Source organism: Streptomyces sp. NPDC048211 (genome assembly GCF_043202315.1).
Taxonomy (GTDB): Bacteria; Actinomycetota; Actinomycetes; order Streptomycetales; family Streptomycetaceae; genus Streptomyces.
In genome coordinates this window covers 34,848-91,672 of the sequence record NZ_JBIDAD010000001.1, presented here as the reverse complement: position 1 = coordinate 91,672, position 56,825 = coordinate 34,848, and the positions used below count along the sequence as shown (strand labels likewise).

At 73.1% G+C, this 56,825-nt stretch carries 50 protein-coding genes and 2 pseudogenes (1 of these 52 only partly in view); 23 read left to right on the top strand and 29 right to left on the bottom strand.

Annotated features, from left to right (window positions below; genetic code table 11):
- Both ACGFZA_RS00420 and ACGFZA_RS00415 read right to left on the bottom strand, forming a co-directional pair.
- Window position 1: a 1-nt sliver of a PQQ-binding-like beta-propeller repeat protein gene (locus ACGFZA_RS00420; RefSeq protein WP_393677577.1), read on the bottom strand. 2,381 nt of this gene lie to the left of the window's left edge; just 1 of its 2,382 coding nucleotides falls inside the window; only part of the start codon is in view: it crosses the left edge, with 1 base visible at window position 1; its stop codon lies beyond the left edge, outside the window.
- 179 nt (window positions 2-180) lie between these two features.
- Window positions 181-981, bottom strand: coding sequence for a VOC family protein (locus tag ACGFZA_RS00415; protein ID WP_393676200.1), 801 nt, complete (start codon window positions 979-981; stop codon window positions 181-183).
- A gap of 358 nt (window positions 982-1,339) precedes the next feature.
- On the opposite strand from ACGFZA_RS00415, the gene ACGFZA_RS00410 reads away from it, so the two are divergent.
- Window positions 1,340-1,987: a TetR family transcriptional regulator gene (locus ACGFZA_RS00410; protein ID WP_326737996.1), complete on the top strand. Its 648-nt coding sequence runs from the start codon at window positions 1,340-1,342 to the stop codon at window positions 1,985-1,987.
- Between the two features lie 271 nt (window positions 1,988-2,258).
- Here ACGFZA_RS00410 and ACGFZA_RS00405 read toward each other — a convergent pair.
- Both ACGFZA_RS00405 and ACGFZA_RS00400 read right to left on the bottom strand, forming a co-directional pair.
- Window positions 2,259-2,741, bottom strand: a pseudogene (locus tag ACGFZA_RS00405) (nitroreductase family deazaflavin-dependent oxidoreductase); the annotation flags it as partial.
- A complete protein-coding gene (locus ACGFZA_RS00400) occupies window positions 2,741-4,060 on the bottom strand; it encodes an acyl-CoA dehydrogenase family protein (RefSeq protein WP_393676198.1) in 1,320 nt (439 codons plus the stop codon). The gene ACGFZA_RS00400 and the pseudogene ACGFZA_RS00405, both read right to left, overlap by 1 nt.
- Window positions 4,061-4,226: 166 nt before the next feature.
- Between ACGFZA_RS00400 and ACGFZA_RS00395 the strand changes: the two genes are divergently transcribed.
- Window positions 4,227-5,405, top strand: coding sequence for an acetyl-CoA acetyltransferase (locus ACGFZA_RS00395; RefSeq protein ID WP_385275084.1), 1,179 nt, complete (start codon window positions 4,227-4,229; stop codon window positions 5,403-5,405).
- A gap of 54 nt (window positions 5,406-5,459) precedes the next feature.
- Complete coding sequence (locus ACGFZA_RS00390) at window positions 5,460-6,125, top strand: pyridoxal 5'-phosphate synthase (RefSeq protein WP_385275087.1); 666 nt, start codon at window positions 5,460-5,462, stop codon at window positions 6,123-6,125.
- Between the two features lie 41 nt (window positions 6,126-6,166).
- On the opposite strand, the gene ACGFZA_RS00385 is transcribed toward ACGFZA_RS00390, so the two are convergent.
- Window positions 6,167-6,346: a ferredoxin gene (locus ACGFZA_RS00385; protein WP_385275090.1), complete on the bottom strand. Its 180-nt coding sequence runs from the start codon at window positions 6,344-6,346 to the stop codon at window positions 6,167-6,169.
- A 29-nt stretch (window positions 6,347-6,375) separates the two neighbouring features.
- Window positions 6,376-7,569, bottom strand: a complete 1,194-nt coding sequence (locus ACGFZA_RS00380) for a cytochrome P450 (protein ID WP_393676194.1) — start codon at window positions 7,567-7,569, stop codon at window positions 6,376-6,378.
- 177 nt (window positions 7,570-7,746) lie between these two features.
- Between ACGFZA_RS00380 and htpX the strand changes: the two genes are divergently transcribed.
- From htpX to ACGFZA_RS00350, 6 genes are all read left to right on the top strand, one after another.
- A complete protein-coding gene (gene htpX / locus ACGFZA_RS00375) occupies window positions 7,747-8,658 on the top strand; it encodes a zinc metalloprotease HtpX (RefSeq protein WP_385275096.1) in 912 nt (303 codons plus the stop codon).
- Window positions 8,659-8,667: 9 nt separating this feature from the next.
- On the top strand, window positions 8,668-9,252 hold the full coding sequence (locus tag ACGFZA_RS00370) for a hypothetical protein (protein ID WP_385275099.1): 585 nt from the start codon (window positions 8,668-8,670) through the stop codon (window positions 9,250-9,252).
- Between the two features lie 415 nt (window positions 9,253-9,667).
- Window positions 9,668-10,417 carry a hypothetical protein gene (locus ACGFZA_RS00365; RefSeq protein WP_393676191.1) on the top strand — a complete coding sequence of 250 codons (750 nt, stop codon included), beginning with the start codon at window positions 9,668-9,670 and terminating at the stop codon, window positions 10,415-10,417.
- Between the two features lie 88 nt (window positions 10,418-10,505).
- Window positions 10,506-10,943, top strand: coding sequence for a hypothetical protein (locus tag ACGFZA_RS00360; RefSeq protein WP_385275105.1), 438 nt, complete (start codon window positions 10,506-10,508; stop codon window positions 10,941-10,943).
- Window positions 10,944-11,025: 82 nt separating this feature from the next.
- Window positions 11,026-11,352 carry a hypothetical protein gene (locus ACGFZA_RS00355; protein ID WP_385275108.1) on the top strand — a complete coding sequence of 109 codons (327 nt, stop codon included), beginning with the start codon at window positions 11,026-11,028 and terminating at the stop codon, window positions 11,350-11,352.
- Between the two features lie 177 nt (window positions 11,353-11,529).
- Window positions 11,530-13,818: a tetratricopeptide repeat protein gene (locus ACGFZA_RS00350; RefSeq protein ID WP_393676188.1), complete on the top strand. Its 2,289-nt coding sequence runs from the start codon at window positions 11,530-11,532 to the stop codon at window positions 13,816-13,818.
- Window positions 13,819-13,921: 103 nt separating this feature from the next.
- Here the strand turns inward: ACGFZA_RS00350 and ACGFZA_RS00345 are convergent, their stop codons facing one another.
- Entirely contained in the window at window positions 13,922-14,587 is a 666-nt protein-coding gene (locus ACGFZA_RS00345; protein ID WP_393677575.1) for a TetR/AcrR family transcriptional regulator, read from the bottom strand.
- 178 nt (window positions 14,588-14,765) lie between these two features.
- Here ACGFZA_RS00345 and ACGFZA_RS00340 point away from each other — a divergent pair, with 178 nt between their 5' ends.
- Window positions 14,766-16,226 (top strand): MFS transporter, encoded by a 1,461-nt coding sequence (locus ACGFZA_RS00340; protein ID WP_393676186.1) that lies wholly within the window; start codon window positions 14,766-14,768, stop codon window positions 16,224-16,226.
- 42 nt (window positions 16,227-16,268) lie between these two features.
- Here ACGFZA_RS00340 and ACGFZA_RS00335 read toward each other — a convergent pair whose 3' ends face one another.
- The 14 genes from ACGFZA_RS00335 to ACGFZA_RS00270 form a co-directional block, all read right to left on the bottom strand.
- Window positions 16,269-17,621 (bottom strand): NADase-type glycan-binding domain-containing protein, encoded by a 1,353-nt coding sequence (locus ACGFZA_RS00335; protein WP_393676184.1) that lies wholly within the window; start codon window positions 17,619-17,621, stop codon window positions 16,269-16,271.
- A 1-nt stretch (window position 17,622) separates the two neighbouring features.
- Window positions 17,623-18,186 carry a phage tail protein gene (locus ACGFZA_RS00330; protein WP_393676182.1) on the bottom strand — a complete coding sequence of 188 codons (564 nt, stop codon included), beginning with the start codon at window positions 18,184-18,186 and terminating at the stop codon, window positions 17,623-17,625.
- Window positions 18,183-20,144: a putative baseplate assembly protein gene (locus ACGFZA_RS00325; protein WP_393676180.1), complete on the bottom strand. Its 1,962-nt coding sequence runs from the start codon at window positions 20,142-20,144 to the stop codon at window positions 18,183-18,185. The genes ACGFZA_RS00330 and ACGFZA_RS00325 overlap by 4 nt, the downstream gene beginning before the upstream one ends.
- A complete protein-coding gene (locus ACGFZA_RS00320) occupies window positions 20,144-20,581 on the bottom strand; it encodes a GPW/gp25 family protein (protein ID WP_393676178.1) in 438 nt (145 codons plus the stop codon). Before ACGFZA_RS00320 ends, ACGFZA_RS00325 begins: the two co-directional genes overlap by 1 nt.
- On the bottom strand, window positions 20,578-20,895 hold the full coding sequence (locus ACGFZA_RS00315) for a PAAR domain-containing protein (protein ID WP_385275130.1): 318 nt from the start codon (window positions 20,893-20,895) through the stop codon (window positions 20,578-20,580). The genes ACGFZA_RS00320 and ACGFZA_RS00315 overlap by 4 nt, the downstream gene beginning before the upstream one ends.
- Window positions 20,896-20,949: 54 nt before the next feature.
- On the bottom strand, window positions 20,950-22,722 hold the full coding sequence (locus tag ACGFZA_RS00310; RefSeq protein WP_385275133.1) for a VgrG-related protein: 1,773 nt from the start codon (window positions 22,720-22,722) through the stop codon (window positions 20,950-20,952).
- Window positions 22,719-23,441, bottom strand: coding sequence for a LysM peptidoglycan-binding domain-containing protein (locus ACGFZA_RS00305; RefSeq protein ID WP_393676176.1), 723 nt, complete (start codon window positions 23,439-23,441; stop codon window positions 22,719-22,721). Before ACGFZA_RS00305 ends, ACGFZA_RS00310 begins: the two co-directional genes overlap by 4 nt.
- 61 nt (window positions 23,442-23,502) lie before the next feature.
- Entirely contained in the window at window positions 23,503-23,928 is a 426-nt protein-coding gene (locus ACGFZA_RS00300) for a phage tail protein (RefSeq protein WP_326737971.1), read from the bottom strand.
- A gap of 83 nt (window positions 23,929-24,011) precedes the next feature.
- A complete protein-coding gene (locus tag ACGFZA_RS00295; protein WP_393676173.1) occupies window positions 24,012-26,996 on the bottom strand; it encodes a hypothetical protein in 2,985 nt (994 codons plus the stop codon).
- A gap of 4 nt (window positions 26,997-27,000) precedes the next feature.
- Window positions 27,001-27,159 carry a DUF6760 family protein gene (locus tag ACGFZA_RS00290; protein WP_326737969.1) on the bottom strand — a complete coding sequence of 53 codons (159 nt, stop codon included), beginning with the start codon at window positions 27,157-27,159 and terminating at the stop codon, window positions 27,001-27,003.
- Complete coding sequence (locus ACGFZA_RS00285) at window positions 27,156-27,650, bottom strand: hypothetical protein (RefSeq protein WP_385275142.1); 495 nt, start codon at window positions 27,648-27,650, stop codon at window positions 27,156-27,158. The genes ACGFZA_RS00290 and ACGFZA_RS00285 overlap by 4 nt, the downstream gene beginning before the upstream one ends.
- Window positions 27,647-28,087, bottom strand: coding sequence for a phage tail protein (locus tag ACGFZA_RS00280; protein WP_124720830.1), 441 nt, complete (start codon window positions 28,085-28,087; stop codon window positions 27,647-27,649). The genes ACGFZA_RS00285 and ACGFZA_RS00280 overlap by 4 nt, the downstream gene beginning before the upstream one ends.
- A gap of 59 nt (window positions 28,088-28,146) precedes the next feature.
- Window positions 28,147-29,673 carry a phage tail sheath family protein gene (locus ACGFZA_RS00275; protein ID WP_385275145.1) on the bottom strand — a complete coding sequence of 509 codons (1,527 nt, stop codon included), beginning with the start codon at window positions 29,671-29,673 and terminating at the stop codon, window positions 28,147-28,149.
- Between the two features lie 586 nt (window positions 29,674-30,259).
- Window positions 30,260-31,564 (bottom strand): hydrolytic protein, encoded by a 1,305-nt coding sequence (locus ACGFZA_RS00270; protein ID WP_393677573.1) that lies wholly within the window; start codon window positions 31,562-31,564, stop codon window positions 30,260-30,262.
- A gap of 232 nt (window positions 31,565-31,796) precedes the next feature.
- Between ACGFZA_RS00270 and ACGFZA_RS00265 the strand changes: the two genes are divergently transcribed.
- The 5 genes from ACGFZA_RS00265 (at window position 31,797) to ACGFZA_RS00245 (ending at window position 39,525) form a co-directional block, all read left to right on the top strand.
- Window positions 31,797-32,534 (top strand): response regulator transcription factor, encoded by a 738-nt coding sequence (locus ACGFZA_RS00265; protein ID WP_385275250.1) that lies wholly within the window; start codon window positions 31,797-31,799, stop codon window positions 32,532-32,534.
- Between the two features lie 334 nt (window positions 32,535-32,868).
- Window positions 32,869-36,000, top strand: a complete 3,132-nt coding sequence (locus ACGFZA_RS00260) for a hypothetical protein (RefSeq protein WP_393677571.1) — start codon at window positions 32,869-32,871, stop codon at window positions 35,998-36,000.
- Window positions 35,997-36,704 (top strand): DUF4255 domain-containing protein, encoded by a 708-nt coding sequence (locus ACGFZA_RS00255; protein WP_385275148.1) that lies wholly within the window; start codon window positions 35,997-35,999, stop codon window positions 36,702-36,704. Before ACGFZA_RS00260 ends, ACGFZA_RS00255 begins: the two co-directional genes overlap by 4 nt.
- Window positions 36,701-38,854, top strand: a complete 2,154-nt coding sequence (locus ACGFZA_RS00250; protein ID WP_393676169.1) for an ATP-binding protein — start codon at window positions 36,701-36,703, stop codon at window positions 38,852-38,854. The genes ACGFZA_RS00255 and ACGFZA_RS00250 overlap by 4 nt, the downstream gene beginning before the upstream one ends.
- Before the next feature lie 80 nt (window positions 38,855-38,934).
- Complete coding sequence (locus ACGFZA_RS00245) at window positions 38,935-39,525, top strand: DUF1707 domain-containing protein (RefSeq protein ID WP_385275154.1); 591 nt, start codon at window positions 38,935-38,937, stop codon at window positions 39,523-39,525.
- Window positions 39,526-39,549: 24 nt separating this feature from the next.
- On the opposite strand, the gene ACGFZA_RS00240 is transcribed toward ACGFZA_RS00245, so the two are convergent.
- The 3 genes from ACGFZA_RS00240 to ACGFZA_RS00230 form a co-directional block, all read right to left on the bottom strand.
- Window positions 39,550-40,332: a thioesterase family protein gene (locus ACGFZA_RS00240; protein ID WP_385275157.1), complete on the bottom strand. Its 783-nt coding sequence runs from the start codon at window positions 40,330-40,332 to the stop codon at window positions 39,550-39,552.
- 338 nt (window positions 40,333-40,670) lie between these two features.
- Complete coding sequence (locus ACGFZA_RS00235) at window positions 40,671-41,135, bottom strand: Zn-ribbon domain-containing OB-fold protein (RefSeq protein WP_393676167.1); 465 nt, start codon at window positions 41,133-41,135, stop codon at window positions 40,671-40,673.
- Window positions 41,132-41,584 carry a DoxX family protein gene (locus tag ACGFZA_RS00230; RefSeq protein ID WP_385275163.1) on the bottom strand — a complete coding sequence of 151 codons (453 nt, stop codon included), beginning with the start codon at window positions 41,582-41,584 and terminating at the stop codon, window positions 41,132-41,134. Before ACGFZA_RS00230 ends, ACGFZA_RS00235 begins: the two co-directional genes overlap by 4 nt.
- A gap of 148 nt (window positions 41,585-41,732) precedes the next feature.
- Between ACGFZA_RS00230 and ACGFZA_RS00225 the strand changes: the two genes are divergently transcribed.
- The 5 genes from ACGFZA_RS00225 to ACGFZA_RS00205 all read left to right on the top strand — a co-directional run bounded on the left by ACGFZA_RS00225 (window position 41,733) and on the right by ACGFZA_RS00205 (window position 49,302).
- Window positions 41,733-42,941, top strand: a complete 1,209-nt coding sequence (locus ACGFZA_RS00225) for a flavin-containing monooxygenase (protein ID WP_393676164.1) — start codon at window positions 41,733-41,735, stop codon at window positions 42,939-42,941.
- Between the two features lie 461 nt (window positions 42,942-43,402).
- A complete protein-coding gene (locus ACGFZA_RS00220) occupies window positions 43,403-45,631 on the top strand; it encodes an acetate--CoA ligase family protein (RefSeq protein ID WP_393676162.1) in 2,229 nt (742 codons plus the stop codon).
- Between the two features lie 58 nt (window positions 45,632-45,689).
- Window positions 45,690-46,529, top strand: a complete 840-nt coding sequence (locus ACGFZA_RS00215; protein ID WP_385275172.1) for an enoyl-CoA hydratase/isomerase family protein — start codon at window positions 45,690-45,692, stop codon at window positions 46,527-46,529.
- Window positions 46,530-46,982: 453 nt separating this feature from the next.
- Window positions 46,983-48,470, top strand: coding sequence for a sensor histidine kinase (locus ACGFZA_RS00210; protein WP_393676159.1), 1,488 nt, complete (start codon window positions 46,983-46,985; stop codon window positions 48,468-48,470).
- A gap of 145 nt (window positions 48,471-48,615) precedes the next feature.
- Complete coding sequence (locus ACGFZA_RS00205; RefSeq protein WP_393676157.1) at window positions 48,616-49,302, top strand: response regulator; 687 nt, start codon at window positions 48,616-48,618, stop codon at window positions 49,300-49,302.
- A gap of 42 nt (window positions 49,303-49,344) precedes the next feature.
- Here the strand turns inward: ACGFZA_RS00205 and ACGFZA_RS00200 are convergent.
- Window positions 49,345-49,983, bottom strand: a pseudogene (locus tag ACGFZA_RS00200) (phosphatase PAP2 family protein); the annotation flags it as partial.
- 140 nt (window positions 49,984-50,123) lie between these two features.
- On the opposite strand from ACGFZA_RS00200, the gene ACGFZA_RS00195 reads away from it, so the two are divergent.
- Window positions 50,124-50,735 (top strand): flavin reductase family protein, encoded by a 612-nt coding sequence (locus ACGFZA_RS00195; protein WP_393676155.1) that lies wholly within the window; start codon window positions 50,124-50,126, stop codon window positions 50,733-50,735.
- Between the two features lie 5 nt (window positions 50,736-50,740).
- On the opposite strand, the gene ACGFZA_RS00190 is transcribed toward ACGFZA_RS00195, so the two are convergent.
- A complete protein-coding gene (locus ACGFZA_RS00190) occupies window positions 50,741-52,078 on the bottom strand; it encodes an MFS transporter (RefSeq protein WP_385275184.1) in 1,338 nt (445 codons plus the stop codon).
- Window positions 52,079-52,294: 216 nt separating this feature from the next.
- Between ACGFZA_RS00190 and ACGFZA_RS00185 the strand changes: the two genes are divergently transcribed.
- A complete protein-coding gene (locus tag ACGFZA_RS00185; protein WP_385275187.1) occupies window positions 52,295-52,627 on the top strand; it encodes a hypothetical protein in 333 nt (110 codons plus the stop codon).
- On the opposite strand, the gene ACGFZA_RS00180 is transcribed toward ACGFZA_RS00185, so the two are convergent.
- Together ACGFZA_RS00180 and ACGFZA_RS00175 are read right to left on the bottom strand one after the other, a co-directional pair.
- On the bottom strand, window positions 52,584-53,003 hold the full coding sequence (locus ACGFZA_RS00180; RefSeq protein WP_393676152.1) for a DUF2809 domain-containing protein: 420 nt from the start codon (window positions 53,001-53,003) through the stop codon (window positions 52,584-52,586). The two genes, ACGFZA_RS00185 and ACGFZA_RS00180, sit on opposite strands and share 44 nt — an antisense overlap.
- Window positions 53,000-54,205, bottom strand: coding sequence for an MFS transporter (locus tag ACGFZA_RS00175; protein WP_385275193.1), 1,206 nt, complete (start codon window positions 54,203-54,205; stop codon window positions 53,000-53,002). The genes ACGFZA_RS00180 and ACGFZA_RS00175 overlap by 4 nt, the downstream gene beginning before the upstream one ends.
- A 143-nt stretch (window positions 54,206-54,348) precedes the next feature.
- On the opposite strand from ACGFZA_RS00175, the gene ACGFZA_RS00170 reads away from it, so the two are divergent.
- A complete protein-coding gene (locus ACGFZA_RS00170; RefSeq protein ID WP_385275196.1) occupies window positions 54,349-55,344 on the top strand; it encodes a GlxA family transcriptional regulator in 996 nt (331 codons plus the stop codon).
- A 166-nt stretch (window positions 55,345-55,510) separates the two neighbouring features.
- Here ACGFZA_RS00170 and ACGFZA_RS00165 read toward each other — a convergent pair whose 3' ends face one another.
- Window positions 55,511-56,560 carry a Zn-dependent alcohol dehydrogenase gene (locus ACGFZA_RS00165; RefSeq protein ID WP_385275199.1) on the bottom strand — a complete coding sequence of 350 codons (1,050 nt, stop codon included), beginning with the start codon at window positions 56,558-56,560 and terminating at the stop codon, window positions 55,511-55,513.
- Between the last annotated feature and the right edge of the window lie 265 nt (window positions 56,561-56,825).

Below are 56,825 nucleotides of genomic sequence, written 5' to 3'. Positions count from 1 at the left end.
CCACTTGCCTGCCACCTCCCCGTACGGACCTCCGTGAGGAGAAGTCCGCGAAAAACCCGCCGTGTGCAGCGTCTCATCACCGGGCACCACCCGGCGGTGCGCACCCCGATTCTTCCTGGCCGAGCCCCGGGTTGCGAACCCGGGGGCGGATCGGGGTGTCCTGTGCCACTCCGGGCCGTATCAGGACACCGGCGGCTGAAGTACGGCGAACACGGCGCCCTGGTCGTCCTGGAGGACCGACATCCGCCCGTAGGGGATGTCGAAGGGCGGCTCGGAGACCCGGCCGCCGAGCCGCTTCACGGTCTCGGTCGAGGCGTCGCAGTCCGCCACGGTGAAGTAACTGAGGAAGTAGCTGGGCATCTCGGCGGGAAACGCGTCCGTAATGACGCTGCGCCCGCCGACCGCGGTGTCCGGGCCCGGCTCGGTGCCGGCCGGAGACCACATCCGGAAGTCGACGCCGGACTCCGCGGTGCCCGGATCGCCTGCGCCCGGCTCGTCGAGGTCCGTGGACCGGAAGCCGAAGACCTCCTCGTAGAAGGCGTCGACCTTGCCCTTCTGCCGGGTGTAGACCTCGGTCCAGCAGAAGGAGCCGGGCTCGTTCTGCTTCTGGAAGCCCTGGCGCTCACCGGCCTGCCAGAGGCCGAACACCGCGCCTCCGGGGTCGACGGCCTGGGCGAGCACCCCGGCCCGGCCGGCCCGGACGGGGTCGGTGATCACCTGACCGCCGGACGCGCGGATCCGGGCGACGGAGGCGGTGATGTCCTCGGTGGCGAAGTAGACGCCCCAGGCGGTCGGCATCCGGCCGTCCTGCTTGGCGGCGAGGGCGGCGACGAGCTTTCCGTCGCTGAGGGCGTCGGCGACGGGGCCGTCGCCCGCCCGGAAGGTCCAGCCGAAGAGCTCACCGTAGAAGCGCTTGCCCGCTTCCAGATCGGAGAGCTGCACATCCACCCAGCACGGCGCGGACTGCGCGAATGCGGCCATGGGCCCGGATCCTTCCGTCGTGAAGACGCTCACCCGTGATGACGCTCGTCCCTGATGACGCCCATCCACGGTGACGCTCGTCACACCCAACGTAGCCGCGCCCCGGCCCGCTCGCGCTCCAGCCTCTCCGAAGCGAACATATTTTCGATACACACGCCCCGGACGAGACTGTCACGGAAAGTTATCCACCGAAGTTGTCCACAGGCTGTTGATAACATTAATCAAGCTGTGGGGAACCGGGAGGCGACCCCTGGGGCACACCCCCCGAAATCCCCCCACTCCCCCCACCGCGCCTGCCGCACTCCCCATTTGCAGTCGGCCGAATCGCGCTCCGATCACCCGTCGGTAAGCTGACGGCATGACAGGACAAGTACGCACCGTCGACGGCCGCGTGGCCGGTCGACGCGGACAGGCGACGCGGCAGAAGCTGCTCGACTGCCTCAGCGAGATGCTCAGCTCCTCGCCGTACCGGGACGTCAAAGTCATCGACGTCGCCCGGAAGGCGGGGACTTCACCCGCAACCTTCTACCAGTACTTCCCCGACGTCGAGGGCGCCGTTCTCGAAATCGCCGAGGAAATGGCCAAGGAGGGTGCCGGACTGACCGAACTGGTCGCCGGACGCTCCTGGGTCGGCAAGGCCGGATGGCAGACCGCCGAAGAACTCGTCGAGGGATTCCTCGACTTCTGGCGGCGCAACGACGCCATCCTGCGCGTGGTCGACCTCGGCGCGGCCGAGGGCGACAAGCGGTTCTACAAGATCCGCATGAAGATCCTGAATTCCGTCACCAACTCCCTTACGGATTCGGTGAAGGAGCTCCAGGCCAAGGGCAAGGTCGACAAGGACGTCAGCCCCGCGGCCATGGCGGGCTCCCTGGTCGCGATGCTGGCCGCCGTCGCCTCGCACCAGAAGGGTTTCACCACCTGGGGCGTGAAGCAGGCCGAACTCAGGCCGAACCTCGCGCTGTTGGTGCATCTGGGCATCACCGGCAAGAAGCCGACGAAGTAGCGCCCGCGCCGGAACCCCGTACTGGGTGACGCGCGGTGATCCCGGGCGCCCCAGGTCCTGTCTCACCGACGGCGGACCACGCATGTGGTCCGCCGTCGGTGTACCCGGACGGCGGACGACCGGCCCGCCATGTCACGCACGACCCTCACGCGGGGCCGTCGCGCCCGACCGTCACACAGGGCCGTCACGCGGGGCCGTCACGCCCCTCCGGCGGATCCGTCTTCTCCGGCCCTTCCGACCGCCCCGCCCCCTCCGGTCCCTCCGGCCCTTCCCGCCTCTCCAGCCGGAACAGCCGGATCTCCCGGTCGATCCGGGCCTGGTACGCGGCGTAGGGCGGCCAGAACCTCAGCGCGCTCTCCCACACCCGGGCCCGTTCCTCCCCTGCCAGCAGCCGTGCCCGCACCGCGATGTCGCCGCCCTTCCAGTTGATGACGGCCGCGTCGGGATGCGCCAGCAGATTCGCCGTCCAGGCCGGATGACCCGGACGGCCGAAGTTGCTGCCGACCAGGATCCAGCTGCCCGGCCCCCCGTCACCCGACTGCGGCATGCAGGCCAGCGGGGTGGTCCGCGGTTGCCCGCTGCGCGCCCCCGGCACCGTCAGCACCACCCCCGGCAGCATCTGCGCACTGAGCAGCACCCTGCCCCGGGTGAGCCGGTGCACCGTGCGGTCCATGGCGGGCACCACATGCGGGGCGATCCGCGCGAAGGCACGGGTCGACGACATCTTCTGGACGAGCCGGACCCCGGGCGCCATCAGACCGCCACCTGCCCGGCCGGTCCACGCCCGGCCGTCTTCCGCTGCCCGGCCGTCTTCCCCTGCCCGGCCGTCCGGCCCCGCCCTTCCGGCTCCCCGCGCCCGGCCGGACCGTCGTCCCCGGGCGGATCCTCGTGCGCCTCCTGGCCGAACAGCCCGGCCCGCTGAGCCGCGTGGTCGCGGAGCCGGTGGACGGGGCCGAGGAGCAGTTCGTCGGACGCGGCCCGCTTGAAGAACAACTGCGCCTCGTCCTCCCAGGTGTAGCCCATCCCCCCGTGGAGCTGCACCGCCTCGGCGGTGGTGATCCGCAGCGTCTCCAGCGCCTGGGCGAGCGCGAGCCCGCCGGACTCCGGGTCCCAGGCGGCGTAGTACGCGGCGGAGCGGGCCGACCGCACGCGTACGTACAGATCCGCCAGCCGGAGCTTCACGGCCTGGAAGGAGCCGACGGCGCGGCCGGACTTCTCGCGCTCGCCGACGTAGTCGACCGTCCGTTCCAGCGCGCTCGCCGCCGCTCCCGCCGCCTCCGCGGCGAGTGCGACCGCGGCTGTGCGCCCGGCGGCCGCGAGCGCGGCCGTCACGTCCACGGTGTCGTCGGCGCCCAGGAGTTCGGCCTCGGTGTCGCGCAGCTGGATCCGGGCAAGCGGCCGGGTCCCGTCGAGCGAGGTCTGCCGGGTGCGGACGAGTCCGGCGGGCGGCTGCGGCCCGTCGGCCCGGACCAGGAACAGCAGGGTGCGGCTGCGCGGGAAGCCGCCCGCGTGGGCGGCGACCAGGAGCAGTCCCGCGCTGTGCCCGTCCAGCACCTGGGCGGCCTCCCCGTACAGCCGCCACCCGCCGTCGCCGCCGGCCGGCCGGGCCTGCACACCGCCCGCCCGTCCGCCGCCCGCCCAGGCGCCCCCGGTGAGATCGCCGGTGAGGCCGAGCGCGGTGGAGAGCGAGCCGCCGGGGACGGCCAGGGCCGCGGTGAGCCCGCCGGCCGCGAGGGAGGGCAGCAGAGCGGCGCGCTGCTCCCCGGTGCCGAGGGCGAGGATCAGGGGGGCGGCGAGCACGGCGGTGGCGAGCAGCGGGGACGGCAGCAGGGCCCGGCCGGTCTCCTCCAGGGCGACGGCGAGCTCGGACGGGCCGTGGCCCCCGCCTCCGTACTCCTTCGGGAGGGCGAGTCCGGGCAGTCCGAGGTCACGGGAGAGCCGGCGCCACAGGGCCGTGTCGTATCCGTCCGGTGTCGCCGGGGCATCCCCGGTGCGGCCGGGTCCGTGTGCGGCCAGCAGTTCGCGCAGGGTACGGCGGATCTCGTCCTGTTCCGCGGTGAAGGCGGCATCCATCGGCGGGCTCCTTCTCCTCGGAGGCCGACGGCCTCCGATCTGACGGGCCGTCATGCTAGGTGCGGCGGAGCGATATTCCCAGAGTCGCGTCACGCGACGGGGCTCACATGATCCGTCTCCCGCACGGGCGGCCCACTCCCCTCTTATCTGATGTACCGTCAGATTCATGCCTGCCACGCCCTCTTCCCGCCGCAAGGTCGCTGTCGTCGGCATATCCCTCGCCGACTGCGGACGCGTCGACACGGCCACGCCGTACGCCCTGCACGCCCAGGCCGCCCGCCGGGCGCTCGCCGACTCGGGCCTGGACCGGTCGGTCGTCGACGGTTTCGCCTCCGCCGGGCTCGGCACGCTCGCCCCGGTCGAGGTCGCCGAGTACCTGGGCCTGAAACCCACCTGGGTGGACTCCACCTCGGTCGGCGGATCGACCTGGGAGGTGATGGCGGCCCATGCGGCCGACGCCATCGCCGCGGGCCGCGCCAACGCCGTCCTGCTGGTCTACGGGTCGACGGCCCGGGCGGACATCAAAGCGGGCCGCCGCACGTCCAACCTCTCCTTCGGAGCCCGTGGCCCGCTCCAGTTCGAGGTGCCGTACGGGCACTCGCTGATCGCCAAGTACGCGATGGCCGCCCGCCGCCACATGCACGAGTACGGCACCACCCTGGAGCAGCTCGCCGAGGTGGCGGTGCAGGCGCGGGCGAACGCGGCGGCCAACCCGGACGCGATGTTCCGCACCCCGGTCACGGTGGACGAGGTGCTGTCGGGCCCGATGATCGCCGACCCGTTCACCAAACTGCACTGCTGCATCCGCAGCGACGGGGGCTGCGCGGTGCTGCTGGCGGCGCAGGAGTACGTACCGGACACGGTGAAGGCGCCCGTCTGGATCCTCGGCACCGGCGAGCACGTCTCCCACTCCGCCATGTCGGAGTGGGACGACTTCACGGTCTCCCCCGCCGCCGTCTCGGGCCGCCTCGCCTTCGAACGGGCGGGGGTGGCGCCCGCGGACATCGACCTGGCCGAGATCTACGACGCGTTCACCTATATGACGCTGGTGACGCTGGAGGACCTGGGTTTCTGCGCGAAGGGCGAGGGCGGGTCCTTCGTGGAGAAGGGCCGCACGGGCCTCACCGGCGAGCTCCCGGTCAACACGGACGGCGGCGGCCTGTCCGCCTGCCACCCCGGGATGCGCGGACTGTTCCTGCTGGTGGAGGCCGTACGCCAGCTGCGCGGCGAGGCGGGGGCCCGGCAGGTGCGCAAGGCGGGGGGCCGGCTGCCGGAACTGGCGGTGGCCTCGGGGACGGGCGGCTGGTTCTGCTCGTCGGGGACGGTGGTGCTGGGGCGGGGGTGACGGATGAGGGGCGGGTGGTGCGTTCCGTCGGCGTCCGTCCTGTGCAATGGGGTCATGAGCGACGCACAGAAGCCCTTCCTCGACCTCCTCCACGCCCAGCGCGTCTGGGACATCGAGCTCCCCGCCTTCGACCCGGCCGCGGCACCGCCCGCCCCGCTCCCCCTCTTCCACGCCTGGTTCGCCGAGGCCGTCGCCGCCGGGCAGGCCGAGCCGCACACGATGACGCTGGCCACGGTCGACGCGGAGGGCCTGCCCGACGTACGCACGCTGATGCTGCACGACGCCGACGAGCGCGGCTGGCACTTCGCCACGCACGCCACCAGCGCGAAGGGCCGCGAGCTCGCCGCCCGCCCTTATGCCGCGCTCGGCTTCTACTGGCCCGCGCAGGGACGGCAGGTACGGGTCCGGGGCCCCGTCACCGTCTGCTCCCCCGCCGAGAGCCGCGCCGATCTGCACGCCCGCTCGACCGGGGCCCTGGCCTCGGCGCTGGTGGGGCGGCAGAGCGAGGTGCTGGGCTCTACGGGCGAGCTCGACCGGGCCTCGGACGCCGCGTGGCTGCGGGCGCGGGAGGAGCCGGACGCGGAGGTGGCGAGCTGGACGCGGTACGTGGTCGAGCCGCACGAGGCCGAGTTCTTCCAGGGCGACGCCCGGCGGCGGCACGTACGGCTGCGCTACCGCCGGGCCGGTGCGGGCTGGACGCGGGAGCTGCTCTGGCCCTGACCGGGCCCGCACCCGCGCCCCTCCCCTCACCGGCTGCCGGGTCAGGTGATCGTGATGGCCTGTACGGGGCAGGCCCGGGCGGCCTCGCCGGCCATGGGCCCGGGCTCGGCCTCCGCCAGGAGTTCACTGAGCCCGTCGTCGTCCTGCGTGAACACCTTCGGTGCGGCGAGCGCGCACTGCCCGGCCCCGATGCACACGTCCCTGTCGATATCGATCCGCATGTCCGTCCGTCCTTCCGTCGGTATTCCGGTCACCACGTCACGGGCAGTTCGACGAGCCCCTGAAGCGTGTCGCCCGGTTTGAACGGCACCTCCTCGGCCGGCACCGCCAGCCGCAGGCCGGGCAGGCGGCCGAAGAGCGCGGGCAGCGCGATCTCCAGCTCGGCCCGCGCGAGGTTCTGGCCCAGGCACTGATGGATGCCGAACCCGAAGGCGACGTGGTTGCGCGCACCGCGCCCGAGATCCAGCTCGTCCGGCGCCGGGTAGACGGACGCGTCCCGGTTGATGACCGCGGCGGACAGCAGGACACCGTCGCCCGCCCGGACGGTCACCCCGCCCACCTCGATGTCCTCGACGGCCACCCGTGAGAGCCCGTCGACGATGGACAGGAAGCGGAGGAGCTCCTCGACGGCGACCGGAACTCCGGCGCCCTCACGCATCAGGGCCAGCTGGTCCGGGTGCCGGAGAAGGGTGAAGGTGCCGAGCGAGATCATGTTGGCGGTCGTCTCGTGCCCGGCCACGAGCAGGATCTGGGCCAGCCGCACCAGCTCCTCAAGATCCACCGATCCGGTCTCCAGCTGCTTGGCGATGAGCTCGTCGAGCAGCCCCTCCCCCGGGTGGCGCCGCTTCCGCGCGATCAAGGTGCGGAAGTACTCGTTGAGCGCTTCGCGCGCCTCGTCGACATCGGAACCCGCGGGGCCGCGCAGCAGCTTGCGGGACTGCGCCTCGAAGAAGTCGTGGTCCGCGTAGGGCACGCCGAGCAGCGCGCAGATGACCATGGAGGGGACGGGCAGCGCGAAGGCGTCGACCAGCTCGGCCGGTGGGCCCTGCTCGACCATCGCGTCGAGCAGCCGGCCGACGATCTCCTGGATGCTCGGCCGGAGCGCCGCCGCCCGCCGGACGGTGAAGCTCGGGATCAGCATCCGGCGCTGCGCCTTGTGCTCCGGATCGTCGACGCCGACCAGTTCGACGCGCCGCACGGAGGTCTTCGCCAGCCGCTGGGTGAAGACGGGGAAGGCGGGGTTCTCCCGGTCGGACGACAACCGTGGGTCCACCAGCAGCGACCGTGCCTCGGCGTGCCCGGTCACCAGCCACACCGTGCGGCCGTCGAAGAGCCGGACGCGGGACACCGGCTGCTGACCGCGGCTCGTGCTCGGATAGCCGGCCGGCGGGTGATAGGGGCAGGTGCGGTTCTGCGGGAAGGCGACGGTCTCGGTCTGTGTCATGGCGGACCTCACGAGGAGAGGGGGTGTCCTACCGATCACCCACCACTAGATGCCCAAGGCATCTAAATGGGTAGGCGCTGTTCGGCCAGATCCCCCCGCGCGCGCCGCCCAGCCGCACTTATCCGCTTTCGACAGCCGAGGGGCACTATGGAGACAGGCGAGGACTGGAGGTCACCCATGACCAAAACCCGTAGCCGGTACGCCCCCGACCGCGGCCTGACCACACGCATGGTCACCACCATGTTCCTGATCGGCCTGCTGTACGTGGTGCTGGTCGGAGTGCTCCTGGCCGTGCTGCGCGGCGCCTGGCCGATCATCCTGATCATCACCGGGGGCATGTTCGTCGCCCAGTTCTGGTTCAGCGACCGCATCGCGGCCTTCAGCATGGGCGCCCGCGAGGTCACGCCCGAGCAGGCTCCCGAACTGCACGGCGCGATCGACCGGATCTGTGCGCTCGCCGACATGCCCAAGCCCCGGGTCGCCATCGCCGAGAGCGACGTACCGAACGCCTTCGCGACGGGCCGCAGCGAGAAGACCGCCCTCGTCTGCGCCACGACGGGCCTGCTGCGAAGACTGGAACCGGAGGAGCTGGAGGGTGTCCTCGCCCACGAGATGTCGCACGTCGCCCACCGCGACGTCGCCGTCATGACGATCGCCTCGTTCCTCGGCGTCCTCGCCGGCATCATCACCCGCGTCGCGCTCTGGGGCGGCTTCTCCCGCAACAGCCGCAGCAACGACCCCATGGGTATCGCGATCATGCTGATCCCGCTGATCAGCGCGGTCGTCTACGCCCTGAGCTTCCTGCTGACCCGGCTCCTGTCGCGCTACCGCGAACTGTCCGCCGACCGCACGGCCGCGCTCCTCACCGGAAAGCCCTCGTCCCTGGCCTCCGCCCTCACCAAGGTGAGCGGCCAGATGGCCCGCATCCCGACGGAGGACCTGCGGAAGGCGGAGCCGTACAACGCCTTCTACTTCGTCCCCGCCTTCTCCTCCAAGGAGAGCCTGAGCCGGCTGCTCTCCTCGCACCCGACGCTGGAGCAGCGCCTGGACCAGCTGGCCCGCATCTCCGCCGATCTGTCCCGCCCGTAAGGAGTTCCCGTGGGTCTGCTCGACACCATCCTGGGCCGCAGCAAGCCGGCCCGCCCCGACCTCGACCAGCTCTTCGCCGTCCCGTCCGCCGCCCTCACCCTCCAGGCGGCCACCGGGTTCGTGCCGACGGGCCTGGGTTCGGTGTGCTTCGCGGGCGTGGAGGGCGCCGGTTTCGCCCGTATCCAGCAGGACGTACGGGAGCTGCTCGACGCGGACACCGGGAGCGGCGGCATCCCGGTGGAGTTCAGCCGGGACGCGTACGGCTACACCTGGCTGCTCGCCCGGCAGCCTGCCGAGGACACCGCCGCTCTGGTCAACGACCTGCACGCGGTCAACACCCTGCTTCAGGACGGCGGCTTCGGGCCTCAGCTGCTCTGCTCGCTGATCGGTTTCCGGGACGCGGACGGGCGTGCGCTGGCCCTGGTCTACCTCTACAAGCGCGGCACGTTCTACCCCTTCGCCCCGCTGCCCGGCGGTGGCGAGAAGCGCGACAACCAGCTGGAGTTGCAGGTGCGCGCCGCCCTCGGGGACGACCTGCGGGTGGAGAAGGACCTGGCCCGGTGGTTTCCGGTGTGGGGGGCGCCGGGGTTGTGAGGAACCGGTGAAGGTGGCGCACTACGCTCGGTGCGGTGGACGGTCTGCTCCAGGGTGCGTACGCACGTCGTCGAGGCCGCTCACCCCATAAAGCAGTCGCGCAGTCGTTCGAGCGATGGCAAAAGCCCTGCTCATCAGGGAAATCCGGCCACGCCGCATGTCGTCGCCACGCGTCGTCAGGCGCCTTGACCGCGCTCAACACACCCTTTGAGGAAGCCGAGTTCCGCACTCACTGTCGGAAATGCGTCACCTCGGCGCTATGCTCGGCAGACTTTGAGACCCCGGGCAGAGAGTTGGGCGGTCGCTATGGCTGAAACCGTGAAGTGCGGCAAGTGTTTCGCCACCAAGGTCCCTCGTACTCCATGTCAGGGCTGCGGCGACGAGGGCTGAAATCCCCGCGAGCGGCGGCAGCCCGATGGACGCTTACGAGCAATTGCTCGACCTGGCCCGCCGGACGGTGGGCACGCTCACCGAAAAAGGCATCAGGCCACGCCCTTTCGCGGCCGACGACGGAACCACGGTCGAGGGGTGGTGCGTCAAGCAGCTGGCGGACCACGCGAAGGACGAATACCGCGGCATCAACAATTGGGAAGAGTTCCGCTGCACCATCGACTTGGTGCTCACGGCCGACGGGCGTTTCTTCTCGTACACCGAGACCTGGAACAACCATTCCGGCACGGGCGGGCAGCCCGTCCACGAGCACTCCCGAGCACTGCGCAACGAGTCAGCGGCCTACCTCGTCGCCGTCGGGCCGGGTAAACCGTTCGCCGCGGTCTCCACACTGCTGGAGAGACTTCCGTGGACCGCCATCTCCTACGCTCCGCCCCGGGTGCGCCCCACGCCCGTCGCACCCGTCGTGACCGTCGCGCCTGCCCCGCCCACCGCATCCGCGTCCGGGCGGCGAGACGCACGGTCGGCGACAGCATCGCCTCCGCGGTCGAGGAGTGCCGTGGGCGCGGTCCTCGGCTTCGGGGGCGGGCTGCTCTGCGGCTGTGCGGCGGGGTTCGCCGCCGCCCTCGTCCTGGGGATCGCACTGAGCATCGGCGGGCTGGACGGCGACACGGTCGGCGTGACCACGTTCGTCAGCGCGATGGTCTGCGTGGCCGCGGGCGCCGTCATCGGCGCCGTCAGCGGGTGGCGCACCCCAGCCAAGTCGGCGCGCTGACCGACTTCGCGCCGGGATCCGCATCCGGCGCCCGGAACGTAACGCATCGAGAAGTCCTGCCATCGAAAAGCAGTTGGGGGATCACGGAATGTACAGCCTCGCCATGGACGCGCACGCATACGGCACGCGCAAGGAATCCCTTTACCGGCTGGTCGACGCCACCGGACTCGTCATCACGGTGCAGGGTTCCGACGGCCCGGACGAGATGACGAAGGCGATCTTCGCGGCGGCGCCGCACCTTTCGGGAGATCGTGACCTCCGGACCGACGGCATGATCTTGAGCACCATGGCTCAGTACCGCGTGTTCTGGGGTGTTGTCGGATATCCCGGCGGCAGTCTGGCGATCCTCGCTCCCCTGTCCCTGTATGAGGCGCAGGACAGGCGCGACTGGATCAGGCATTTCATGCACGAGGTACTCGATCCCGTCAACGCTCTCGCCGGCCGGGGCTACCGCGTGGCCGGGGGCGGTAACGGAACAGTGAGCGATTCCGGGTTCGCGCAGGCTTTCGCACGCGCGCACGCGTGAAAGTCCGGGCGGCACAAGGAATCGACGGATGCCACGAGGTGCTTGAGGGGCGGGAATGTCGCGGACGGGAAAGATCGCGGTCATGGCAGTGGCACTGGCCGGAGTTGTTTCGACGCCGTTGATCTGGCTGCTCGACGGTCCCGGCTCCGGGCAGCTCGTCGGAGCCTCGGTCCAGGGAGCCGTCGGTATCGCGGCTTTCGTATGGGCCCTGTTCCAGAACACCACCGGCCGGGCCGACGACGTCGCCGTACGGACCGGTGGGTCCGAAGCCGAGGACGGGGGAACCGCGGTCACCGGCGTCAAGCGCCCCAAGGGCAGGGGGAGCGGGTCGGCGCAGGCCCGGAACACCGGGAAGGCGAAGGCCCGCGGGAAGGGCAGCCGGGCGGTCAGCGGTGTCGACTACGAGTGACCCGGGTCCGGCCGCCGGGATGCCGCGAGAGGCCGGCGGGTGGTGAGGCGGCGCAGGGCACGGCGGCCCGGTGCGCGGCCGGACGTCTCCGTGTCCGGCACCGGCGACCCGTCGGCCGGGGCCGACGGTAAGGCGGTGACCGGTTACTCGGGTCCGGCACGGAGGTCCGCCGGTCCCGTGCACGTGTCCGGGACCGGCGACGCGACCGCCGCCCCCGGCGGCCTGGCCAACAGCGGCTACATCCACGAGCTGAACGTCAGCACGCTCACGATGGTGGTGAGACAGGGCCCTCGTGAACCGGCCGCGTGGCCGCACCAGGTCGGCCTGGTCCCCCCGCGGGCGCTGTCCTTCCAGCCCCGGACCGAGCTGGAGCGTCTGAAGGAGGCGGTCGAGGGCGGGGGCACGGCCGTGCTCACCGGCATGGGCGGCGTGGGCAAGACCCAACTCGCCGCCGACTACGCGCACTCCACCTGGCTGGACGGCCGGCTGGACGTGCTGGTGTGGATCTCGGCGGGCAACCGATCGGCCGTGGTGACGGGGTACGCGCAGGCGGGCGTCGAACTGTGCCGGGCCGACGCCTCCGACCCGGAGCAGGCCGCGCGCACGTTCCTGGCCTGGCTCCATCCCAAGGCCGGCGCCGCCCCCTGCCGGTGGCTCGTCGTCCTGGACGACGTGTCCGATCCTGCGGATCTGCGCGGCCTGTGGCCGCCGGCGAGTCCGTACGGCCGGAGCCTCGCCACCACCCGGCGCCGCGAAGCCGCTCTGGTGGGGCACGGCCGCCGCCTGATCGACGTCGGCCTGTTCACGGAGGCGGACGCGGTCGCCCACCTCACCACGTCCCTGGCGGCCCACGACCGCCACGAGCCGGCCGGCCGGCTTGCCGCGCTGGCCCATGATCTCGGCCACCTGCCGCTGGCCCTCTCGCAGGCCACCGCCTACCTGGTCGACGCGGATCTCGACTGCGACGCCTACCGCCGGCTGCTCGCCGACCGGGCGCGGACGCTGGCCCAGGTGATGCCCGGAACGGGCGCGCTGCCCGACGACCAGCAGGTCGCGCTGTCCGCGTCGTGGTCCCTGTCCATCGAACGCGCCGACCGGCTCGATCCCGTCGGGCTCGCCCGTCCCATGCTCCGGCTCGCGGCCATGCTCGACCCCAACGGCGTCCCGGGCGGAGTCCTCGCCGGTCCGCACGCCCTCGCCCATCTCACGGAGCAGCGCACCCGCGCTGCCGGGAACACCGGGCCGTCCCCTCAGGTCCGTCCGCAGGACGCCGTCCTCGCGCTCCGGGTGCTGCACAGGCTCAGCCTCGTCGAGCACACCCCGGCCACCGGGAACCAGGCGGTGCGCGTCCACCGGCTCGTCCAGCGGGCCACCCGTGAGGACCTCCCCCGGGATCTGCACGACGAGCTGGCCCGCACCGCGGGCGACGCCCTGGTCGAGGCCTGGCCCGAGGTGGAACGCGACAGCGCCCTCGCCCAGGTCCTGCGTGCCAATGCCGACGCCCTCCGCGCCCACGCACCCGGCCCGCTCCGGGAGCCCGGGTGGCACCCTGTGCTCTTCCGGGCCGGCAGGAGTCTGGGAGAGGCCGGACACCTGGACGCCGCCCATGCCTACTGGAGCGAACTCCACGCCGCCGCCCACCGCTCGCTGGGCCCCGATCATCCGGACACCCTCACCACCCGTCACCACCTCGCCTTCTGGCGGGGTGAGGCGGGGGACGCCGCTGGGGCTGCCGCCGCCTTCGCCGAGCTCCTGGAGAACCGGCGACGCGTCCTCGGCCCCGACCACCCCGACGCCCTCAACACCCGGGCGAACCTCGCCTACCAGCGCGGCGAGGCGGGGGACGCCGCGGGGGCCGCCGCCGCCTTCGCCGAACTGCTGGAGGACCGGCTGCGCGTCCTGGGGCCCGACCATCCGGACACCCTCGTCACGCGGGGCGATGTCGCCGGCTGGCAGGGGATGGCGGGAGACGTCGACCGGGCCGTCGCCGCCTACGCCGAACTGCTGGAGGACCGGCTGCGCGTCCTGGGCCCCGACCATCCCCACACCCTCAACACGCGGGGGAACCTCGCCTATTGGCGCGGTGAGGCGGGGGACGCCGCCGGCGCCCTGCACGCGTACACCGAACTGCTGGAGGACCGGCTCCGCATCCTGGGGCCCGACCATCCCCACACCCTCACGAGTCGGCACAACGTCGCTCGGTGGCACGGGGAAACGGGTGATGCCACGAGGGCCGCCGCGGAGTTCGCCGAACTGCTGGAGGACCGGCTGCGGATTCTGGGCCCCGAGCACCCCCGCACCCTCGGAACCAGGTCCAACCTCGCCCGATGGCGGGGCGAGGCAGGCGACGCGGAGGGCGCCGCCCGTGCGTTCGCCGACCTGCTGACCGACGTACTGCGCGTCCTGGGACCCGAGCACCCGGAGACCGTCAAGGCGCGCGCCTCGCTCGCCCGATGGCAGAACTGACCACGCGACGCGCACGCGGGGGTAGGCAGGGCACTGCCTGCCGCTCCTGACCCCGGCGCGGATCGGCACGACCCGGCCCGGATCGGGCGACCGGGCGGCCGGTTCAGACTTCGGCTCCTGCTCCTGCTCCTGCCTGGATGCGGAGGCCCGTCAGGGTCAGTTCCAGCCCGGCGAGGAACTGCTCCTTGTCGTCGTGGCCGTCGAACTCGTCGACGATGTCGTGCACGAACGGAAACTCCGCGGCGTCGAGCTCGCGCCACGTATCGGCGTAGCGGCCGAGGAACTCGTCCCGGTCGACGGCGCCGTCGAGCACCTCCTCGGGCGGCTCCTGGCCCATGTCGGCGGCGCTGCCGACCACCACGCCCACGATCGCCGACACGGCGTGGAACCGCTGGCGCGGTGTGAGGTCGAGGCGGAGCATCTGCTGTCCCAGCGTCTCGTAGAGCCGCAGGGAGTTCCCCCGGTCGGCGATGTTGCGCATGAACTGCGTGCCCAGCCACGGCCGGTCCACGATCGCGTCGAACAGAGTGACAGCCATCACGCGCAGGTCGTCGATCGGATCACCGCTGCCGGTCTGCCCCTCGATCTCGGTCAGCACCCCGCCGAGCACATGGTCGATGGCGCGGTCGAGCAGCTCGTCCTTGCCCGAGACGTACCAGTAGATGCTGCCGACGCCGGTGCCGAGCCGGGCGGCGAGGGCGCGAAGGGTCAGCGCACCCGCGCCCGCCTCGTCGAGCAGGGCCACGGCCGCGGTGAGAACGGCCTCGATGGAGTGCGACCCGCGTTGGCGCCCTCGGGAAGGGCGGTCGGCGGGTCGTGGTCGCGGGCCTGTCATGGCACTCATCCAATCACAGCTTGCACACTTATCGAACCATGTTCTATGGTCGAACCTTGTTCCATTGTCGAACATCGTTCGATGTTCGGCAACGTCCGAGAGGAGGCCCGCCATGACTACGACCGCCACCGAGCCCGCCGCATCGCGCACCTATCCGTCGCTGCGCGCGGCATGGATCCCCCTGGCCGCGCTCTGCCTGGCCTTCTTCGTCGAGATGGTCGACAACACACTGCTCTCGATCGCGCTGCCCACGATCGGCCGGGACCTCGACAGCGGCACCACGTCGTTGCAGTGGGTCACCGGCGCGTACTCGCTGACGTTCGGCGGTCTGCTGCTGACGGCAGGATCGATGGCCGACCGGCTCGGGCGCCGACGGGTGCTGCTGGTCGGCCTGGCGGTGTTCGGCCTGCTGAGTCTGGCCGTCGTCGCCGTCAGCACTGCGGGAGAGCTGATCACCCTGCGGGCCGGCCTCGGCATAGCCGCGGCGGCGATGGCCCCCATCACGAACTCGCTGGTCTTCCGGCTGTTCGACGACAAGGCGCTGCGGATGCGCGCCATGACCCTGATGATCGTCGTCGGCATGTCCGGCTTCGTCCTCGGCCCGCTGCTGGGCGGCACCGCCCTGGCTCATGTGCGGTGGCAGTGGCTCCTGCTCGTCAACGCCCCGATCGCGCTGATCGCGGCCATCGGTGTGCGTCTCGGCGTCCCGGCCGACCGGCCGCAGGACCTGACCCGGGACAAGCTCGATCTGCCGGGCGCCGCACTGAGCGTCACCACCATCGGCCTCGCCTGCTACTCGCTGACCAGCGGCGTCGAGCACGGCTGGCTCTCCACGATCACGCTCGCCTCGGTCATCGGCGCCCTCGCCGCAGGCATCGCGTTCGTATGGCACGAGCGCCGCAGTGCGGCGCCCATGCTGGATCTCCGCCTCTTCTCCAACGGCACCGTCCGTGGCGCCGCCATCGCCCAGATAGGCACGGCCATCGCGATGGCCGCCGTGATGTTCGGGCTGATCCTCCACTTCCAGTACGCCTACGGGTGGAGCCCGGTGCGGGCCGGCCTGGCGAATCTGCCGCTCATCGTGACCATGATCCTCGCGACACCCCTCTCCGAGTGGCTCGCGAAGAGGTTCGGCCACCGCATCGCCTGCCTCGTCGGCGCGGCCTGCCTGGCCGGCTCGCTGGCCGGTCTGTCCTGGGGCGTCGACCACGGGTACGGCGCCATCGCGGCCTGCATGGTCCTGATGACCGTCGGACTGCGCACCGTCATGACGATCTGCGCCATCGCGCTCGTCGACGCGATGCCGGGCAACCGCACGTCGATCGGCACGGCGCTCAACGACACCGCCCAGGAGGTCGGAAGCAGCATCGGCACCGCGGTGGTCGGCACCCTGATCGCCGCGCTGGTCACCACCCAGCTGCCCGCAGGCACCTGGAGCGACGCCCTGGTGGCGTCGTTCTTCCACGGCGAGCGGATCACCTACGCGGTGCTGGCGGTCATCGTCGGCCTGGTCGCGGCCGGCGGTGCGCTCACCCTCACCGACTCCCGTGCCACCGAGGAGCACGCCGCCTGAGGCCCCGGACGGCGCCCGGGGCCCTGGACGGCGTCCAGGGCCTCAGGTGCGCTTGAAGTACTCGATCTCCCCGAGGGCGATCGGCCGTCCACCCTCCTGACCTGCCGCTTCCTGCACGACGAACTCGATGGAGACGACATCGCTGATGCCGGTCCGTACACTCTGCTCGCCGGGCTTGTCGGTGAGTGACCAGGCCTTCTCGTGGATCTTCCCGTCCTTCGTCCTGATGCGGAGGTCCGCCTGTGTCGGCCTGGCGCCCTTCTGGAACGCCTCGGGCTTCGTCGACACCCCGGTGTGGACCGTGACGCCGACCAGCCGGAACGGCTTCTCGAACTCGGCGGTCAGCGAGGCGCCGGCCTTCGGGGCACCCCAGTAGGTGTTCGTCACCCCGTCCGTGGCCAGCTTCGCCGGGTGCCCGGCGGTGGCGGCGCTCGCCGTGACGCCGGTGGGGCTGATCTCCCCCGTGTCGCCGAGCTTGTCCCGTACGTCCTCGACGACATAGCGCCCGGCCGGCACGAGCAGGAAGCCCGCGACCAGCAGTCCGACGATCAGCAGGGCCAGCACGCTCCCCCGCAGCAGACGCCCCGACCCGGCCCGCACCTTGCGGTCGAACGGCCAGCGCGTACGCCACCAGGGCAGCGGTTCGGCCCGCTCGCCCGGCTGCAGCGGGGCCGCGCAGCTGCGGCAGAACCTGCGTCCCGGCCGGTTGGACGTCCCGCACACCGGGCAGGGGAAGCCGTCCGGCTCCTCCTGTGCCGCCACCGGCCTGACGACGGGGCGCTGGGCGATCGGCACGCCGGGCTGCACGGCCACGACGGGCTCGTCCTCCGCCGGCCGCTCCGGCCGCACCGGGCCCGGGGGCGCCGGTCGTACGGGGGCGGGCGCGGCCGGTCGCACGGGAGCGGGCGGGGCCGACCGCGCGGGGGCGGGCGGGGCCGGCGGTGCGGGGGCAGGCGGGGCCGGCGGTGTGACGGGTGCGGGCGGGGCCGACCGCGCGGGACCGGGCGGGGCCGGCGGGGTGACGGGGACGGGTGCGGGCTGCGGCTCGGGCTCGGCGAGGGGGGTGGGTGCGGGTCCGGGTGTCGGTTCGGGCGCGGCCGCGGGCTCGGCCGCGGGCTCGGGCGTCGGGGGGCGCGGCGGCTCCTGCGGGACAGGGGCGGGCGTGGGCGCGACGACCGGCGTCGGTGCCGGTGCGGCGCGCGGTGCCGGCACCGGGGGCGTGTTCTCACCCTCGGGCGCCGTCTCCTCCCCCGGACGTGCCGGCTCCTCGGCGTCCGGCGCCGGGGCCGCCGTTCGGGCACGGCGTGAGGACCACCCCAGATACGTACCGCAACTTCCGCAGAAGTCCTCGTCCTCCTCGTTGGCGGCTCCGCACGCCGGGCACGAGCGCGTCACGTCAGTCTCCTGTCTCGTCCGGTGCGCCTGGGAGGATCTCCACCCGGCAGGTGAGGTGAGCGGGGCACGAGGCCCGGACGACGGCCAGGACGCGGGCCGCGTCCACCGGCCGCCCCGCCGGTGCCCGGACCCGTACCAGCAGTTCGCCGGTCGGGGCCGCAGGGAGTTCGGCCCCGGGCTCCGACGACCAGGCGGCGCCGCCGCCGTCGTGGATGTGGGCCTCCACGCCGAAGCAGAGCCGGAGGTGTTCGGTGAGGCCGCGGCGGGTGCCGCGCCACCGGTGGAGCTCGACGGCTCGGGCGACGGCGGCCCGGCGCAGCTCCGCCGGCCAGTCGAGGTCGATGCCGGCCCCGACCCAGGACGACAGCCAGGGCAGGAAGTCCTCCGGGGTCAGCGCGGGGTCGAAGTACGCCGGGAGGTTGTCCAGGGTCGACAGGACGGGTGCCAGGACGGTGTCGAGGCCCGCCGTGAACCGCTGGGCGAGGTCGTCGTCCGCGTACAGGGCGGGCAGCAGCCCGCCGATCGGGTAACGGCTGGGCAGGCCCGGGACCGCGGCCCTGCTCACGAGCGCTCACCGGCCCCGCTCGCGGTGACGACGACCTGGTGCTGGTGGGAGAAGACGAGGGCGTTCGCGGCGACGTCGATCCGGTCAGCCGCCGCTCCCCGCCGCCCCGTGAGCGGGTCCGCGGGGAACAGCCGTACCTCGTCCACCAGACGGACTCCGCGCACGCTCTGCAGGACGGCGAAGATCTCGCCGTACTGCACGGGCCTGCCGAACGGCCAGCCGGTCCCGTCCGCGCCGCCCCGCAGCGGGTCGATGTGGCGGAACAGCGCGTCGAGCGCCTCGGCACGGACGCGGTCCACGTCGCCGTCGGACGCCACCAGTTCGGCGACGACGGTGACGCCCTGGTAGGCGGGCGGTTCCACGACCAGCCGGGTGCCGACCAGCCGACGCTCGTCGAGCCGTCCGGCGACCTCCGCCAGCACCGAGTCCGGGGGGATCAGCTGCTCGAACCGCAGCCGGCCGCCTTCGTCGGGGACCGCGTCGGGCACCACCAGGACGCGCACCGCACCGGCCTCGCCCGCGACGGCGGGCAGGCAGCGGACCCGGTGCAGCGAGGGCGCGGCCTCGCGGGCGATGACCTCGTAGTCCTCGGCCGTGACCGCCCGTTCCTGGACCCGGAGGATGTTGGGCGCGCGCACCTTGGCGTTCTCGACGCTCTCGCCGTCGACCCCGCCGCGGGCCGCCTCGCGGTTGTCGACGCCGGCGACGTACGGCACCGAGCTGCGCAGCACCCGGATGGCACCGCGGGCCACGTTCCCGGCCGCGCCGCCGCCCGTCCGGTAGCGGGGGATCCGGAGCTGGGCGCCCTTCGGGGGCACGTCGCCGTACACCCGCATCGTGCCGTCCGCCTCGCGGACCTCCGGCGGGAAGGCGAACGCGCCGTTGACGGCGTCGATCCGCACGTGCCGGTCGCCCGGTGACGAGGCGCCGAAGTGCTCGACCGGTGTCCAGACCTGCCAGCCCTCGGCGGAGGACACCTGGACGACCGGCGGGTCCCCGTCCAGCAGGAGCGGCACCCTGCGCACGGAGAACGTCTGGCCGGCCACTCCCTCGGACACGCCGAGCGGCACGTCGAGGACGGTCTCGGCGTGTTCGACGCCGGTGGTGCCGCCGACGGTGAACACCTCGGCCTCCCGGATCGTCGGCGACTCCGAGTAGAAGGGCTGTCCCGGTTCGGGTGGGGTGACCCGGCAGCGCAGCCACCCGGCCCGGACTCCGGCCGTCACCGAAGCGGTGTGCCCGGCCGGGACGAACACGGTGACCTCACCGGGCTTGTTGAGCCCGCCGGTGCTGTCGGTCCCCGTCAGGCACGGCACCCAGCGGGCGCCGTCCCACGCCTCCCACACGAGCGGCGGCTGCCGGGGGTCGACGCCGACGCCCTCCACCCGGCTGTCGAGGCGTACGGCGACGATGCACCGGGGTACGGCGGTGGGCAGCCCGAACAGCAGGGCGTCGCCCGGCTCCGGACGGGACTGGAAGCAGGGGATGTCCTTGCCCGCGCCGAGCGGCGCGGTGCGGTCGGTCTGGTCCCCGGACGCGGGGGCGGTGACCAGCCTGATCAGCGAACTCGGCACGATCGCCAGGTCCTCGGCGGTCGAGAAGACCACGGCCTCCTCGGTCTCACCGCGGGCGGTGGCGACCTCCGTGCCGGCCGGGAGCCGCACCGGGTCCGGCTGGGGGGCGGAGAGCCAGAAGTCGACGTCGGCGCGGGCGACCGTCGGCGGGAACAGCTGCACGCCGAGCAGGTCGAGGAAGGCGGAGTAGTTCCGGTCGGGCACCCGGTTGAGCCGGTAGAGCAGCTGGTCGACCATGTACGCGAACGTCTCGATGAGCGTGACCCCGGGGTCCGACACGTTGTGGTCGGTCCATTCGGGCGAGCGCTGCTGGACGTACCGCTTGGCCTCGTCGACGAGCTGCTGGAAGCGCCGGTCGTCCAGGTTGGGGGAAGGCAGGGACATCAGGCCGCACCCGCTTCGTCGGAACTCGCCTCGGGACTGCCGGAGTTCGGGATGGTGTAGAAGGGAAAGACGAGGTTGCGCAGGTCATTGGTGGACCGCACGGTGTAGTGCACGTCGATGTAGAGCGTTCCCTCGTCGACGGTGTCGAACGCGATCACCACGTCCCTCACCTCGATGCGGGGTTCCCAGCGCTCCAGGGACGTACGCACCTCGTGGGCGATGCGCCCGGCGGTGGCACCGTCACCGGGCGCGAAGACGTAGTCGTGGATGCCGCAGCCGAACTCGGGCCGCATCGGCCGCTCCCCCGGTGCGGTACCGAGCACCAGACCGATGGCCTCCTCGATCTCCTGGTCGCGCTCGACCATGCCGATGCCGCCCGTGGTGCCGACCCGCAGCGGGAAGCCCCAGCCGCGGCCGATGAATCCGCCGCCGCTCACACCGGGCCTCCGATCAGGACGTTCGGCGCACCGCTGATGATCTTGGCGCCGCAGCTCGTGGTGTCCCCCATGCGGGCGGCCGGCAGCCCGCCGATCAGGACCATGCCGCCGACCGCGGCGGCCGGGTTGGGCATGATGACGTTCCCCGGTCCGAGCAGGGCGTGCGGCGGGACGACGCACACGTGCAGGCTGCCGGTGACGGCGGCCGGCCTGCCGCCGATCAGCACGGTGGCCACGGCCACCGCACCCGGTGGCGGGGTGCCGATGAGTCCACCGTGGACGGTGGGGTCGCCCGTGCGGGCTGCGGGGGGCATGGCTGCTGTTCTCCTTGCTGGGCCGGGGAGTCGTACCGGGCGGCGGGTGCGGGGTCAGTTGATCCGGATGAGTCGGGCCTTGAGGACGGCGAGCAGTCCGCCGTCCACGGTGACCCCGGTCTTGCCGTTGATGGTCACCGAGGCTCCCTTCACGTTCACGTTGCCCGTACCGGCGTCGAGCGTGATCCCGGACCGGCCGAGGGAGAGGGAGCTGAGCACCCGGGAGGTGCCGCGGGCGAACACCTTCAGGGCGATCTCCCCCTTCCGCTCGTCCAGGGTGACCTCCAGCTGCTTGTCGCCGGTGGCCAGCCGCACTCCGGACGGGCCGCGCGGGGTGTCGAGCAGTTCGATGCGGTTGCCCGAACGGGACACCAGGGAACGGCGGTTGACCTTGCCGCTGGTCGGGTCGACGAGCGGCACGTCGTGGGGCGACGGCTTGTCGACGCCGTTGTAGAGGCCGCCCAGCACATAGGGGCTGTCCAGCAGGCCCTGCTCGAAGCCGACCAGCACCTCGTCGTTGACCTCGGGGCTGAAGACCCCGCCGCCGCCCTGACCGCCCCACTGCACCGTACGGACCCAGTCGGACACGTAGGTGTCGTCGAGCCAGGGGAACTTCAGCCGGACCGAACCGCGTTCGCCCTTGCCCTTGCCCTCACGGATGTCGGTGACCACTCCGATCGCGAGGCCCGGGATACGGGGGCCGCGCGGGGGCGCGTCGCCGCCGCCGGTGAGCCCGGTCAGGGAGCGGTCGGGGGCGGCGCTGACCAGTACGGTCGTGCGGTATCCGCCGTGCGGGTCGAGGACGTGGTGGGCCGCGGTCGCCGTGTAGCGGCCGGCGAACGCCGGTCCGACGTTGCCGAGGGCGACGGGTTCGCCGGCGCGGAGCCGCGGGTTGCCCTCGGCGACCGCCTCGATCTCCCCGAAGCCCGCGCTGACCCGTGCGGCCACGGCCCCGGCGACCGAACCGGCCTCGGCCTGGGTGCGGTACGGGGTGTCGGCGACCGTCATCCTGGCCTTCGGGCCGAACGCCCCGGCCGCGACGGACGGGCTCATCCCGGGGACCACCGTGGTGGAGCGGACGGACGGTTCGCGTGCCACGAGACGGGTCTTGGTCTCCACGTCCCAGCCGCGCACCTCGACGCTGTCCGCCCCGTCCGCGCCGGTCAGCACGGCGCGCAGGGCCAGCAGATTGCGTCCGTACTCCAGCACCATCGGATGCCGGGTGGCGGAGGTGGACGGAGCGGGTGCCGAGGACGCCGGCTTCGGCTTCACGAACTGCAGCAGGCCCTTCTCGTCCACCCGCACGTGCGCACCGCTCTCGCCCGCGAGGTACTGGAGGAAGTCCCAGTCCGAGACGTTGGGCTGGGTGAGCTGCTTGTACATGACGGGCGCCGCCTCGACCTTGCCGCAGGTGAGTCCGGCACCGGCGGCGACCTTGCGGACGATGTCGGCGGCCTTCATGTTCCGGAAGGCCACCACCTTCCGCCCGCGCTGGAGCCGGTGGGCCTTGGAGAAGGCGCGGACGACGGTGAAGGAGCCGGTGGTGTCGCTGTCGAGTTCGAGCGCGGTGACCTCACCGGTGAACAGCCGCTCGCGCGCCTGCTCCTGGACGGTGACCACCGAGATCTTCAACGGGGTGCCGATGGTGATTCCGGTGGCGGTGAGCAGCGTGTGGTACGGGTCGCGGTACGTCAGTACGGCGGTGTCCGGAAGGCCGACGTTCTCGTCGACCGCACAGCTCACCAGCTGGGACGCCCACGCCTGGGGCAGCTCGGCGGGGGCCTCCACGATCGGGTCGGCGGCGAAGGAACGGGCGGGTGCGGTCACCGGTTGCCCTCCGGGGCGTGGTCTTCCAGGGCGGGAACGAGGAGTTCCGTGCCCGGGGCCAGTTGCATGGGGTCGTCGATGTCGTTGGCCTCGGCGATCGTGCGCCACGCGGTGGCGTCACCGTATTCGCGCCAGGCGAGCAGCGGCAGGCTGTCACCGGCGACGACCCGGTGGGTGCGGCGGGCCTCCTTCGATCCGGACGTGGGGTTCTGGCCGGCCGGGTCGACGCTCGCCTCCTCGATCGAGAGGGAGCAGGTGGCGCGCAGCGGCTTCCCGTCGACGTCGAACAGCGTGTACGAGACGGAGAGGCTGGACAGCACCCCGTCGAACGACGTCGTCTTCGACGTCCCCCAGTCGAAGCGCACCCAGGGGCTCGACGGCTTCTTGCGGCCGAGGCTGCTCGGGGTGGGCACACAGGCCGTCATCAGCTGCTCGACGGCCTTCTCCACCGAGTTGTCGTGGGTGGCGGTGGCGTCCAGGAAGACGTCCAGGGACAGCGACCGGGGCCCGCTGCCCACGAATTCGGGCAGCGCGGAGGCGCCGGCGGTCCGGGAGGGCGTCCGCCGCCACTCGGTGTTCTTGCTCAGGGAGAGCGTCGCCGGGTTGAACTGCAACGTGAGCCGGGCAAGGGTGCCGGCCGGTTTGGCGCCCACGTCCGACGGCGGCTCCATGATCGTCAGCTGGGCACGGGCACGGCTCGTGCGGGCTGCTGATGGCATGGTGTCCCTCCTTCCTGCTCGTCTCGGTCATCGGCTCGGGAACCGGGCACTGGGCGGTCCATCAGGACGGCACCAGGCCCTCGTGCGCGATCTCCAGCGTCTCGATCGCCGCCTCGGAGCTGGACGGGTCGAAGGAGGGCCCCTGCCAGCGCACCGGGACGATGCCCTGCACCTGCCAGCTGATGATCCGGCTGAGGTCGGGGCGGAGTGCGACGATCTCGCCGTCCTTGCGTTCCACCCGCTGGGTCGTCTCGTTCAGCCACCGCGCGATCTTCAGCGTGTCGGCGGTGACGGGGCGGGTCAGCGTGATGTTGGTCCAGGTGATCCGGCCGGGCAGCTGCCAGGTGAAGCCGTTGTTGCCGCCCTCGGCGTACTGCTCAAGCTCCACCTCGGCGCCCAGGCCGGAGCAGGTGTGAAAGGCCCCGAGGTCGCTTCCCCCGATGGCGAGTTTGAAGAACACGCTCGTCGCGAAGATGTTGTCCGTCATGTGCTTCTCGTCTTCTCTGCTGTCCGTGGGGTGGTGCGTCGTCTCTGCTGCCCGTGGCCGGCCCGGCGGACGGGGTGGGGGCTTCAGCGGCGGCCGTCGTAGGGCCGTCCCGAGCGTTCCCGCCCTCTGCGCAGGTCGGCCCGGATCAGCCTGCTGACCGGGTCGAGCAGCCGGCGGGCGAGGTCCTCGATGTCCACGCCGCCGGCCCCTTCGTCCGTGCGCGGCGCACCGGCCGCGGGCGGTGCCGCTTCGGAGGGCGTACGGGAGGCCTTCGGCTGGACCACCCGCACCGGGACTCCGGCGAGCCCCGCTTCGGCGACCGCGCGCTGGACCGCCTGGGTCCGTGCGTCCGGGGCACGGTTGCCGGGGACGGGGCTCCGGGGGACGGGCACGGGACCTCCCTGGGCTCCGCCGGGCCGGGCCGGTGCGGGGCGTGACGCGCGCACGGCGAGCTCCTGCGGTGCGCCGGACGGGGTGTCGGCCGCCGGCGCCGGCCCGGTGGCGGGTGCGCCGTTGTCGGCCGCCACCGGCATCCGGAGGCGCTGCACCGGCACGGCGGCGCCCCCGGGCCGGGCGGAGCCGGCCGGGTGCGGGCGCACCACCGGAACGGGTGGTGCGGCGGCCGGTGCGGGCGCGGCCGGTCCGGTGGACGCCGCGACCCTGGCGGACCGCGGTGCGGGGAGCGGCAGTTCAGGGGTACGCGGGGCGGGGCGCCCGGATCGTTCCCCTCCGGGCAGGGGCGGCCCGGACGGCGTGGTGCCGCGTGCCGAGCGCTGGACCAGCCGCGTGAGGGAGCGGACGGAGGGCCGGGCCGCGGCGGGCGCGCCGGTGTTCCCGGCCTTAGCGCCCTCGCCCGGTACGCCTCCTCGCGGGGCCGCACGACGTGAGGGGGACACGGGCCCCTGGGCCCGCGCGTCCGGGGAGGATGCGCCGGCCGCCGGGGCGCCGGGCACGGACCGCCGCACCGTGGCGGGGCCGGCCGGGGTGTCCGGCCGCCTCTCCGGCCGGGCGCCGCCACCGGCCGGGGACGGCCCGTCGGGGGCCGGCGGCCGGACATCCCGCCGCCAGGTCGCCGCCACGACGGGCCGTGCGGTGGTGGCCGATACGGGCGCCGTGAAGCCCTCGGCCGCTCCGGTGCGCACGGTCAGCGTCCGTCCGGCGAGCAGGGCGCGCGACCGCTGGACGGCAACCGGCGCCCGGCCGCCTGCCGAAGCCGTCCCCGCCGCAGGCCCCTGGGGCCCTCGCGAGGTGATCCGCCGGACGCGTACGGGGGCGGGCGGGGTGGCCGGGGCCGTGGCGGAGGACGGCGTGACGGTGTGCGCGGACACGGTCGCGGACGAGGGCGCGGTCGCGGACGTGCGGCTGGCGTCCGTGGCGCGCTGGACGGCTGCCGGCCGGTCGGAGGGTGATGCGGGTGCCGTGCCGCCGGGCTGAGCCGGCGCGCGCAGAGGCATGGCGGTGGGCACCGGCGAGGAGGGCACGGCCGCCGTGGGCGCGGACGCGGGCGGGCCGCCCGGCAGCGGGCCATTGGTGCCGGGACGCGCACGGCGGGGGTCGCCCAGCAGCGGGGCGTCGTTCGCGGTGCCCGCGGTCGGCGGGAGCGAGGAGAGAGGCGCGCCGAGCCCGCCCCGGGTGCGGGCCTGCGAGCCCGGCCCCCGGGGCGCGGAGGCGGGGCCGTCGTCCGGTGCGGGTGTCCCCGGGCGGCGCGTGGAGGGCGCGGCCGTGCGCTGGACGGAGGGCGGAAGACCGGGTGAGCCGGCCCGGGGCGCGGCCGGCCCGGACGCCGGGGACGCACCGGGGGCCGGACGCTGCCCGTCGGTCGCCTGCCGGTCCGTCGGCTTCCCGCCCTGCGCCTGAAGGTCCGTCGTCCGGCGGTCCGTCGGCCGCCCGCTCCGTTGCCGTTCTGCCGGACCCTGTCCCGCCGGGCCCTGTCCCTGCTGCCGCTGCCCCGGCTGCCGGCCCGGCTCGGCCGCGCGCGTCGACGGGGCGGGGGAAGCGGCCGCCGGAGAGGAGGTCGCGGGAGCGGCCGTTTCCTGCGTCTGCCGCTGGACCACGGGCAGGGCCGGTCCCTGCGGAACCGTCGTGCCGGAGGGGGTACTCCCTTCCGCGCCGCCCGGTCCGAACGGTGCCGCACCGGGCGGCAGTTGTCGCAGCGGCCTGCCCAGGGCGGGGCGTACGGGAGGCGCGGCGGGCGCGCCCGCGGAACGCTCCGGCGAGGCCGACGGGCGCTCCCCGGTGGCCGTCCGGCCGGGTGCGGGCGCGTCCCCTGCCGGGGCGGCCGGTGCGGGAGCCGTGGCCGGTGCGGGCGTGCCGGCCGGTGCGAACGCGGAGAGGCGGCGAGGGGCGGCCACCGGCCGGCGGGCGACGATCAGGGGCGGCGCGGTGCGCCGGGGCCGGACCGGGGCGGGCCGCGCGGCCAGGGTGGCCCCGCTGTCCGTGGAAGCGTGGGCCGCCGGAGCCGCGGACGGCCGGGATCCGGACGCGGGGTTCGCTCCGGTGCTCGGGGCCGCCTCGTCGACGACGGGCCGCCGCGCCGCCGGTTCACGCCCGGCGGCGCTCCCGGGCTGTGTGCCGCCCGAGCGCCGGACGGGGGCGGGGCTCCGCTGAACGGCGGGGGTACGGCCCGGGGCGCCGGACGCCGGGGACTGGACCGGCTCCTCCGGTCCGCCGGTGGTGGCGGCACGCAGGAGGAGGGGAGTTCCGGGGGCGGTGGGACGGGCGGTGCCCGGCCGCGTCACGCCGTGGATGAGGCCGACCGGCGCGGAGGGCAGGACCGCGTGGCCGAGCTCGCCTCCGTACGCGATGTTCTGCCACGAGGCGAGCCCGGACCTGAAGCGCAGCCCGTCGCTCACCCCGATCGAGGACCGGGCGACGGTCACGGCAGGTGGTGCGACCCGCCGCCAGCCTCCGTCCCAGTCCCGGTCCGCTTCCGGACGCCCGGGCCGGACGGCGTCGGTCCCGGCCGGGGGTTGCGTACCGTCGCCCCCGGTGGGGGCCTGCGCCGGCACCGGGCCGGGCGCGCCGGCCTGTCGTCGGCTCCCGCCACGGAACCAGTCCCTGAACTCCACGCCCTCACCCGCTCTCGTTGACGCGGGTGTTGATCCGCGCTATCTCCTTCACCCACTCCTGCCGCTCACCATGGGTGAGGTCGAGAATGTCCTCACGCTGCCAGTGGAAGTGGTAGGCGATGTACGCGAGCTCCTCCCGCAGCCGGGCAGGCGCGTACGTCACGATTCCCCCAGGCGTTCACCCGAGAGGTCCACCTCGAACGACCCGTGGCACAGCGGGCACGTCACCGCGGCGTGGGTGTGGCCCTCGCTGTTGATGCGGCGGTAGAAGTCCTGGAGGAACGCCACGTCCGTGGCGTACATCCGCTCGACCACCCCGGCGTGCACGTCCGTGATGGTGCCGAGCCGGGTGATCACCTGGCTGAGCAGCACCACGCTCAGGTACGCGGGGTTCTCCTTGACCCGCAGGTCGATCTGCGGGCGCAGTTCGTCCCGTGCCGTGGCGAGCCGCATCGACCCGCTCCGGTGCACCTGGCCCTCGTCGTCGACGTAACCGCGCGGGAGCTCGAACTCGAACTCCGTACGCAGGTCCTGACGGTCCCGCTCCCGGGCGGGAGGAGGCGTCGGGGCCTCCTCCCGCGGGGCGGGCGCGGCGGCGGCGAGGGTGTCGAGGACCTCGTCGAGGCCGCCGCCGGAAACGGTCCTGCGCCTCATTCGACGACGATCTCCTCGAAGGTGATGGTGACCGTCTCCGTCGCCGCGCTGGACTCGCCGGCCTTCAGCGAGGGGCCCTCCCACTTGCTGGCCCAGCCCTGCATCAGCTGGATGCGCCGGACGGTCTCGCCCTTCGAGTCCTTGATCTCGATGGTGAGGTTCTGGCGTGCGGTGTCGACGGCTCCGTTGTTGAGCGTCTCCTTGATCCACTTGGTGAACTCGCTGCTCTTGTCGAGCCCGCGGGTGATCGTCACCTCACCGGCCTGGCGCGCGCCGGGCTGCTTGCGGATGATCTGCTTGCCCTCGGCGGTCACCTGGCGGACCTCGACGACTTCCTCCTCGACGGTCAGACCGCTGATCTCCTGGATGGACTCCACGAGATAGCCGCCGAGCTGCACGCCGAAGACGTGGGTGGAAAGAGCATCGCCCTCTGCCATGACTGTGTGTCACCTGTTCCGTTCGTTTGCCTGCGGGGTCACTCCTCGACGAGGAAGGGTCACTCGTCGACGAGGCTGGTGCTGTCGGAGAACTGCGAGAGACGGAAGATCACGAACTCCGCCGGCTTCACCGGGGCGACGCCGATCTCGCAGACGACCTGGCCGAGGTCGATGGACTCCTGCGGGTTGTTGTCCCGGTCGCACTTCACGTAGAAGGCCTCTTCCGCCGTCCGCCCGAAGAGCGCGCCCCGGCGCCATTCCTCGGTGAGGAACGCGGTGACGTTGCGCCGGATGCTCGACCAGAGGCGGTCGTCGTTCGGCTCGAAGACCACCCACTGGGTGCCCAGGAGGATGGACTCCTCCAGGTAGTTGAAGAGGCGGCGCACGTTGAGGTAGCGCCAGGCCGGGTCGGACGCGAGCGTCCGTGCGCCCCAGATGCGGATGCCCCGGCCGGGGAAGGCGCGGACGCAGTTGACGCCGATCGGGTTGAGCAGGTCCTGCTCGCCCTTGCTCAGGCGGAGTTCCAGGTCCAGCGCGCCGCGGATGACCTCGTTGGCGGGCGCCTTGTGCACGCCGCGCTCGGCGTCGCTGCGCGCCCAGACACCGGCGACGTGGCCGCTCGGCGGAATCAGGGTCTGCTGCCCGGTCGCCGGGTCGAGGACCTTGAGCCACGGGTAGTACACGGTGGCGTAGCGCGAGTCGTACCCGGCGTCGTCGTTGCGCCAGGTGCGCACGCGCTGGGCGTTCATCCCCGGCGGGGTGTCCAGGACGGCGACCCGGTCGCCCATCTGCTCGCAGTGCGCGATGACGGCCAGCTGTACGGCCCTGACGCCCTCGTCGTCGATGTCGCCGCGACGGTGGGCGCTCATCAGGTCGGGGACGGCGACCATGGTGATCTCGTCGATCGCCTCAAGGGCCGCGATGCCCGTACGGGCCGACGCGTCGCCGACGTACTCGGTCGGGCCGGTCCGGGCGGTGGTGCCCGCGTCGGGGGCGGCCGGCGCGAGGGACAGGCTCTGCTTCTCGGGGCGGGTCTGCGCCGCACCGGGCTGCTCGGTGACCTCGATGAGCTTGGACTGACGGGCCTGGGTGACCAGGTAGCCCTTGACGTTCTTGCGTACGGAGGTGTCGTACGTCTCCGCGACCTTGCCGCCCTGGCGCACCAGCAGGCGGAACCGGTCCTCCGGAGGGTTCTCGCCCTCGGGGTCGGCGACCTCGATGGAGAGGCCGTCACCGGCGCCCGGCCGTGCGGAGACGAGGAAGCCGCCGATGGCGACGGACGGGGCGGCCGCCGGCGCGGAGCCCTGCGGTGCGTCCTCGGCCGGACCGCCGATGCGCACGATGTAGGCCGCGCCGCCGCCGTTGCTGAAGTAGCCGTGGACGGCGAGCGTCAGGTACGTGTCGGGGGTGAACGTACCGAAGGACGCTACGTACTGGTCCCAGCTGGTCACCAGCGTCGGACGGTGGAAGGGCCCGGTCTCCGCGAACCCGACGAAGGCTGCGACCGCGGTGCCGACTCCCTCGATGGGCCGCGCTCCGGACTGCACCTCCTCCACGTATACACCTGGGGTGAGGTACGACGGCATGCTCGCTCCTTCGGGTGGTCAGTCGTTCGCCTGTCCAGTCTTGCCCGGGGATGTCTGCGCTTGGTAGGCCCCGGAGTCCCGGCCACGGGGCAGGGCGACTGCCTTCCCAGGCACCCCGGGGGCACAGCGGGGCCCTCCCGCGACGGCCGCCACAACGGCCTCGGCCGCCGCAGCCGCCGTATCGACGGCGGGCGGCGGCGGCGCGGTGGCAGCGGGGCGGTGCCGCGGCGGCCGGCACCGCCGCGGCACCGCACAAGGGTTTAGTTTCAGCCAGAAACTAAGGGGTCCGTCCGCCCGCACCGGCCGGAATCCCACGGTCGCCGCAGATACCCCGGGATCCCGATCCGCTCCACTGAGCGGGAACGTTCACAGTCCGAGCGGATCCGCCCGCCGACAAAAGACCGGGAATCACCCGCGACATACCGGTATTCACCGGTCGACGGCCGCGCCGACGATTCGGTTCCGCCCCCGAACGGAGTGTGAAGAAGCACACCCTGATGGAGGGTCATGTGACGGTTATCGCTGGCCGCAGCGCCTTTTGTTCACGTTCCCGGAACGGGCGGGCAGGAATCCGGCGCTATCGTTCCTACGGTGCGATATCGCTCAGCACGCCACTGACATTGAGTACTTGGTGGCACTTGGAGGCCTGCTTACCGGTCGCCGGAGTGCCAGGTTTTGAACAGGTCACGGAAGCGGTGACCTTGGCGTTTTCCTGAATCCGAATGGGGGTGACCCAGTGATAGTCCTGGTTGCGGAACGTCTCCAGAGCGATGGTCGTGATCTTCCGCTCACCGAAGGAGATGGTCAGCACTCCCTCGTCACCCTGGAAGTTCGCCACCACGATGTCGGTGACACCGAAGACCTTCCCGGCAGGGACCTGGTACGTCCCGTCCTGCTTGGCCCCGGCCCCCGTCTGCACGTCGATGGTCTCGGAGCTCTGCTGGGCGTTCAACTCGCCGACGCCGCCCGTCGATCCGGAGCCGCCCGTGCCGGCACCGCCGGAACCGCCCGCCCCCGCCGTGGCGCCCTGGCCCTTCTCCTGGCCCTGCGCGCCGGCCGTGGCCTCGCCGCCGGTACCGCCGGTCGCCGCACCGCCCTGCGGCCGCTCCCGGTTCTCCTCCTGGGCCGCCTTGGTGCCGGCCTCCTTCGCGGTGCTGCGGATCTCCGGCCGCACCAGCGCGAACCACGCCACCAGCAGGGCGATCAGCGCCGCGAGGACGATCAGCAGCCACTTGGGAAGCAGCGGAAGCTGCGCGAACTCGCCCGGCAGCGGCTCCGCCCTGCCGGGCTGCTCGACCTCGCTGTCGGCCCCTTCGCTGTCCACGGCCCGGACCTCGAACGGCCAGGTGGCCGGAGCTCCGAACCAGATCAGCTTCCGGGCCCGGACCCGCAGGCCCACCTCGGCCGACTCGCCCGGCAGCAGGCTCCGGCGTTCCGGCGTGAAGGCGAGGCGGAGTTCCTCCCCCTCCTGCTTCCCGGAGAACACGACGTCGACGGGGGTGTTGCCCCGGTTCTGCACGGAGGTACGGAAGCGGGCGCCCAGCCAGCCCCTGCGGCGGCCCGGCTCCAGCCTCGCCCGCAGTTCGCGGAACGGCTCGACGATCACCGTCGCCTCGGGCACGGCCACCGACTCGGGGTGCTCCGCCGGCAGGACACGTACGCCCAGGGGGACCTCGCCCGCCTTGACCTCGTGGGACCGGGGCGGCGCGAGGCGCACCGTCACGGTCTCGGAAGTGCCGGGGTAGAGGGAGACCCGCTGCGGATCCACCGTGGTCCATGCCGCACAGTCACCGACCACTTCGAGGGTGTACGCCTCGACGATATCGCCGTCGTTACGGACGGTCAGCGTGGTCGTCGCTTCGGCGCCGGGCGACACCGTCACCGTGGGCATGTCGAATTCGGCAGATGTGGTCACCCTGCGAAGTTAGGCCGCGCGACGGTCCTGTCAGCAGAGGCGGGAGGGCAATGTGCGGGCAGGACCGCTGCCCTGACGGCCCATCTGCTCCCCGCCCCGGGGACCCGCCCCAGGGCCAGGTCTCCCTGCTCTGTCACAGAACGGGCGAGGACGAGGTCTGACGTATCGGGTACCGACGGAAGCGGCTGAGAAGGACGAATAGATGACCATGACCACGACTGATGTGACCAATACAGGGACGGCGGGCAGCCGCAGCCATGGACCGTCCACGCCCGGACTCCCCGCGCAGCGCTCCCCGGCCGTGCACCCCGGAGGCGCCCCGGGGGGCAGGATCTCCGTGGCGGTGTACGCGGAGGACCTGATCCTGCAGACCGGGGTGGTGCACCAGCTGCGCATGCGTCCGGAGATAGAGCTGATACCGGAGGAGGAGGTCGACCGCGCCCAGGTCTCCTTGGTCGTGGTCGACGTGGTGAACGACGCCACCATCCAGCTCCTGCACCGCCTCCAGCGCAACACCTCCACCCGCACCGGTCTCGTCGTCGGCTTCTTCGAGGCCGGGGCGCTCCAGACCCTGATCGAGTACGGCGTCGCCGCCGTACTGAGGCGCGGGGAGGCCGACCAGGACCGCCTCGCCCACCTGGTCACGGCGATCGCGAAGGGCGAAGGAGTGCTGCCGGGCGACCTGCTCGGGAAGCTCCTCGACCACGTCAGCAGCCTGCACCGCACGGTGCTGGACCCCCGGGGGCTCTCCCTCTCCACCCTCACGGCGCGGGAGGCGGAGATGATCAGGCTGGTGTCGGAGGGGTACGGCACCGCGGAGATCGCGCAGAAGACGTCGTACTCCGAACGGACCGTCAAGAACGTGCTGCACGAGGTGGCGACACGGCTCGATCTGCGCAACCGGGCCCACGCGGTGGGCTACGCCATGCGGCACGGTCTCATCTGAGCCGCCCGTCGCCGGCGGGCAGGCGGTCTCCCGCACCGACGGGCCCGCGGGGGCAACGGCCGTTGCCCCCGCAGTGTCCGGACGCCGCTCGGCCGCTCCGCGATCACCGGGGTGCGGGTACCTGACCGGGCGCGGACGGGCCGCCGTCCGGTGCCGGGCAGCCGCAAAGGGCATCAGGTCTTCCCCCGCTCCGGGTACTCCGGGCCCTGTCCCCCTTCCCCGGCGGGCCCGATGCTTGACGTGGAGAACCATCGACCAGACTGTGAGGTGGACCGTGGGCGGTCCTGCTGTCCCGGCACGCCGTAGGCGAGTGCGCCGGCTGAGCGGTGTCGTGGTGTTGCTGACTCCGCTGCTGGTGGCGGGCTCCGTGTCCGCCCCGCAGGGCGCGACGCAGGCGGTCGCCGCCGTGGCCGACGCGCCGGCGGACACCGGACGGATCGCCTTCGCCGGCACCGGGCACCGCAGCCTCGGGGAACGTACCTCCGTGACGACCAGCAAGGACCTGTTCGGCGCCGGCGCGGTGCACTACGACCAGGACTCCTACGGGCGCGGCGGGACCCTGGTCTTCACGAGCCTCCGCGACGAGGCGAAGCCCCAGGTGTACGTGCGCCATGCGGACGGAACCGTACTCGGGCTGACCACCGGCCGTGACGCCGCGCACCCCGAACTGTCCTACGACGGGCGGACCGTGGTCTTCGACTCGGCCGAACCGGGGGCCGGGCAGACGTCTCAGCGGGACCTCTGGTCGATCGGCGTCGACGGAAAGGGGCTGCGCCGGCTGACGAACACACCCGCCGACGAGACCCACCCCACGCTCTCCGCGGACGGCACCCGGATCGCGTACGCGAGCGACGGCGGCCCGGAACAGGGCACGCAGGTGTACGAACGGCTCCTGGCCGGCGGGGATGTGACCTGCGTCAGCGACCCCGCCGAGGGGGACGCGAGCGAGCCGGAGTGGAACCCGGTGAACGACGGCGACCACCGGGACCTCCTCATCTACACCCTGCACCAGGAGCCCGAGTCGGACACCGACACCGGCGACCGGCTGCGGGTCACCACCGGTCCGGGCACCGGCCGCCCCCTGCTGACCGGGAACTTCGCCGGCTGGGGCACCCGCTCGGCCGCCTGGCTCCCGAGCGGGAACGGTCTCGTCTTCCTCAGCCCCAACACGGACTGCGGATGCTCCACCTACGAGCACGTGTACCGGGCCGACACCCTCACCGACCCGGTACCGGTGATGAAGCTCGACGAGGACCGGGACGTGGACGCACCGTCCGTGCTCGGTGACGTGGACTCCTGGGAGGTGATCGTCACCCACAGGACCACCGTGGAGGGAGACCTCGTCACCCTCCAGGACATGCGGCAGGACGGGTCGGACCCCCGCGACCTCAGGCTCGACGTGCTGCGCGAGGATCCGCGGGCCCGTACCAACACCAGTGAGAACCCCGCCGACGATCCGCTGTTCCACCCGGCGGCCGGCTACGACCCCTGGACCGAGCGGCAGACGTACACGCCCGACGGCCGGCACATCGCCGTGACCCGCTTCGCGACCGTCGGCGGCCAACGGGTCCAGCGGATCTGGATGGCCACCACCGAAGGCACGGACCCGGTGGAGATGAAGCTGGACGGGCAGGGCCCCCAGGACTGGGACACCGACCCCTCCTTCTCCCCGGACGGCACCAAGCTGGCCTTCACCCGGACCTCTCCGGGTGGTGTGGGTGACGCGGCCGGACCGAGCAAGGTGCTCGTCGCCGACGTCGCCACGGGGAAGATCCTCGGCGAAGTGGTCCCGCCCGCCGGAGAGGTCACGGGCGCCGACGCCCAGCCCGCCTGGTCGTCGGACGGCACCATGCTCGCCTTCACCCGCAACCAGGTGATCCGCGGCCTCGGCGGGATCAAGCACGTCTGGACCGCCCCGGTGAACGCGCTCCACCTGCAGGAGGACCTCAGCACCACCGGCTGCCCCGGCGAGTGCAAGGTGATCGACGACAGCCCCGCCTTCTCCCCCGACGGCAGGTCCATCGCCTTCAACCGGAAGGACCGCGCCGACCAGATCAACCAGCGGGCCAGCGTCGTCGTCACCTCGCCGGGCGGCGCCGGCTGCCGGGTCGTGCTGCCCTCCTCGCGTCGCAACGACCCCACGGCGTGCGGCGCGGCGATCCCCGACGTCTCGGCGACCGGGCCCTACCAGCCGCGTGACGTGGCCTGGTCGGCCGACGCGAAGCGGCTGGTGCTGAGCTCCCGCCGGGACATCGCGCCGAACTCCCCCGAGCAGCTGTCCGAACTCGACCTCGCCACGGGCACCCTGACCCCGTTGACCGCGGAACTGCCGGGCCGCCAGAAGGAGCCCGCCTTCCAGCAGCAGGTCGACCTCGCGACGACCGCGCCGCCCGTCGGCCCGTCGGTGGAGGCCGGTGACTCGGTGACGACGACGGTCACCGTCACCAACCACGGTCCGGCCCCCTCCCCCGGCACCACGTTCGTCGCGGACGTACCGCCGGGCGTACGCCTGGAGGAGCTCAGCACCGACTCCGGTTCCTGCGGGGCCGGTTCGCCGAGCTGCGACCTGGGCGTGCTCGCGCCGGGCGCCACGGTGAAGATCACCGCACGGCTGACGGGCGTCACGACGGGGCCCTGGCAGATCGGCTGGTCGGTCACCGGAGCCGTCGTCGACCCGAACCCCACGGACAACGCCACCGGGACGTCCGTCGAGGTCAGGGACGTCCCCCCGTCACCCAGCCCGTCACCCTCGGCACCTGCCCCGCCGGCCCCCGCTCCCCCGCCCCCCGCACAGCCGCCCGCCCCGCTGCCGCCCGAGCCCGAGGCAGGACCGGGAGTCGTCGTGCGGGCCCAGCCCAGCCCCGGATACGTGGGCGGGCGGGTCGTGGTGACGTACACCGTGCGCAACGGGAAGAACGCGCTCGCCACCGGCCTGCGGCTGCGGCTCGGACTGCCCGCCGGGATCCCGGTGGCCACCCTCCCGGCAGGCTGCGCGGCCGGGGTGTGCGCACTGCCCGACCTGACGCCGGGAGCCTCCTCGGTGCTGCGCGTGGTGCTCGCCCCGGACCACGCCCTGCGGACGAACGTCACCGGGACGCTGACCACGAGCGGCACCGACGCGGACCGCGGTGACAACGTCTCCCGGATTCCGCTGCGCATCCTCCAGCCTCGCATCGTCTCGGTACCCGAGGTCGGCAAGCCGGGATTCGTCACCTCGGTGCGCGGCAAGAACTTCCCGCCCGGCGTGCCGGTGAAGCTCACCTGGAAGCCCGGGATCACCGCGACCGCGCCGCCGGCCCGGCCGGGCGGTGACGGCACCTTCATCGCACAGCTGCTGATCCTGGTGAAGGACCGGACGGGGCCGCGCACGATCACCGCGTCGGGGCCGGGGTTCAGCCCCGTCACCACCGACTTCCTGGTGGTGTCCGGCACCATCGTCCCGCCGGACGAGGTGGGACGCCGGTGATCCACGAAGTCGACGAGGGCCTGCGCCTGCTGCTGGTCGACGCCGGCCTCCAGGAGAGCGGCGTGGAGCTGGTCTTCGACGCCCCGACGCGGGACTGGTCCGCGCGGCGCAACGCTCCCACGGTCAGCGTCTTCCTCTACGGCATCCGCGAGGACGCGACCAGGCGCCGTACCGGCACGACCGAGGAGTTCGACGGCGAAGGTGTGGTCACGGGGCGGCGGACACCTCCGCGCTGGTTCGAACTGACCTATCTGCTGACCGCGTGGACCAACCGCCCGCAGGACGAACACCGGCTGCTCTCCGAGGTGTTGAGCTGCCTGATCCGCACGGACGTGCTGCCCGACCGGATGCTCACGGGCAGCCTGGCCACGCTCGGACTCCCGGTGGAGGTCGAGGCGGCGTCCGCCGGGTCCGGCGACCGGCCGTCGACCGTGGACGTGTGGTCCGCACTCGGCGGCGAACTGAAGGCCGCGATCGACCTGCGGGTGTGGGCACCGCTGGCCGGCGAGGTGACGGCCGTCGGACCGCCGGTCACCGAGGGCCTGCTGGTGCGGACGGTGCCCGAGCGTGACGGCGGGGCGACGGAGCCGGGGCGCCGGCTGCGCTACGACGGTGCGTCGGACCCCGCCGGGCAGGGCTTCGCCGCGGAACGTGAACGCGGGCTTCCGCCGGGCCGGCGCAGGCGTGGAGGTCCGGCCCGGTGACCACGGCGTACGAGACCCGGGGGGAGCTCCGGGAACCGGGCGGCACCCTGCCGACGGACCTGGAGGACCTCTGGGCACGGCTGGGGCACATCGAACGGCGGGTGCGGCACGCGGTCGCGCTGCGCCAGGACACCGACCCGCAGCCGGACGATCCGTTCCGGGGGCAATACCTCACCCCCGCCGCGGCCGAGCGGATCCTGGACTCCCGCGACGCGTTCCTCCCGGTGCCCGTCCCGGCGCCGGCGGACGGGCCCGACGGCACGGCCGGCTCACCGGCCGGGGGCCGGATCGCCGCGCTCGCGGAGCGCTTCGGGCTGGTCGCGCCGGACGTCGACCTCCTGCTGGTCGCGATGGCACCGGACATCGACGCACGGTTCGAGCGGCTGTACGGCTATCTCAACGACGACCTCACCCGGCGCCGCGCCACGATCGACCTGGCCCTCGAACTCTGCGGACTGCCCGCCGCGGGCTCCGGCCGCTTCCGCTTCTCGCCGTCCGCCCCCCTGGTCGCGTCGGGTCTCGTGGAGGTGCTGGAGGCCGACCGTCCCCTGCTTTCACGGGTGTTGCGCGTACCGGACCGGGTCACCGCCCATCTGCTCGGCGACGACGAGGTGGACGGAAGGCTGCACGGCCTGGTGCGGGTGGCCGGACCGGAAGAGGGCGGGGCGCAGGAGCCGGACCGGTGCCGGACGACCGAGCGGGTCGCTGCGGCGCTGGGCACCGGAAGTGGTCTGGTGCATCTGCTGGACCGCGGCGGCGACCCCGGCCGGCTCGCGGCCGACGCGCTTCTCGCGGTCGGACTCCGCCCGCTCGTGGTGGACGCCGCGGCCCTGGCCGCGGCCCCGGAGCCGGTGCGGACCGCGCGGATCCTGGCGACCGAGGCACGGCTGAGCGGGGGCGGTCTCGTCCTCGGACCTCTGGAGACGCTCACCCCCGAGCAGCCCAAGGGCGCCGGTGTGATCGAAGGCCTCTGCGAGGCGGTCGGCGGCGGCTCCCCGCTGGTCATGTACGGGAAGAAGCACTGGGACCCGTTGTGGGCCGGCGAGAGCCCCGTGACGATCCCCGTCCTGCCTCCGGACCCGGCGGACGCGGCCCGCAGGTGGCAGCGGGAGCTCACCGCGGCGGGCTCCCCGGCCGGCCTCGCCGCCGGGACGGCGACGGCCGAGGCGCGCCTCGCCGACGCCACCCGCGCCTACCGGCTCGACTCGGGCCAGATACGCAGGGCCGCCGCCGTCGCCTCCCGGCTGGCCGCGCTGGAGGGCCGCCCGGTGGAGGCCCAGGACCTGCGGACCGCCGTCCGGGCCCAGAACGGGGCGGGACTCGCACGGCTCGCCCGCCGCATCGAGCCCACCGTCGGCTGGGACGACCTCGTGCTGCCCCCGGCGACCCGCCACCAGCTGTCCGACCTGGCGCTGCGCGCACGCCACCGGGAGCAGGTGCTCGGCCGGTGGCGGATGCGGCCGGGCGGTGGCCGGGGCCGGGGCATCGTCGCGCTGTTCGCCGGGGAGTCCGGCACCGGCAAGACCATGTCGGCCGAGGTCGTCGCGGCCGACCTGGGCATGGAGCTCTACGTCGTGGACCTGTCCTCCGTGGTCGACAAGTACGTCGGCGAGACCGAGAAGAACCTGGAGAGGATCTTCGTCGAGGCGTCCGACGTCAACGCGGTGCTGCTGTTCGACGAGGCGGACGCCGTCTTCGGGAAGCGCTCGCAGGTCAAGGACGCGCAGGACCGGCACGCCAACGTGGAGTCGGCCTACCTGCTCCAGCGGATCGAGTCCTTCGACGGCATCGCCGTGCTCACCACCAACCTGCGGGCCAACCTCGACGAGGCGTTCACCCGCCGGCTCGACGTGGTCGCCGACTTCCCCGTACCGGACGCGGAGCAGCGCCTCGCCCTGTGGGAACGCTGCCTGGGCACGGAGATCCCCCGCGCCCCCGATCTGGACCTGCGGACCTGTGCGGACCGGTTCGAGCTGACGGGCGGGTCCATCCGCGCCTGCGCGGTCACCGCCGCGTACCAGGCGGCGGAGTCGGGCCGTCCCCTGGAAACGCAGCAGCTCGTCTCGGCGGTCCTCGCCGAGTACCGCAAACTCGGACGGCTGGTCCTGGACAGCGACTTCGGCCCGTGGCTGGAGCGCACCCGGCGGTAGGAGGCGCCCCGGCGTCCCGCCGCCGGGGTCCGCGGCCACGGACCCCGGACCGGCTCACCCGCGTCCGTATCATCTGTTGCATGACTGCCGAACCCTCGCGATCCGCCGGCCGTATGCGCGCCTCCGACGCCGACCGCGAAGCGGTGGTGGAACAGCTGCGGGAGGCGGCGGCCGAGGGGCGCATCGATCTCGAAGAACTGGACGAGCGCCTGGGACTGGCGCTGACGGCCAAGACCCACGCCGAACTCGCGCCGCTCACCGATGATCTGGGGCCGGTGGTGCTCGAATCGGGCGAGCCGCTGACCCTGAAGGGCGGCATACACGGTGCCACCCGTACGGGCCGCTGGAAGGTGCCGCCGCGGATCGTCGCGTACGGGGGCCTGGGCGGCGTACGCCTCGACTTCACGCAGGCCGAGTGCCGGCTGCGCGAGATCGAGGTGGTCGTGGACTCGCAGATGGCCGGAGTCGTGTTCGTGGTCCCGGCGGGCTGGAAGGCGGAGACGGACGCGCTGGATCCGGGCTTCGGCGGCCTGAAGGACAAGACCACGGGCGAACGGCTGCCCGGCACGCCGGTGCTCCGCATCTCGGGCACGTGCGGCGCGGGAGGCGTGGTCATCCGCCACGCGAACCTCCGGGAACGGCGCAGGCAGCGCAAGGAGTCGTCGCGCTGACCACCGCCCCCTGCCCCGTCCTGCCTACACGGGCCGGACGGTGAGGAGCTGCTCGGCCCGGCCGACGGGTCCGTTGACGTCGTGCAGGACGGTGCTGGTGATGCCCTGGCCGGTGGGGCCGAAGACGACCGTCGTGTCGAGCCCCGTCCAGCGGCCCTCGGGCCGGCGGTGCAGGTGGAGGGTCAGGTCGACGTTGGGGAACATCCAGGCGGTGGGCTGCTCGCGTGCGGCGATGCCGTTGGCCGTGTCGACGAGCGCGACGTAGGACGCGAGCGGGCCGACGGGTTCGCCCGCGACGAGGCCGAGCGGTGTGGAGACCCAGGCGGTCGTACGGCCGGGCCTGGGCGTCCCGACCGGGCGGACGTCGATCGAGGCGATGTAGCCGCCCGGCCAGAGCTCCCCCATGGCCCAGGGAGCGAGTGCCTCGGGAGGAGTGAGCCGGCCGGCCTCCCCGCCGGCGACGGCGCCGGTGTCGCCGGCGGCCAGGCACCAGGCCCTGGCCCGTACGACGGGACGGTCGCCTATGAGGGCGACGGCTTCGACCAGTTCGATGGTGCGGCCGGGCCGGACGGTCTCGACCCGGATCTCGCACGTGTCGAGGGCGAGCCGGCCCAGGATGTCGAAGCTGATCCGGGACAGCACGAGTGCGTCTCCCGGCCGGTCGGCCAGGTGCCGCTCGATGGCGTGGGTGATGAGACCGCCGAGCGGGCTGAAGTGCACCTCGTCCGGGCTCCACGCCCCGCTCGCATGGGCGGTGGGCTTGAAGCAGTGCTCGTCGATGCGCTCGTAGTAGCTGCCGGTGTCCATGGTGCTTCCCTCGCGGCTGTTCGGATCAGGGAACACCAGCGTGACACCGCACGGATCCCGGCCGCCGCCGGGGTCCGGACAGAGCCCGTCCCGCCGGACCGGCCACGCACGGCAGAACCCGTCCCGCCGGACCGGTGGTCCCGGCACAACCCGTCCCGCCGGACCGGCCCCGCACGGCGGCACCCGTTCCGCCTGACCGGCCACGGCAGGTCCGGTGCCCGGGCGGCGGCCGGACGCCCGGTAGTCGGGACGCCCGGTGAGCGGGACCCGGTAGGCCGGACGCCCGGTGGGCCCGACGCCCGGTGGGCCCGGCGCCCGTCACGTAGCGCCTCGGCCGTTCACGGCCTGAAGACCGGTACCGCCTCACGTCCCTCCTCCTGCCGGAACGTGACCCGTAGTTCCATCCCGATCGCGAGCGCGCTCTCCTCGCACTCCACGATCTCCGTCATCATGCGCGGCCCCTCCGCCAGGTCGACGACGGCGGCCACGTACGGCACGCGGGCACCGAACGGGGGCAGGTCGTTGCGGTGGACGACGGACCAGGTGTACAGCGTGGCCCGGCCACTCGCCCGGACCCAGGCGCAGTCGGTGGAATCGCTCCAGCAGTACGGGCAGAACTCGCGGGGATAGTGGTGCGTCCGGTCGCAGGCACGGCAGTGGCGCAGCAGCAGGTGGCCCTCGGCGGCGGCGTCCCAGTAGGGGCGGGTGAACGCGTCGGGTTCGGGGAGGTCGTAGCGGGGCGGCGTGGGGGCGGGGGGCGTCGGCGTCGGAGCGGGCCCCGAGGCAGGCCTCGCGGGCGTCACAGGAAGAGTCCGAACGCGTCGTCGAGGGACCAGGTCTGCCAGGACATGGCGAACAGGGCGACGAGCGAGACGAGCGCCATCATCGCGTTCTGCCCCTGCTCGGCCCAGTCGTGGATCATCAGCACCAGGTAGAGCAGGTTGAGCAGGAGCCCGGCGACGAGGGCGACCGGGGTCAGGAAGCCGGTCACCAGACCGAGGCCCAGGGCGAGTTCCGCGTACACGACGACGTACGCCATGGGTTTCGGGCGCGGCGCGACGACCTTCTCGAAGCCGGTCCGGACCACCGGCCAGCGGTGTTTGCCCGCGACGTCCGCCGCCCACGCGATGCCGGTGCCGCGTTCGAACCAGCCCTTCTTGTCCTTGTGGCGCCAGCTCTCCAGCCACCACAGGCCGAGGCCTATGCGGAGGACGGCGAGCCACTGTGCGCCGTCGAGCCAGATCGTTCGCATGGGGCCCTCCCGTTCACGTAATCTGACGGTACGTCAGTTCACCTGATGGCGGCGGACTGCGCAAGAGGCGCGCACCCGTGATCAATTCGCAATCGATTCCGGTCTTGACCGAGACCCATCAAGGAGTCGCGCGATTACGCTCCGAAGCATGTCCGACAGCACACCTACCGCCGGTGGCGGCGCCCCGGCCGCCCCCACCGACATCACCGAGGACCGCCCCGTCTACGTCATCGGCGGCGGTCCGGGCGGCCTCGCCGCTGCCGCGGCCCTGCGCGAGCAGGGGGTGCGGGCCGTCGTCCTGGAGAAGTCCGGGGACGTCGGGGCCTCCTGGCGCCGCCACTACGACCGGCTGCATCTGCACACCACCCGGCGCTGGTCCGCCCTCCCCGGGCTGCCCATGCCCCGCAGGTTCGGCCGCTGGGTCTCCCGCGACGACGTCGTGCGCTACCTGGAGAAGTACGTCGAGCACCACGGCCTCGAAGTGGTGACGGGCGTCGAGGTCTCCCGCGTCGACCGCGCGGCGGACGGCACCGGATGGCGGCTCACCGCGACCGGCGGTCGCGAGCTGACGGGCCGCGCCGTCGTCGTGGCCACGGGCTTCAACCACACCCCGCGGATCCCCGACTGGTCCGGGCGCGACTCCTTCACGGGCGAGCTGGTGCACGCCGCCGACTACCGCAACCCGGCCCCGTACGCGGGCAAGGACGTCCTCGTCGTGGGCGTCGGCAACACGGGCGCGGAGATCGCCGTCGACCTGGTGGAGGGCGGGGCGTCCCGCGTACGGCTCGCGGTGCGCACCGTTCCGCACATCGTGCGCCGCTCCACGGCGGGCTGGCCCGCGCAGGCGACGGGCATCCTGGTGCGCCGGCTGCCGGTCGCCCTCGTCGACCGGGCCGGCGGGCTGATGGCCCGCGTCGCGGTGCCGGACCTCGCCGGACACGGGCTGCCCCGGCCGGACACGGGCCTCTACTCCCGCGTCAAGGACGGGGCCATCCCGGTTCAGGACGTGGGGCTGATCGACGCGGTGAAGGGCGGCCGGGTGGTGCCGGTGGCGGCCGTCGAGTCGTTCGACAAGGACGCGGTGGTGCTGGCGGACGGGGACCGGATCACCCCGGACGCGGTGATCGTCGCGACCGGCTATCTGCGGGCCCTGGAGCCACTGGTCGGGCATCTCGGGGTGCTGGACGCCCGCGGCCGGCCGGTGGCGCACGGCGGCCGGACCCCGAAGCAGGCGCCCGGCCTGTACTTCACCGGGTTCACCAACCCGATCAGCGGCATGTTCCGCGAAATGGCGCTAGACGCCCGGAAGATCGCCAAGCGGGTGGCCAGGACGCCCGCACCCCGCCCGGGGGCCTGACCCACCAGGCGCCGTGTCGGGGGCCTGGCCCACCAGGCGCCGTGTCGGGGGCCTGGCCCACCAGGCGCCGTGTCAGGGGCCTGGCCCACCAGGCCCCCCGCCCGGAAGCGGAGGCCGCCGCCTGGCGGGAACGGACGTCGTCCATATCACGGTGGACCATCCCGGTCACAGCACTGGCCCCGCCCAGCCCGTAGAGCGTGAGCGCACCGACGAGGGGGCCGCGGGCGCGGCTCCGCCCGTCCGGGCGCGTCACCGAGGAGGCCCTCGCCGCACCCGGACGCCCGCGGGGCACCGGCGAGGTTGAGAGCGGTGGCCCGGGGAAGATCCCGGACCACCGCTCTCAAGCTTTCTCTGCACACCCATTCCTGACGGGCCGTCAGTTCAGTAACCTGACAGTGCGTCAGCTTTGTGCCCGGGCACCACGCGTGCCGACGGACTTTCGAGCAGGAGTGGGCGGAACGATGCTTGGATCGACTCACGGCACCCTCACCACCGACTTCCGCGCAAGGGTGGTGGCCTGCGGCGAGGAACCGCATGCCGCCGTCCACAGCATGGCGGCCGCCGCCGCGGAGGGCGACCTCGACGTCAGCGGCCGCCCGCTGCACGCGACCGTGCCGGACCTGGACCGTTTCTTCCGGCCGGAGTCCGTCGCCGTCATCGGCGCGTCCGACACCGGGGGACGGCCCAACACCGGAATCACCCGTCAGCTGATCGCCTGGGCCGAGCGGGTCGGGGCGCGGCTGTATCCCGTGCACCCCACGCGCGAGACCGTCTTCGGACGGACCTGCGCCCCCTCGGTGGCCGATCTGCCGGAACAGGTGGACCTGGCGGTGCTGCTGGTCGGCGACCCGCTACCGGTCATCGAGGAACTCGCCCAGGCCAAGGTGAAGTTCGCCGTCGCCTTCGCCTCCGGCTTCGCCGAGACCGGTGCGGAGGGCGCCGCCGCGCAGGCCCGGCTGGCCGCCGCCGTGGAACGGTCGGGACTGCGGCTGCTCGGTCCGAACACCAACCTCAACGCCTTCGAGGAGTTCCGCGAGGACCTGGACGGACCGGCGATCGCGCTGATCACCCAGTCAGGCCACCAGGGACGCCCCGTCTACACGCTCCAGGAACTGGGCGTGCGCCTCTCGCACTGGGCCCCCACGGGCAACGAGGCCGATCTGGAGACCTCCGACTTCATCGCGTACTTCTCGCAGCGCCCCGAGGTCGGGGCCATCGCCTGCTATGTCGAGGGGCTCAAGGACGGACGCTCCTTCCTGCTGGCCGCGGACCGGGCGGCACGGGCGGGTGTTCCGGTGGTGGCGGTCAAGGTGGGACGTACGGAGACGGGGGCCCGGATGGCCGCGTCACACACCGGCAAGCTGACCGGCGCCGACCAGGTCGTCGACGCGGCGATGCGGCAGTTCGGCGTGATCCGGGTGGACGGCCTCGACGAACTCCAGGACACCGCGGCCCTCCTGGCCCGGGCCCGCAAGCCGCTCGCCGACGGCGTCGTGGTGTATTCGATCTCGGGCGGCACGGGCGCGCACTTCTCGGACCTGGCGACCGGGGCAGGACTCTCGCTCCCGGTACTGTCCGAGGAGAAGCAGGCCGAACTGCACACCTGGATACCCGGCTACCTGAACGTGGCGAACCCGGTCGACAACGGCGGCCACCCGGTCGGCGACTGGCGCGGCCGGAAGATCATCGACGCGATCCTCGCCGACCCGGACGTGGGGGTCCTGATCTGTCCGATCACCGGCCCCTTCCCCCCGATGAGCGACAGACTCGCGCAGGACCTCGTCGACGCGGCGGAGACCACGGACAAGCTGGTGTGCGTGGTGTGGGGGTCGCCGGTCGGCACCGAGGACGCCTACCGCACGACGCTGCTCGGCTCGTCCCGCGTCGCCACGTTCCGTACGTTCGGCAACTGCATCACCGCGGTGAAGGCCTATCTGGACCACCACCGCTTCGCCGCGTCCTACCGCTCCCCGTTCGACGAGGCGCCGCGCACGCCGTCCCCCTCCTTCCGCAAGGCGCAGGCACTGATGCGCCCCGGCCACCAGCTGAGCGAGCACGCGGCGAAGCAGCTGTTGCGCGCGTACGGAATCCGGGTGCCCCGCGAGCAGTTGGTGACCAGCGCCGCGGCGGCCGTCCGGGCCGCCGGCCTCGTCGGCTACCCCGTCGTCATGAAGGCGTCCGGCGCGCAGCTGGCGCACAAGACGGAACTGGGCCTGGTCAAGGTCGGCCTCACCTCCGCCAGCCAGGTGCGCGACGCCTATCGCGAACTCACCGACATCGCACGCTACGAGGGCGTCGAGCTGGACGGCATCCTGGTCTGCCAGATGGTCGAGCGCGGCGTCGAGATGATGGTCGGCGTCACGCAGGACGCCCTGTTCGGACCGACGGTGACGGTCGGCCTCGGAGGCGTACTCGTCGAGGTGCTGCACGACGCGGCGGTGCGGGTGCCGCCGTTCGGCGAGGACCAGGCGCGCGCGATGCTCGGCGAACTGCGCGGCCGGGCCCTGCTGGAAGGAGTGCGGGGCGGCCCGCCCGTGGATGTGGACGCCCTCGTGGAAGTGGTCCTGCGGGTGCAGCGGATGGCCCTGGAACTCGGCGACGACCTCAGCGAACTCGACATCAACCCGCTGATGGTGCTGGGCCGCGGACAGGGCGCGGTGGCCCTGGACGCGCTGGCCGTCTGCCGCTGACCCGACGCCCCGACGCCGCGCCCGCCGTCGAGCCCGCCACCCGCCCAGGAGCTGCCTCATGCCGTCCTCCCCCGAAGACACCACCGACCACGCCGACCCGTCCGGATCGCCTGAATCATTGATACTCCACACCACTGACAACGGCGTCTCCTGGATCACGCTCAACCGCCCCGAGGCGATGAACGCCGTCACCTGGGACCAGCGCGAACGCATCATCGCCCTGCTCGCCGAGGCCTCCGCGGACCCCGCCGTCCGGGCCGTCGTCCTCACCGCCACCGGCCGCGGCTTCTGCGCGGGCGCCGACCTGCGCGGCGCCCCGGCCACCGGAGACCGGGTGGCCGGCGATGTGGCCCGTACGATCCGGCTCGGCGCGCAGCGGCTGATCTCCGCGGTCCTGGACTGCGAGAAGCCGGTCCTCGCGGCCGTCAACGGCACGGCGGCGGGCATCGGCGCGCATCTCGCGTTCGCCTGCGACCTGGTGCTCGCGGCCGAATCGGCGAAGTTCATCGAGGTGTTCGTACGCCGCGGACTCGTACCGGACGGCGGCGGCGCCTACCTGCTGCCACGCCTCATCGGCCCGCACCGCGCCAAGGAGCTGATGTTCTTCGGCGACTCGCTCCCGGCCCGGGACGCGGAACGCCTGGGCCTCGTCAACCGGATCGTTCCGGACGAGGAGCTGACGGCGACGGCGCGGGCGTGGGCCCAGCGGCTGGCCGAGGGGCCGACCCGCGCGATCGCCCTCACCAAGCAGCTGGTCAACGCGTCGCTGGACGCGGACCGGGCCACGGCGTTCACCGCCGAGGCCATGGCCCAGGAGATCAACATGACGACGCGGGACGCCAACGAGGGCGTGGCGAGTTTCGTGGAGCGTCGGGTGCCGAAGTACCGGGGAGTCTGAGAGCTGTCCTGGAGGGCCGCCCTTGCGGGGCCTCCCGTAACCGGGCCCGCGTGCCCGGCGCGTGGAGTCGTCGGGCCCGGCACGTGGAGTCGGCGGACCCGGCGCGTGGAGGCGGCGGACCTGACAGGTCGCGGGGGCGGCCCGCGTCGTGCTGCCGGGCCGCCCGTCGGCAGGACTGCGAGCGGCGGGCGGCCCGGTCGGAGGTGTCGGGCCGTGATCAGGGAACGAGCAGGACCGTCGTGCCGGACAGCCGCCCGGCACCGGCGTCGTCGTGCGCCGCGCACTCGAAGGACACTGAGCGCGGCCCCTCGCGGTGAGTCCTCCATCGGCTCCGTGAGGCCGGCGGCCTCGTCACCGGAGCGTACGAAGCCGCTGCCGCGCCCTCCGCGCGCCGCCGGCACCCATGACTTTCGGCAGTGCCGCCCCGGCCTCCGGATGCGTACGGTCGACGGGGTGGAGAGAGCGACGATCAGTGGCACAACAGCCGGGCGGGCCACCACCCGCGGGAACCTGCTCGCCCCGGCGCATCTGCCGGCCGTGGCCGCCGCGGCCTGTGTCGCGCTGAGCACGGTGAGTCTGTGGTGGGCGCTGCCCGCCGCCGTGACGGCGTTCCTCGCCGGCCGGGAGCCGGGGAGGACCGGGCCGACCCTCTTGGTCCTCGTCGCGGTCGTGGCCGGTGGAGTGGCGGCGGTGGCCCTGGTGCCCTCCTGGCTGCTCATGGCAGGGCGGTTCGTGGCGGTGGTCGTGGTGGCCGCGATGGTGCCGTGGTTTGCCGGCCGGTTCTGGCGTCAGTACCAGGAGCTCGTCCGGGCGGGCTGGGAGCGGGCGGGGCGGCTGGAACGCGAACAGCGGCTCGTCGCGGAGCAGGCCCGGTCCCGCGAACGGGCCCGTATCGCACAGGACATGCACGATCTCCTCGGACACGATCTCAGCCTCATCGCCCTGTCCGCGGGCGCCCTCAAGCTCGCCCCCGGCCTGGCCGAGGCGCACCGTGCAGCGGCCGGGGAGATCAGGGCCCGGGCGGCCGCCTCGGTGGAGCGGCTCGGCGAGGTGATCGGCCTGCTGCGCGAGGAGGCGGACACCCCGGCGGACGACGGGCCGCCCGGCACCGGCATTCCCCGGCTGGTCGCGGACGCCACCGCCGCCGGCCTTCCGGTCACCCTTCACGTCGAGGGTGACGCCCACGCGATGCCCCCGCCGGCCGCGCGAGCAGCCCACCGCGTCGTCCAGGAGGCCCTGACCAACGCGGCCAAACACGCGCCGCGGGCCCGGGTGGAGGTCCGGGTGACCCACACGGAGGAGACGACGACGGTCCAGGTCGAGAACGCCCCGGCACCCGTACCGGCGACCGCCCCGGACGTCCCCGGCACCGGGCTGGGGCTGATCGGGCTGGACGAACGCGTGCGGCTGGCGGGCGGCACCTTCGCCCACGGTCCGTACGAAGGGGGCTTCGCGGTCACCGCGCGGCTCCCGCACACTCCCCCCGACCGCCTCGGCCGCCTCCCGGTCGACTGCCTCCCGCCCGGCCGTCTCCCGGCCGCCGCGCCCCCGTTCGCCCCGGAGGCCCTGCCCCCGGAACACCGTCACGCCCGCAGCAGGGCCCGCCGCGCCCTGGCCCTCACCGTCGTCCTGCCCCTGGTGGCGTGGGCGACGCTGAGTGCCGCGCTCATGGCCTGGGACATCCGCTCGGCCCGGCAGTCCGTTCTGGACCCGGGCGACTACGCCCGGCTGCGGGTGGGCCAGGACCGGGCCGCCGTCACACGTCTGCTGCCCGAACGCGAGACCACGCAGCGGTCCGTGGCCGGGGAGCCGAAGGGGCCGGGCATCACGTGTGCGTACTACGCGATGACGGCCGACCGCTTCGACGACCGGTCCGGGGACGCGTACCGGCTCTGTTTCCGGAACGGCCGGCTCACGTCCAAGGAGGCACTCGCCCCATGACCTCCGGCCCCACGACGTCACCCCTGCGCCTCACAGAAGCACTCGCCACTCCCGCGCCTCACAGAACGACCCACCACGACGCCCGCGCCTCGAAGGAGGAGACGTATCTCCCTCGCCGCCGCCCCTGTCCCACGAAGGAAGACACATGATCCGGGTCCTCATCGCCGACGACGAGCCGATGATCCGCGCGGGGGTGCGTGCCGTGCTGTCCACCGATCCGGGCATCGACGTCGTCGCAGAGGCCTCGGACGGACACGACGCGGTGGCGCAGGTGCACCGCCATCGCCCCGACGTCGCCGTGCTCGACATCCGGATGCCGGGGACCAACGGCATCGAGGCGGCCGCCGAGATCCGGCGCACCGTCCCGGGGACGGGCATCGTGATGCTGACGACGTTCGGCGAGGACGAGTACATCCTCCAGGCCCTCGGAGGCGGCGCCGCCGGATTCCTGATCAAGTCGGGCGAGCCCGAGGAACTGATCGCGGGTGTCCGCGCGGTGGCCGACGGAGCCGCCTATCTGTCACCGAAGGTCGCGGCCCGGGTCGTCGCCCACCTCTCGGCGACCGGTGCGGGGGCCCTGGCAGGCCGCCGCAACGCCGCCCGGGAACGGGTCCGTACGCTCACCGCCCGGGAACGGGACGTGCTCTCCTTTCTCGGCGGCGGGCTGTCCAACGGGCAGATCGCGCGGCGGCTCCACCTCGTCGAGGGAACGGTCAAAGCTCACGTGAGCTCCATCCTGGCCCGGCTGGGCGTGGACAACCGGGCCGCCGCCGCGGTCGTCGCCCACGAGGCCGGGGTCGCCGCCCCCGCGGAACCGCCGGCCGAGCGCTGACGCCGCCGCCCCGGCAAGCGGGAGGAACGCGAGCAGCGCCGCCGCGGCCACCGACCCGCCGAGTACCGCGCCGGCCAGCACATCGTGCGGATAGTGCGCCCCCGCCAGGACCCGCGCCAGCGCCGTCGCCGCCGCCAACGGCAGGGTGACGGCCGCCAGTCGCGGCCTCAGCAGGGCCAGGCCGGCCCCGAGTCCGGCCGCGAGGGTGGCGTGATTGCTCGGGAAGGACCAGTCGCCGGGCGGCGGGCACTCGGCGACCGATGCCGCGCCACGGAGCAGGACCCGGCAGGGGCGCTCCTCGTCGACCACGAGTTTCACGGCCTCACTGATCGCGTAGGCGACTACGGTGCCGATCCCGGTGAGCACCGCCCCGGCGCAGACCCGTGGGTCCGCCCGGCGCACGGCACACCACCAGACCCACACCAGCAGCAGCCCAAGGACCACGAGCGTCCCGTCGCCGGCCGCCTCGAACAGCGGTCCCGCCCAGGAGGGCGCATCGGCCACCGCCCCGGTCAGCGAGCGGTACGCCGACGCCGAAGCGCCCTCCGTCACCTCCACGGGCTGCGTGGCCCCCAGGCCTCCCGGGGCGAGGCCCACGACGGTGGCCGTCCCCGCGCCCAGGACCGCGCAGGCGAGCAGGGGCCGTGCGCTGCGGGTCCTGCTTCCGGATTCTCTTCTCATGGGGCCCGAACCTAGGAGCGACGACGGCGGAACTCCCGGGCCGAACGTCAGGGGTCACCCCTGACGAAGGTCGGGGGTCGCCCGCCCTTCCCATCTGACGCATCGTCAGCTCTAATCGGAGGATGATGGGTCACGCAGGCATGGCCGCAACCGCAGTCCGCTACCTCAGGTCCGTCGGCGCTCCGACGGCCACCGGTCCGCAGCGGGTCGATCCACTGCCCCGCCCGGCCCTGCGGGCGGTCGCCGACGACGAGCGGCTGCCGCTCGACCGGGGCGAGTTCCGCCGCGTGCTGGGTCACTTCGCGAGTGGCGTCACGGTCGTCACGGCACATGACCCGGCCGACCCGGACGGTCCGGCCGGCTTCGCGTGCCAGTCGTTCGCCTCGCTCTCGCTGGACCCGCCGCTGGTCACGTTCATGGTCGCCCGTACGTCGACCACCTGGCCGCGCATCGCCCGCGCCGGGGCCTTCTGCGTCAACATCCTGGGCGCGGACCAGAGCGCGCTCTGCCGGGGCTTCGCGGTCAGCGGGGCCGACAAGTTCGCCGGGGTGGCGCACTCCCCCGCCCCCGCGACCGGTTCACCGCTGCTGGACTCCGTACCGGCCTGGGTCGACTGCCGCATCCAGGCCGTCCACACCGGCGGTGACCATCTGATCGTGGTGGGCCGGGTGGAGGCGCTGGGGGCCTCGGAGGAGGACGGGCCCGGACCGCTGCTGTTCCACCGGGGCGCGTTCGGACGCTTCGGCGGCTGAGCGGCTCACCCCGCCACGACGCCCGCCGCCACCCCCTTCGGCCCCTCCGTCCCCTTCACCCGGCGGATCATCAGCGCCATCAGCGCCGCCATCGCGCACAGCGCCCCCGCCGCGTACCAGACCACGTCGTACGAGCCGAAGTGCTCGCGCGCCACCCCGCCCAGGAACGCCACCAGCGCCGCACCCACCTGGTGGGAGGCGAGGACCCAGCCGAAGACGATCGCGCTGTCCTCGCCGTACTGCTCCCGGCACAGGGCCAGCGTCGGCGGGACGGTGGCGACCCAGTCGAGTCCGTAGAACACGATGAAGAAGACCATCGGCGGCTCCACGGTGGCCTGCATCAGGAGCGGCAGGAACAGCAGCGAGACCCCCCGCAGCGCGTAGTAGACGGCGAGCAGCCGGCGGGCGTCGAAGCGGTCGGTGAGCCAGCCCGAGAAGATCGTGCCGATGATGTCGAAGACGCCGATGACGGCGAGCAGCGAGGCCGCCGCGGTGATGGGCATGTGGTGGTCGTGCGCCGAGGGCACGAAGTGGGTGCGGATGAGGCCGTTGGTCGAGGCGCCGCAGATCGCGAAGGACCCGGCCAGCAGCCAGAACGGTCCGGTGCGGGCCGCGTCGGCCAGGACGCGTACGGTCCGCAGCGCCGCCCCGCGCGCGGGCGCGGGCTTGGCCACGTACTCCCCGCCGTACGGGGCGAGGCCCACGTCGGCCGGGTGGTCGCGCATCAGGAGCCAGACGAACGGGACGACGACCAGGGCGGCCAGGGCGACCGTCACCGAGGCGGGCTGCCAGCCGTGCCGGTCGACGATCCAGGCGCAGAGGGGCAGGAAGACGAGCTGCCCCGAGGCGCCGGCCGCGGTGAGGACGCCGGTGACCAGACCTCGGCGGGCGACGAACCAGCGGTGGGTGACCGTCGCGGAGAAGGACATCGCCATCGCGCCGCTGCCGAGGCCGACGAGCAGCCCCCAGTAGATCATCAGCTGCCAGGAGGCGGTCATCCAGACGCTGGCCAGCGCACCGGCGGCAACCGCGCTGAGAGCGACGACCACGACCCGGCGGATGCCGAACCGGTCCATCAGCGCCGCGGCGAACGGGGCGGTGAGCCCGTACAGCGCCATGTCGAGGGAGACGGCCAGGCCGATCTCCCCGCGCGACCAGCGGAACTCCTCGTGGAGAGGGTCGATGAGCAGCCCTGGCAGGGCGTTGAACGCGGCACCGCCGATGATCGTCACGAAGGTGACGGCGGCGACGATCCAGGCACGGTGGACGCGTCGGCGCCGGGGCGCCTCGTGGCCGGTCCGCGGGCTGTCGTCGCGGGCGGCGGCTTCGGTTGTCTGGGTCACGCCGCCCAGCATCCGGCTCCCGCACCCTCTCCCACGAGTGGCCCGAAGGGCATGGTTCGCAGGGATCGGGCCACGGCCCTCCGGTCCGACCCGCCGCCCGGCCCGACCCGCCGGTCCGCATGCGCGTACGATCTGCGTCGATCGGCGGCCGGGCACCGCGCGCACGGTGCGCGGGTACGCGTCCGCGCCGCTTCGTCCACGTACCCGGGGGATCTCATGCAGTGGGTCGAACGTCAGCACTTCCACCACAGGTCCGCGCTGATGCAGGGCTGGGGCGCGTTTCTCCTGCTCGTCGCCTGCGTGTTGTGGGTGTGGCTGGGCTTCCTGCTGTGGGATCAGGACGACTCGTTGTACTGCTTCCGGGCGTCGTCGATCTGCGAACTGGACAGCACCATGCCCAAGCAGCTGATCCTCCTGGCTCTCTCCGCGCCCCTCTCGGTGGCCGGCTCGGCGCTGCTCGTCGCGGGCAGTGCGCGTCGGCAGACCAGCGCGCACGTGCTCCGTGTCATCGAGATGCAGCAGTCGGAGGAGCGGGCGCGCGCCAAGTAGCCGCTCCGTGCACGGCCCAGGCGGCCGCCGCCCCCACCGCGTACCAGAACAGGTCGGGGGCGTTGAACGTCGAGCCGAGCACCAGCCGTGCCACCGCGCTGTGTTCGGACAGTGCGGCAGGCACTCCGGTGAGCTGGGACAGCTCGACGGCCCAGCTGATGCCCAGCCCGGCACCGGCCACGGGGAGCGGACGGGCCCGGGGTGCGCACAGCGCGACGAGGGCGCAGATCAGGACGGTGTAGAGCGCGTCACCCGCGTACTTGGCGACAGCGCCGTCCGTCACGGTACGCACGCCGAGCCCGGCCACCACGGTCAGCACGGCCGCCGCCGCCGCGACGGCTCGGGCCCGGTGGGTACTTCCTCCGCGGGCCGTCACCCGATCCGCTCCAGCCGCCGGATCGGCCGGGCCGCCAGCAGCACGCCGACCGCCAGCATGTTGATCACCGCCCCGGCCAGCAGCACCTCCGGTGCGCCCACCCGGTCCGCGACCGGTCCGGCCAGGGCGCGGCCCGCCGCCAGCATGAGCAGCGAGCCGGCCACGTCGTAGGCGTGCAGCCGGTTCAACGCCTCCGGCGGCACGTGCGTCTGGACGGTCGTCGACCACATCACCAGCCAGAACGCGAAGGCCGAGCCCGCCACGAACTGCCCCGCCCCCAGCGCGAACACGGGCAGCCCGAGCCCCAGCGCAACGAGGTTCACACAGACCCCGGTCAGGGCAACGGCGCCCGCCGCCAGCGGCCGGCGCGGCCGCAGCCGCAGGGCCAGCAGGCCGCCGACGACGCTGCCGGCACCGTTCACCGCCATCATCGCGCCGTACGTCCCCGAGCCATGGGCCTCGGTGACCTCGACGGCGGTGAGCGGGAGCATCGGGCCGAGCACGGTGAACCCGTACACCGTCCAGATCGCGATCACTCCCCACAGCCAGCTGCGCGCCCTGAACTCTCGCCAGCCGTCGACGAGTTCGGCGACGAACGTGCCGCGCGGCGTGTCGTCCGACGGGGCGGGCGCGAGCCTCAGCAGGAAGAGACAGATACCGGAGACCAGGAACGTCGACGCGTTCGCCGCGTAGACCGCCCCGGCGCTCGCCAGCCCGACGAGCATGCCCGCGAACGCCGGGCCCGCCATGGTCATCAGGGCCTCGGAGACCCGCAGCACCGCATTGCCGCGCTGCACGTCCGAGGCCACGCGCGGCACGGTCGAGGCGACGCCCGGCTGGAAGAGCGCCGCCCCCACGCCGGCCACCGCGCTCAGCGCGTACACCGCCCACAAGGGCGGGTTGCCGGTGGCGAACGAGACCGCGAGCACGGAGGCGCCGACCAGCCGCAGCGTATCGGCGATGATCATCATCCGGCGTGGGGTGAAGCGGTCCGCCAGGACGCCGCCGAAGAGGACGAACACGGCCAGTGGCCCCATCCAGGCCGCCAGCGCGTACCCCACGGAGGAGTGCGGCCGCCCGGCCCCCAGCAGTCCCGCGGTGAGGGCCACCGGGATCATTCCGTCACCGAAGAGCGCGGCGGTCCGGGCGACGAAGAAGAGCCGGAAGTTCCGGTTCCAGAGCGGGTCCGGCGCCACGGGCAAAGGCGACAAGGGAGGCGAATCGCGCAGTGCGGCTGCGTGGTGCACGGCGGGAATGCCCGCGAGGTCTACTGACTTTTCCTTCACACCGATGACATGTATCAGCTTATGGTCTATACCAGCTAGTGCCGAAGGGAGTCCGTACCGTGCCGCACCGGGTCGTCGTTCTCGCCCTCGATGGGCTTCTCCCCTTCGAACTGGGCATCCCCCAAAGGATCTTCGGGCGCTCGCTCGGCTCCGAGCCGCTCAACCGGGGCCGAAAACTCTATGAAGTCGTGACCTGTTCGGTCCGCCCGCCCGGCCCGGTCAGCACCGACGCGGACTTCACGATCACCGTCGAGAACGGCCCGGAGACCCTCGCCACGGCCGACACCGTGGTCATCCCCGCCAGTTACGAACTCGGCCCCGTCTACGCCGAGGGCCGGCTGACCGACGAGCTCGCCGCCGCGTTCGCGTACGTCAGGCCGGGCACCCGGATGGTCTCCATCTGCACCGGCAGCTACGTCCTCGCGGCGGCGGGATACCTCGACGGGCGCCCGGCCACCACCCACTGGTCCTCCGCCGACCACTTCCAGCAGCTGTTCCCCGCCGTCCGGGTCGACCCCGACGTCCTGTTCATCGACGACGGCGACGTCCTGACGTCCGCCGGAGTGGCCGCCGGCATCGATCTCTGCCTGCACATAGTGCGCCGCGACCACGGCTCCGCCGTCGCCAACGACGTCGCCCGGCGCACGGTCGTACCGCCGCACCGCGACGGCGGCCAGGCGCAGTACATCCAGCGCCCGGTCCCCGACACCGGAGCCTCGGCCACGACCACCGCCCGCGCCTGGGCGCTCGGGCGGCTGGAGTCGCCGATCCTGCTGCGCGACATGGCGCAGCAGGAGTCGATGAGCGTACGGACGTTCACCCGCCGGTTCCGCGAGGAGGCCGGGATCAGCCCGGTGCAGTGGCTCACCCGGCAGCGGGTGGAACGGGCCCGCCATCTGCTGGAGTCCACCGACCTGTCGATCGACCGGATCGCCCGGGAGGCCGGCTTCGGCACGCCCACCTCGCTGCGGCAGCATCTGCAGGCGGCCCTGGGGGTGTCGCCGACGGTGTACCGGCGGACGTTCCGGTCGGCGGCGGGTGCCCCGCGCCCCTGAAGCCCCTGAGGACCGGACCGGGCCGGGCCGGGCTCCCCGAGCCCGAAGTTTCTCCTTCCGGTCCGGCCCCGCACCCCTGAAGGCCTTTCGGATCGGGCCCGGGAGCCTGGAAGCCGGGCGTATCGGTCCCGGCCCCGCGCGCCCGGCCCGATGCGAACAGAAGGCCCTAGAAGACCAGCACCCCCCGGGCCACCCGCCCGTGGTGCGCGTCGTCCGCCGCCTTGGCGAAGTCCTCCACCGGGTAGGTCTCGGTGACGAGTTCGTCCAGCAGCAGCCGGCCCTCCCGGTACAGCTCCGCGTACAGCGCGATGTCCCGCTGCGGGCGTGAGGAGCCGTAGCGGCAGCCCAGGATGGACTTGTCCAGGTACATCGACGAAACGAGGAACGACGCCTCGGCCGTCGCCGCCGGTACCCCCAGCAGGATCGCCTGGCCGTGCCGGTCCAGCAGATCGATCGCGGTACGGATCAGCTCGGTGCGGCCCACGCACTCGAAGGCGTGGTCGGCGCCGTGCGGCAGGATCTCCTTGACCCCCTCGGCCGAGGTGAGGAAGTGCGTGGCGCCGAACTGCCGGGCCACCGCCTCCTTGCCGGGGTTGGAGTCGACCGCGACGATCGTCAGCGCGCCGGCGATGCGCGCGCCCTGGATCACGTTGAGCCCGATGCCGCCGGTGCCGATCACGACGACGCTCTCGCCGCGGTCGACCTTGGCCCGGTTCAGTACGGCTCCGACCCCGGTCAGCACCCCGCAGCCGATCAGGGCGGCCGAGGTCAGGGGCAGGTCGGCGGGGATCTTCACCGCCTGCACGGCCTTGACCAGGGTCCGTTCGGCGAAGGCCGAGTTGGACGCGAACTGGTAGAGCGGCTTCCCACCGCGCGAGAACGGCTGCCCCGGCATCCCGATCGCCTTGCGGCACATCGTGGGCCGGCCCCGGTCGCACTGCGCGCACGCGCCGCAGCTGGCCAGCGTGGACAGGGACACGTGGTCGCCCGGCGCGACGTGGTTCACGCCCGCGCCGACCGCCTCCACCACGCCCGCGCCCTCGTGCCCGAGCACCACGGGCGACGGGAAGGGGATCGTCCCGTCGATCACCGACAGATCGCTGTGGCAGAGCCCTGCCGCGGCCACCGCCACCAGCACCTCGCCGGGGCCGGGGTCGCGTATCTCCAGGTCGTCGACGACCTCGGTCCTCGTGCCGTCGAAAACGACGCCTCTCATCTCGGCTCCCTCGGTAGGCCGAGCGCGCGCTGCGCTCGGCGGTGGTGTTCCGTTGGCCCGGGGCCCTGTCGCACCCACTCGCCCTTCCAGGGCCGTGGCCCACATCCAGGCCATCCGCCCATGTGAGGCCGGGCCCCACATCCAGGCCATCCGCCCAAGTGGGGCCAGGGCCCACATCCAGGCCATCCGCCCATGTGAGGCCGGGCCCCACATCCAGGCCATCCGCCCAAGTGGGGCCAGGGCCCACATCCAGGCCATCCGCCCA

What these genes read in the sequence shown, in the direction of transcription:
- ACGFZA_RS00300 (WP_326737971.1), bottom strand. Translation starts at nt 23,928, where the DNA reads ATGACGGACAACATCTTCGCGACGAGCGTGTTCTTCAAACTCGCCATC.
- ACGFZA_RS00365 (WP_393676191.1), top strand. Translation starts at nt 9,668, where the DNA reads ATGGACGCTTACGAGCAATTGCTCGACCTGGCCCGCCGGACGGTGGGC.
- ACGFZA_RS00395 (WP_385275084.1), top strand. Translation starts at nt 4,227, where the DNA reads ATGCCTGCCACGCCCTCTTCCCGCCGCAAGGTCGCTGTCGTCGGCATA.
- ACGFZA_RS00245 (WP_385275154.1), top strand. Translation starts at nt 38,935, where the DNA reads ATGACTGCCGAACCCTCGCGATCCGCCGGCCGTATGCGCGCCTCCGAC.
- ACGFZA_RS00360 (WP_385275105.1), top strand. Translation starts at nt 10,506, where the DNA reads ATGTACAGCCTCGCCATGGACGCGCACGCATACGGCACGCGCAAGGAA.
- ACGFZA_RS00315 (WP_385275130.1), bottom strand. Translation starts at nt 20,895, where the DNA reads ATGCCCCCCGCAGCCCGCACGGGCGACCCCACCGTCCACGGTGGACTC.
- ACGFZA_RS00205 (WP_393676157.1), top strand. Translation starts at nt 48,616, where the DNA reads ATGATCCGGGTCCTCATCGCCGACGACGAGCCGATGATCCGCGCGGGG.
- ACGFZA_RS00195 (WP_393676155.1), top strand. Translation starts at nt 50,124, where the DNA reads ATGGCCGCAACCGCAGTCCGCTACCTCAGGTCCGTCGGCGCTCCGACG.
- ACGFZA_RS00385 (WP_385275090.1), bottom strand. Translation starts at nt 6,346, where the DNA reads ATGCGGATCGATATCGACAGGGACGTGTGCATCGGGGCCGGGCAGTGC.
- ACGFZA_RS00355 (WP_385275108.1), top strand. Translation starts at nt 11,026, where the DNA reads ATGGCAGTGGCACTGGCCGGAGTTGTTTCGACGCCGTTGATCTGGCTG.
- ACGFZA_RS00325 (WP_393676180.1), bottom strand. Translation starts at nt 20,144, where the DNA reads ATGTCCCTGCCTTCCCCCAACCTGGACGACCGGCGCTTCCAGCAGCTC.
- ACGFZA_RS00340 (WP_393676186.1), top strand. Translation starts at nt 14,766, where the DNA reads ATGACTACGACCGCCACCGAGCCCGCCGCATCGCGCACCTATCCGTCG.
- ACGFZA_RS00305 (WP_393676176.1), bottom strand. Translation starts at nt 23,441, where the DNA reads ATGCCATCAGCAGCCCGCACGAGCCGTGCCCGTGCCCAGCTGACGATC.
- ACGFZA_RS00215 (WP_385275172.1), top strand. Translation starts at nt 45,690, where the DNA reads ATGCCGTCCTCCCCCGAAGACACCACCGACCACGCCGACCCGTCCGGA.
- ACGFZA_RS00410 (WP_326737996.1), top strand. Translation starts at nt 1,340, where the DNA reads ATGACAGGACAAGTACGCACCGTCGACGGCCGCGTGGCCGGTCGACGC.
- htpX (WP_385275096.1), top strand. Translation starts at nt 7,747, where the DNA reads ATGACCAAAACCCGTAGCCGGTACGCCCCCGACCGCGGCCTGACCACA.
- ACGFZA_RS00280 (WP_124720830.1), bottom strand. Translation starts at nt 28,087, where the DNA reads ATGGCAGAGGGCGATGCTCTTTCCACCCACGTCTTCGGCGTGCAGCTC.
- ACGFZA_RS00400 (WP_393676198.1), bottom strand. Translation starts at nt 4,060, where the DNA reads ATGGATGCCGCCTTCACCGCGGAACAGGACGAGATCCGCCGTACCCTG.
- ACGFZA_RS00390 (WP_385275087.1), top strand. Translation starts at nt 5,460, where the DNA reads ATGAGCGACGCACAGAAGCCCTTCCTCGACCTCCTCCACGCCCAGCGC.
- ACGFZA_RS00230 (WP_385275163.1), bottom strand. Translation starts at nt 41,584, where the DNA reads ATGCGAACGATCTGGCTCGACGGCGCACAGTGGCTCGCCGTCCTCCGC.
- ACGFZA_RS00415 (WP_393676200.1), bottom strand. Translation starts at nt 981, where the DNA reads ATGGCCGCATTCGCGCAGTCCGCGCCGTGCTGGGTGGATGTGCAGCTC.
- ACGFZA_RS00285 (WP_385275142.1), bottom strand. Translation starts at nt 27,650, where the DNA reads ATGAGGCGCAGGACCGTTTCCGGCGGCGGCCTCGACGAGGTCCTCGAC.
- ACGFZA_RS00220 (WP_393676162.1), top strand. Translation starts at nt 43,403, where the DNA reads ATGCTTGGATCGACTCACGGCACCCTCACCACCGACTTCCGCGCAAGG.
- ACGFZA_RS00165 (WP_385275199.1), bottom strand. Translation starts at nt 56,560, where the DNA reads ATGAGAGGCGTCGTTTTCGACGGCACGAGGACCGAGGTCGTCGACGAC.
- ACGFZA_RS00380 (WP_393676194.1), bottom strand. Translation starts at nt 7,569, where the DNA reads ATGACACAGACCGAGACCGTCGCCTTCCCGCAGAACCGCACCTGCCCC.
- ACGFZA_RS00265 (WP_385275250.1), top strand. Translation starts at nt 31,797, where the DNA reads ATGACCACGACTGATGTGACCAATACAGGGACGGCGGGCAGCCGCAGC.
- ACGFZA_RS00225 (WP_393676164.1), top strand. Translation starts at nt 41,733, where the DNA reads ATGTCCGACAGCACACCTACCGCCGGTGGCGGCGCCCCGGCCGCCCCC.
- ACGFZA_RS00275 (WP_385275145.1), bottom strand. Translation starts at nt 29,673, where the DNA reads ATGCCGTCGTACCTCACCCCAGGTGTATACGTGGAGGAGGTGCAGTCC.
- ACGFZA_RS00185 (WP_385275187.1), top strand. Translation starts at nt 52,295, where the DNA reads ATGCAGTGGGTCGAACGTCAGCACTTCCACCACAGGTCCGCGCTGATG.
- ACGFZA_RS00270 (WP_393677573.1), bottom strand. Translation starts at nt 31,564, where the DNA reads ATGCCCACGGTGACGGTGTCGCCCGGCGCCGAAGCGACGACCACGCTG.
- ACGFZA_RS00240 (WP_385275157.1), bottom strand. Translation starts at nt 40,332, where the DNA reads ATGGACACCGGCAGCTACTACGAGCGCATCGACGAGCACTGCTTCAAG.